General features: G+C 70.5%; 54 protein-coding genes, 2 tRNA genes and 1 pseudogene (1 of these 57 only partly in view). 35 read left to right on the forward strand and 22 right to left on the reverse strand.

Going from position 1 to position 56,157, the window contains the following annotated elements:
- The first annotated feature begins 215 nt into the window (after positions 1-215).
- Together FH610_RS36925 and arsM are read left to right on the forward strand one after the other, a co-directional pair.
- Positions 216-551 (forward strand): ArsR/SmtB family transcription factor, encoded by a 336-nt coding sequence (locus FH610_RS36925; protein WP_139579878.1) that lies wholly within the window; start codon positions 216-218, stop codon positions 549-551.
- Positions 552-562: 11 nt separating this feature from the next.
- Positions 563-1,810 (forward strand): arsenite methyltransferase, encoded by a 1,248-nt coding sequence (arsM, locus tag FH610_RS36930; protein WP_139579879.1) that lies wholly within the window; start codon positions 563-565, stop codon positions 1,808-1,810.
- Here the strand turns inward: arsM and FH610_RS36935 are convergent.
- Both FH610_RS36935 and FH610_RS36940 read right to left on the reverse strand, forming a co-directional pair.
- Positions 1,797-2,378: a hypothetical protein gene (locus FH610_RS36935; protein ID WP_139579880.1), complete on the reverse strand. Its 582-nt coding sequence runs from the start codon at positions 2,376-2,378 to the stop codon at positions 1,797-1,799. The two genes, arsM and FH610_RS36935, sit on opposite strands and share 14 nt — an antisense overlap.
- Complete coding sequence (locus FH610_RS36940) at positions 2,360-2,698, reverse strand: PadR family transcriptional regulator (protein ID WP_139579881.1); 339 nt, start codon at positions 2,696-2,698, stop codon at positions 2,360-2,362. The genes FH610_RS36935 and FH610_RS36940 overlap by 19 nt, the downstream gene beginning before the upstream one ends.
- Positions 2,699-2,785: 87 nt before the next feature.
- On the opposite strand from FH610_RS36940, the gene FH610_RS36945 reads away from it, so the two are divergent.
- From FH610_RS36945 to FH610_RS36955, 3 genes are all read left to right on the forward strand, one after another.
- The gene (locus FH610_RS36945; RefSeq protein ID WP_139579882.1) at positions 2,786-3,292 is read left to right on the forward strand and encodes a DUF2306 domain-containing protein; all 507 of its coding nucleotides are present in this window, start codon (positions 2,786-2,788) and stop codon (positions 3,290-3,292) included.
- A 40-nt stretch (positions 3,293-3,332) separates the two neighbouring features.
- Entirely contained in the window at positions 3,333-3,704 is a 372-nt protein-coding gene (locus FH610_RS36950; protein ID WP_139579883.1) for a DUF7674 family protein, read from the forward strand.
- A 204-nt stretch (positions 3,705-3,908) separates the two neighbouring features.
- Positions 3,909-4,451, forward strand: a complete 543-nt coding sequence (locus tag FH610_RS36955; RefSeq protein WP_139579884.1) for a GNAT family N-acetyltransferase — start codon at positions 3,909-3,911, stop codon at positions 4,449-4,451.
- A 106-nt stretch (positions 4,452-4,557) separates the two neighbouring features.
- Here FH610_RS36955 and FH610_RS36960 read toward each other — a convergent pair whose 3' ends face one another.
- Positions 4,558-5,706, reverse strand: a complete 1,149-nt coding sequence (locus tag FH610_RS36960) for an FAD-dependent oxidoreductase (protein ID WP_139579885.1) — start codon at positions 5,704-5,706, stop codon at positions 4,558-4,560.
- A 171-nt stretch (positions 5,707-5,877) separates the two neighbouring features.
- Here FH610_RS36960 and FH610_RS36965 point away from each other — a divergent pair, with 171 nt between their 5' ends.
- Both FH610_RS36965 and FH610_RS36970 read left to right on the forward strand, forming a co-directional pair.
- The gene (locus tag FH610_RS36965; RefSeq protein WP_139579886.1) at positions 5,878-6,465 is read left to right on the forward strand and encodes a TetR/AcrR family transcriptional regulator; all 588 of its coding nucleotides are present in this window, start codon (positions 5,878-5,880) and stop codon (positions 6,463-6,465) included.
- A 205-nt stretch (positions 6,466-6,670) separates the two neighbouring features.
- Positions 6,671-8,134, forward strand: a complete 1,464-nt coding sequence (locus FH610_RS36970) for a serine hydrolase domain-containing protein (protein ID WP_139579887.1) — start codon at positions 6,671-6,673, stop codon at positions 8,132-8,134.
- A 4-nt stretch (positions 8,135-8,138) separates the two neighbouring features.
- Here FH610_RS36970 and FH610_RS36975 read toward each other — a convergent pair whose 3' ends face one another.
- From FH610_RS36975 to FH610_RS36995, 5 genes are read right to left on the reverse strand one after another with little or no spacing between them, the layout of a single operon-like run.
- The gene (locus FH610_RS36975; protein ID WP_205826342.1) at positions 8,139-9,374 is read right to left on the reverse strand and encodes an erythromycin esterase family protein; all 1,236 of its coding nucleotides are present in this window, start codon (positions 9,372-9,374) and stop codon (positions 8,139-8,141) included.
- Positions 9,371-9,580 (reverse strand): hypothetical protein, encoded by a 210-nt coding sequence (locus FH610_RS36980; protein WP_240809415.1) that lies wholly within the window; start codon positions 9,578-9,580, stop codon positions 9,371-9,373. Before FH610_RS36980 ends, FH610_RS36975 begins: the two co-directional genes overlap by 4 nt.
- Positions 9,577-11,859: a type 2 periplasmic-binding domain-containing protein gene (locus tag FH610_RS36985; RefSeq protein ID WP_139579888.1), complete on the reverse strand. Its 2,283-nt coding sequence runs from the start codon at positions 11,857-11,859 to the stop codon at positions 9,577-9,579. The genes FH610_RS36980 and FH610_RS36985 overlap by 4 nt, the downstream gene beginning before the upstream one ends.
- Positions 11,856-12,842: a DEAD/DEAH box helicase family protein gene (locus tag FH610_RS36990; RefSeq protein ID WP_139579889.1), complete on the reverse strand. Its 987-nt coding sequence runs from the start codon at positions 12,840-12,842 to the stop codon at positions 11,856-11,858. Before FH610_RS36990 ends, FH610_RS36985 begins: the two co-directional genes overlap by 4 nt.
- A gap of 8 nt (positions 12,843-12,850) precedes the next feature.
- Complete coding sequence (locus FH610_RS36995; protein ID WP_139579890.1) at positions 12,851-14,281, reverse strand: hypothetical protein; 1,431 nt, start codon at positions 14,279-14,281, stop codon at positions 12,851-12,853.
- A gap of 218 nt (positions 14,282-14,499) precedes the next feature.
- Here FH610_RS36995 and FH610_RS37000 point away from each other — a divergent pair, with 218 nt between their 5' ends.
- Positions 14,500-15,903, forward strand: coding sequence for a DUF4407 domain-containing protein (locus FH610_RS37000; RefSeq protein ID WP_139579891.1), 1,404 nt, complete (start codon positions 14,500-14,502; stop codon positions 15,901-15,903).
- Positions 15,893-17,260 carry a protein kinase domain-containing protein gene (locus FH610_RS37005; RefSeq protein ID WP_139579892.1) on the forward strand — a complete coding sequence of 456 codons (1,368 nt, stop codon included), beginning with the start codon at positions 15,893-15,895 and terminating at the stop codon, positions 17,258-17,260. The genes FH610_RS37000 and FH610_RS37005 overlap by 11 nt, the downstream gene beginning before the upstream one ends.
- A gap of 63 nt (positions 17,261-17,323) precedes the next feature.
- Here FH610_RS37005 and FH610_RS37010 read toward each other — a convergent pair whose 3' ends face one another.
- From FH610_RS37010 to FH610_RS37035, 6 genes are all read right to left on the reverse strand, one after another.
- Positions 17,324-20,653 (reverse strand): S8 family serine peptidase, encoded by a 3,330-nt coding sequence (locus FH610_RS37010; protein WP_276607729.1) that lies wholly within the window; start codon positions 20,651-20,653, stop codon positions 17,324-17,326.
- A 223-nt stretch (positions 20,654-20,876) separates the two neighbouring features.
- A complete protein-coding gene (locus tag FH610_RS37015) occupies positions 20,877-21,596 on the reverse strand; it encodes a hypothetical protein (RefSeq protein WP_139579980.1) in 720 nt (239 codons plus the stop codon).
- A 79-nt stretch (positions 21,597-21,675) separates the two neighbouring features.
- Positions 21,676-22,245: a TetR/AcrR family transcriptional regulator gene (locus tag FH610_RS37020; RefSeq protein WP_139579894.1), complete on the reverse strand. Its 570-nt coding sequence runs from the start codon at positions 22,243-22,245 to the stop codon at positions 21,676-21,678.
- Positions 22,246-22,283: 38 nt separating this feature from the next.
- A complete protein-coding gene (locus tag FH610_RS37025; RefSeq protein ID WP_139579895.1) occupies positions 22,284-23,258 on the reverse strand; it encodes an SLAC1 family transporter in 975 nt (324 codons plus the stop codon).
- Between the two features lie 108 nt (positions 23,259-23,366).
- Positions 23,367-23,981 (reverse strand): cadmium resistance transporter, encoded by a 615-nt coding sequence (locus FH610_RS37030; RefSeq protein WP_240809416.1) that lies wholly within the window; start codon positions 23,979-23,981, stop codon positions 23,367-23,369.
- Positions 23,982-24,015: 34 nt separating this feature from the next.
- The gene (locus FH610_RS37035) at positions 24,016-25,104 is read right to left on the reverse strand and encodes a serine hydrolase domain-containing protein (protein WP_139579896.1); all 1,089 of its coding nucleotides are present in this window, start codon (positions 25,102-25,104) and stop codon (positions 24,016-24,018) included.
- Between the two features lie 107 nt (positions 25,105-25,211).
- Between FH610_RS37035 and FH610_RS37040 the strand changes: the two genes are divergently transcribed.
- From FH610_RS37040 to FH610_RS37070, 7 genes are all read left to right on the forward strand, one after another.
- A complete protein-coding gene (locus FH610_RS37040) occupies positions 25,212-25,787 on the forward strand; it encodes a DUF1707 SHOCT-like domain-containing protein (protein ID WP_161628178.1) in 576 nt (191 codons plus the stop codon).
- 35 nt (positions 25,788-25,822) lie between these two features.
- Positions 25,823-26,218, forward strand: a complete 396-nt coding sequence (locus FH610_RS37045) for a ribosomal maturation YjgA family protein (RefSeq protein ID WP_139579898.1) — start codon at positions 25,823-25,825, stop codon at positions 26,216-26,218.
- A gap of 52 nt (positions 26,219-26,270) precedes the next feature.
- Positions 26,271-29,390: a glycosyl hydrolase 115 family protein gene (locus FH610_RS37050; protein ID WP_139579899.1), complete on the forward strand. Its 3,120-nt coding sequence runs from the start codon at positions 26,271-26,273 to the stop codon at positions 29,388-29,390.
- A gap of 85 nt (positions 29,391-29,475) precedes the next feature.
- Positions 29,476-30,159, forward strand: a complete 684-nt coding sequence (pnuC, locus tag FH610_RS37055; RefSeq protein ID WP_240809417.1) for a nicotinamide riboside transporter PnuC — start codon at positions 29,476-29,478, stop codon at positions 30,157-30,159.
- On the forward strand, positions 30,156-31,268 hold the full coding sequence (locus tag FH610_RS37060; protein WP_139579900.1) for an AAA family ATPase: 1,113 nt from the start codon (positions 30,156-30,158) through the stop codon (positions 31,266-31,268). The genes pnuC and FH610_RS37060 overlap by 4 nt, the downstream gene beginning before the upstream one ends.
- Positions 31,269-31,389: 121 nt before the next feature.
- The gene (gene bla / locus FH610_RS37065; RefSeq protein WP_139579901.1) at positions 31,390-32,328 is read left to right on the forward strand and encodes a class A beta-lactamase; all 939 of its coding nucleotides are present in this window, start codon (positions 31,390-31,392) and stop codon (positions 32,326-32,328) included.
- 72 nt (positions 32,329-32,400) lie between these two features.
- Positions 32,401-34,548 (forward strand): transglycosylase domain-containing protein, encoded by a 2,148-nt coding sequence (locus FH610_RS37070; RefSeq protein ID WP_338104622.1) that lies wholly within the window; start codon positions 32,401-32,403, stop codon positions 34,546-34,548.
- A gap of 10 nt (positions 34,549-34,558) precedes the next feature.
- Here FH610_RS37070 and FH610_RS37075 read toward each other — a convergent pair whose 3' ends face one another.
- A complete protein-coding gene (locus tag FH610_RS37075; protein WP_161628179.1) occupies positions 34,559-34,900 on the reverse strand; it encodes an STAS domain-containing protein in 342 nt (113 codons plus the stop codon).
- Between the two features lie 210 nt (positions 34,901-35,110).
- Here FH610_RS37075 and FH610_RS37080 point away from each other — a divergent pair, with 210 nt between their 5' ends.
- The 3 genes and pseudogenes from FH610_RS37080 to FH610_RS37085 all read left to right on the forward strand — a co-directional run bounded on the left by FH610_RS37080 (position 35,111) and on the right by FH610_RS37085 (position 38,959).
- Positions 35,111-35,638 carry a C40 family peptidase gene (locus FH610_RS37080; RefSeq protein WP_139579903.1) on the forward strand — a complete coding sequence of 176 codons (528 nt, stop codon included), beginning with the start codon at positions 35,111-35,113 and terminating at the stop codon, positions 35,636-35,638.
- 20 nt (positions 35,639-35,658) lie between these two features.
- A pseudogene (locus FH610_RS44885) lies at positions 35,659-36,765 on the forward strand (BTAD domain-containing putative transcriptional regulator); the annotation flags it as partial.
- 37 nt (positions 36,766-36,802) lie between these two features.
- Positions 36,803-38,959: an ATP-binding protein gene (locus FH610_RS37085; protein WP_240809418.1), complete on the forward strand. Its 2,157-nt coding sequence runs from the start codon at positions 36,803-36,805 to the stop codon at positions 38,957-38,959.
- Here FH610_RS37085 and FH610_RS37090 read toward each other — a convergent pair.
- Positions 38,940-39,560, reverse strand: a complete 621-nt coding sequence (locus tag FH610_RS37090) for a hemerythrin domain-containing protein (RefSeq protein ID WP_139579904.1) — start codon at positions 39,558-39,560, stop codon at positions 38,940-38,942. The genes FH610_RS37085 and FH610_RS37090 overlap by 20 nt on opposite strands.
- A 145-nt stretch (positions 39,561-39,705) precedes the next feature.
- On the opposite strand from FH610_RS37090, the gene FH610_RS37095 reads away from it, so the two are divergent.
- The 10 genes from FH610_RS37095 to FH610_RS37140 all read left to right on the forward strand — a co-directional run bounded on the left by FH610_RS37095 (position 39,706) and on the right by FH610_RS37140 (position 44,411).
- Entirely contained in the window at positions 39,706-39,915 is a 210-nt protein-coding gene (locus FH610_RS37095) for a transposase (RefSeq protein ID WP_139579905.1), read from the forward strand.
- A gap of 59 nt (positions 39,916-39,974) precedes the next feature.
- The gene (locus FH610_RS37100) at positions 39,975-40,406 is read left to right on the forward strand and encodes a hypothetical protein (protein WP_139579906.1); all 432 of its coding nucleotides are present in this window, start codon (positions 39,975-39,977) and stop codon (positions 40,404-40,406) included.
- 92 nt (positions 40,407-40,498) lie between these two features.
- Positions 40,499-40,571, forward strand: a tRNA-Thr gene (locus tag FH610_RS37105).
- Between the two features lie 179 nt (positions 40,572-40,750).
- Positions 40,751-40,824: transfer RNA gene (locus FH610_RS37110), tRNA-Met, on the forward strand.
- Between the two features lie 80 nt (positions 40,825-40,904).
- The gene (gene rpmG / locus FH610_RS37115) at positions 40,905-41,069 is read left to right on the forward strand and encodes a 50S ribosomal protein L33 (protein ID WP_030510782.1); all 165 of its coding nucleotides are present in this window, start codon (positions 40,905-40,907) and stop codon (positions 41,067-41,069) included.
- Positions 41,070-41,218: 149 nt separating this feature from the next.
- Positions 41,219-41,668 (forward strand): MaoC family dehydratase N-terminal domain-containing protein, encoded by a 450-nt coding sequence (locus FH610_RS37120; RefSeq protein ID WP_139579907.1) that lies wholly within the window; start codon positions 41,219-41,221, stop codon positions 41,666-41,668.
- Positions 41,669-41,670: 2 nt separating this feature from the next.
- Positions 41,671-42,099: a MaoC family dehydratase gene (locus tag FH610_RS37125; protein ID WP_139579908.1), complete on the forward strand. Its 429-nt coding sequence runs from the start codon at positions 41,671-41,673 to the stop codon at positions 42,097-42,099.
- Between the two features lie 70 nt (positions 42,100-42,169).
- A complete protein-coding gene (locus tag FH610_RS37130) occupies positions 42,170-42,523 on the forward strand; it encodes a hypothetical protein (RefSeq protein ID WP_139579909.1) in 354 nt (117 codons plus the stop codon).
- A 40-nt stretch (positions 42,524-42,563) separates the two neighbouring features.
- The gene (locus FH610_RS37135; protein WP_139579910.1) at positions 42,564-43,628 is read left to right on the forward strand and encodes a UDP-N-acetylmuramate dehydrogenase; all 1,065 of its coding nucleotides are present in this window, start codon (positions 42,564-42,566) and stop codon (positions 43,626-43,628) included.
- A gap of 213 nt (positions 43,629-43,841) precedes the next feature.
- Complete coding sequence (locus tag FH610_RS37140; RefSeq protein WP_139579911.1) at positions 43,842-44,411, forward strand: TMEM165/GDT1 family protein; 570 nt, start codon at positions 43,842-43,844, stop codon at positions 44,409-44,411.
- Positions 44,412-44,422: 11 nt separating this feature from the next.
- On the opposite strand, the gene FH610_RS45395 is transcribed toward FH610_RS37140, so the two are convergent.
- The gene (locus tag FH610_RS45395) at positions 44,423-47,287 is read right to left on the reverse strand and encodes a helix-turn-helix transcriptional regulator (RefSeq protein WP_276607730.1); all 2,865 of its coding nucleotides are present in this window, start codon (positions 47,285-47,287) and stop codon (positions 44,423-44,425) included.
- Between the two features lie 132 nt (positions 47,288-47,419).
- Entirely contained in the window at positions 47,420-47,587 is a 168-nt protein-coding gene (locus FH610_RS43385) for a hypothetical protein (RefSeq protein WP_167538819.1), read from the reverse strand.
- Positions 47,588-47,804: 217 nt separating this feature from the next.
- Between FH610_RS43385 and deoC the strand changes: the two genes are divergently transcribed.
- The 4 genes from deoC to FH610_RS37165 are packed head-to-tail and all read left to right on the forward strand — an operon-like array spanning position 47,805 to position 51,286.
- Positions 47,805-48,743: a deoxyribose-phosphate aldolase gene (gene deoC / locus FH610_RS37150; protein WP_139579913.1), complete on the forward strand. Its 939-nt coding sequence runs from the start codon at positions 47,805-47,807 to the stop codon at positions 48,741-48,743.
- A 15-nt stretch (positions 48,744-48,758) separates the two neighbouring features.
- Positions 48,759-50,186 (forward strand): aldehyde dehydrogenase family protein, encoded by a 1,428-nt coding sequence (locus FH610_RS37155; protein ID WP_139579914.1) that lies wholly within the window; start codon positions 48,759-48,761, stop codon positions 50,184-50,186.
- Positions 50,176-50,418: a hypothetical protein gene (locus FH610_RS37160; protein WP_139579915.1), complete on the forward strand. Its 243-nt coding sequence runs from the start codon at positions 50,176-50,178 to the stop codon at positions 50,416-50,418. The genes FH610_RS37155 and FH610_RS37160 overlap by 11 nt, the downstream gene beginning before the upstream one ends.
- Positions 50,411-51,286, forward strand: a complete 876-nt coding sequence (locus FH610_RS37165; RefSeq protein ID WP_139579916.1) for an aldehyde dehydrogenase family protein — start codon at positions 50,411-50,413, stop codon at positions 51,284-51,286. The genes FH610_RS37160 and FH610_RS37165 overlap by 8 nt, the downstream gene beginning before the upstream one ends.
- On the opposite strand, the gene rho is transcribed toward FH610_RS37165, so the two are convergent.
- Together rho and FH610_RS37175 are read right to left on the reverse strand one after the other, a co-directional pair.
- On the reverse strand, positions 51,283-52,425 hold the full coding sequence (rho, locus tag FH610_RS37170; RefSeq protein WP_240809419.1) for a transcription termination factor Rho: 1,143 nt from the start codon (positions 52,423-52,425) through the stop codon (positions 51,283-51,285). The genes FH610_RS37165 and rho overlap by 4 nt on opposite strands.
- Positions 52,426-52,749: 324 nt before the next feature.
- Positions 52,750-53,328 (reverse strand): LURP-one-related family protein, encoded by a 579-nt coding sequence (locus FH610_RS37175; protein ID WP_139579918.1) that lies wholly within the window; start codon positions 53,326-53,328, stop codon positions 52,750-52,752.
- Positions 53,329-53,499: 171 nt separating this feature from the next.
- On the opposite strand from FH610_RS37175, the gene FH610_RS37180 reads away from it, so the two are divergent.
- Both FH610_RS37180 and lipB read left to right on the forward strand, forming a co-directional pair.
- Positions 53,500-53,715: a PspC domain-containing protein gene (locus FH610_RS37180; RefSeq protein ID WP_139579919.1), complete on the forward strand. Its 216-nt coding sequence runs from the start codon at positions 53,500-53,502 to the stop codon at positions 53,713-53,715.
- A gap of 55 nt (positions 53,716-53,770) precedes the next feature.
- Positions 53,771-54,406 (forward strand): lipoyl(octanoyl) transferase LipB, encoded by a 636-nt coding sequence (gene lipB, locus FH610_RS37185; protein WP_205826343.1) that lies wholly within the window; start codon positions 53,771-53,773, stop codon positions 54,404-54,406.
- Between the two features lie 98 nt (positions 54,407-54,504).
- On the opposite strand, the gene FH610_RS37190 is transcribed toward lipB, so the two are convergent.
- Together FH610_RS37190 and FH610_RS37195 are read right to left on the reverse strand one after the other, a co-directional pair.
- On the reverse strand, positions 54,505-56,064 hold the full coding sequence (locus tag FH610_RS37190) for an amino acid permease (protein ID WP_139579921.1): 1,560 nt from the start codon (positions 56,062-56,064) through the stop codon (positions 54,505-54,507).
- A gap of 11 nt (positions 56,065-56,075) precedes the next feature.
- Positions 56,076-56,157, reverse strand: partial view of a choline/ethanolamine kinase family protein gene (locus tag FH610_RS37195; RefSeq protein WP_139579922.1) — the 3' end only. It continues 836 nt past the right edge of the window; 82 of the gene's 918 nt are visible here — the last part of the coding sequence; the start codon falls outside the window, past its right edge; it ends in the stop codon at positions 56,076-56,078.

Raw genomic sequence — 56,157 nt, forward strand, 5'->3', positions numbered from 1 at the left:
ACGGCTTGATGAACTCCCACTCTTCGTCCGTCAACTGGGCCCGCGTCACACACGAGGACCTACCGGATCAGACCCGGCCACAACGGCAAATCCCAAGGATTGATCACAACCCGATACGCGCCCTAGAACGACGTCATCTCAGATCGGCTCGGCATCCGCCGGGCCGGTTTTTCGTCTTCCGCGACAGGCACTTCATCGTTTATCGTCGATGAACGATGAATGAGGGAGCGAGGCCGCTCGACCGGGCCACCGCCGCCGAGTACGCCAGTTGGTTCAAAGCCCTGGCCGACGCCACACGCATCCAGATCGTGACCCTGCTCGCCCGCGCCCAGACGCCGATGGCGGTCAAGGAGATCGTGGAGGCCGTCGAGGTCGGGCAATCGACCGTCTCCGCGCACTTGAAGGTGCTGGCCGAGGTGGGGTTCGTCCTGGTCGAGCATCGCGGGACGGCCAGCCTGTACCGGATCAACGAGGCCTGCGTGGAGTGCTTCCCCACCGCCGCCGACATCGTCATGGGCCGCCCCGTTCCCGACCCTGCGCCGCCCCGCTGAACGGAGAAGACATGTCCGAGAACGTGGAAGCAGCCAGAGCAGGTGTCGTCGCTCGCTACGGCGAACTGGCCAAAGCCGCCCAGGCAGGCAAGCAGGTCATCGACTGCGAGCCGCAGGAGTTCACCGACGGCTGCTTCGGCGCGGCCGGCTACGACGACATCACCGGCCTGCCCGACGGAGCCCTCCGGGCCAGCCTGGGATGCGGCAACCCGGTCGCCGTCGCCGACCTCCAGCCCGGCGAAACCGTTCTCGACCTGGGATCGGGCGGAGGCATCGACGTCCTGCTGTCGGCCCGCAGGGTCGGCCCGACCGGCAAGGCGTACGGCCTGGACGCCACCCCCGAGATGATCGAACTGGCCAAGGCCAACGCCGCCGAGGCCGGAGCGACCAACGTCGAGTTCCTGCACGGCCACATGGAAGACATCCCGCTCCCCGACGGCAGCGCGGACGTCATCATCTCCAACTGCGTGATCAACCTGTCCGCCGACAAACCCCGCGTGCTCGCCGAGGCATTCCGCGTGCTCAAGCCCGGCGGCAGGCTCGGCGTCTCCGACGTCATCGCCGACGACGGACTCGACCCCGCCCGGCGCGCCGAGGCCGAACATCTCGTCGGCTGCTCGGTCGGCACCCTCACCGAACCCGAGTACCGCGCCCTGCTCGCAGAGGCGGGGTTCACCACGTACACGATCACGCGCACCCAGGCCGCGACCGGCGGACTCCACTCGGCGATCGTCCAGGCGTCCAAGCCCGCAGCGCCGTCAGGCCTCACCATCCGCCCCATGCGGGAGACCGACGCGGCGCAGATCCTCGCCATCTACCAGGCCGGTCTCGACGGCGGAAACGCCAGCTTCGAGACCACGGCACCGACCTGGCAGGCGTTCGACGCCGCGAAGCTGCCCCTCCACCGGCACGTCGCCGTCGACGCCGTCAGCGGGCAGGTCCTCGGCTGGATCGCGGCCGGCGCCGTCTCCTCCCGCTGCGTCTACGCCGGCGTGGTCGAACACTCCGTGTACGTCCACCCCGATCACGGCGGCCGCGGGGTCGGACTGGCACTCCTGAATGCCCTGATCCAGTCCACCGAGACCGCGGGCGTCTGGACCATCCAGTCGGGCGTCTTCCCCGAGAACACCGCCAGCCTGCGCCTGCACGAGAAGGCCGGCTTCCGCGTCGTCGGCACCCGCCACCACATCGGCCGTCACCACGACCGCTGGCGCGACGTCGTCCTCCTCGAACGCCGCAGCACCGTCACGGGCGCATAACCAGTTCGGGTATGGCTTGGGCCGCCAGCATGATCCTTGTGATGCTGCCGGTCAGCGCCACGAGCAGCAGCAGGGAGGGCGGTGGCAGAAGTGTGAGGACCGTGCCCAGCATGACCGTGTCCAGGACGGCCACGGTTCCCGTGCCGACGAGTGCGGCCAGCCGTACTGCGCGGTAGTGCCGTCTCCCCCGGATGGCGATCAGCAGCATGAGCACGGCCGACCCCAGCAGGAGGCCGAGGGCCAGGCGTGATGACAGCGGGATCGTCGAGGCCCAGGCGTTGCCGGTGACGAGAACGGCTCCCCAGCTCAGCCCGACGATCGGCCCGGCCACGAGCAGCCTGAACGCGGCTTGCCTGCCGGGAGAGGCACGGACGAAGGCGGCGGTGACGGTGTCGGCGTCGCCGAAGTCCGCCAGTGCGGCCCGGGCCGCCGCGTCAGGATCGCCGAGCCGCTCCATCTGGTTGTCGTACGAGGCGAGGAGACCGTCGGCGAGCTCCTCCACCACGGGGTCGGGGAGCCGCTTGGCGAGCGTCTGAAGGTGACGTTCGATCAGTTCGTGGCCGGCCACGGTCCACCACCCAGCGCCGCGGATATGACGGCGGCGAACTCCTGCCAGTGGTCGCGTGCCCCCGCCAGCGAGCGTCGCCCCTGCTCGGTCAGCTCGTAGGTGCGTCGTCTGCGACCGCCCACCACCGACCAGCTTCCCTTGATCAGTCCCGCGCGCTCCAGACGGTGCAGCGCCGGATAGACGGTGCCGGTCGGCAGGTCGAGTCTGCCGCCCGTGGTGTCACGCAAGGCTTCCTTCACCGCGTAGCCGTGCTGCGGCCCATCCTCCAGTGTGGCGAGCAGGAGGCCATCCAGGTGTCCTTTGAGTGCTTCCGCCCTCATAGGTAGTAACGCTACATCTGCTCTTTCCATCGGCCAAGACCCGGAGTAGCGTCCCTATAGGTAGGGTCCCTACGTATTGGAGATGCGATGGACGTCATCGACATCTTGGGCACTCCGATCCCCGACGCCGGACCGGTCTTTCTCTCCGCGCTCGCGGTCCACGTCACCGCCGGGATCACGTGTGTGATCTGCGGCGCGATCGCCGCATTGACGAGAAACGGAAGCCCACGACACTTGCGATTCGGACGCGTCTACCTGTGGGGACTGACCGTCGTCTACGTCACCCTGACCGTCATGTCGGCGATTCGCTGGCGAGAAAACCTCCACCTGTTCGCCATCGGTACTCTGGCGATCATCACTGCGCTGACGGGCTACGCCAACCGCCGGCAGCGGCCCGACGTCCACATCCTCGGGATGGGGACGTCCTATGTTCTGCTCCTCACCGGCTTCTACGTCGACAACGGCCCGCATCTGCCGTTGTGGGACAGGCTTCCGGCCATCGCCTACTGGCTGCTCCCGGCCCTGATCGGCTTCCCCTTGATCACACGCGCCATCGTCCGCAGACGCCATCCGGATGCACCAGCCCGAACGTGACACTCGACCACAGCCGCATGCCTTTCGGAACATGGAGCCAATGACGTACGAGGATGTGGTGGACCGGTTCGTGCAGGAGGTTCCGGAGTTCACTTCGGTTTGGCGAGAGCACGTAGCCGATAACGGAGAGGTCCTACCGCACGTGCTGTTTTGGCACGTCACAACGTTCGTCCTTGACGCGCATGAGCGAGGAGACCAAAAGCTCGTCGAGCGTTGCCTCGACTTCCTTGAGCGTGCCCTTCAGTCGGCAGACGTCCGTGTGCGCGAGCTGGTTGGAACTTCCTTCGTGTACAGCGTTGGCCCGTGGGATTCGGCTGTTCGCGACTTCATCGGAACGTGGCCTCCGCTTCTCCGAGAGCAGGCGGCTCATGACGGTTGGCAGGCAACGGAACCGCGCAACAAGATGCGCTGAAGAGCGCGTGCCCTCCGGCGTGATCCCGGACGGGTTGTTGCAGGTCGCGGAGCACCTGCGACAATCACGTGGCTGCCGCAGCCGATCTTGACGGAAACCACGAGACGATCGACTGACGCGCGGGCGATCATCTCTGAGCCGAGGCCCCCTCCGGAGACGACCTTTCTCTCAGGTCCTGTCGGAGGGGTCTGTCAGGCTGGGGCCATGACGCGCGACGGCTTTCCGGTGTTTCTGCAGATCATGGACGGACAGGAGATGTCTCCCGGCCTGCGGCGGGAGTTGATCGAGTGCTGGGTCACGGTGACCAACGCCGGGGGCGCGGCCGGCTTCCCCTTTCCTCCTGTCACCTTCGATGAGGTCGCGATGGTGGCCGATCAGCTCATCGCCAGCCTCGATCCGGAGCGTAGCCGGTTCCTCCTGGCCCACGTCGATGAGACGCTTGCCGGCTGGCTGAATGTACGCAGGAACGTCGACCCGCTGATCGCTCACTGGGGCACGGTTCATCACGTCCAGACACACACGAACTTTCGTAGCAGGGGCATCGGTGCTGCGCTGATGCGCCAGGTGCGGCATGTGGCCCGCGAAGAGATGGGCCTCGAGCAACTTCACCTGGCCGCCCGAGGCGGTGTGGGCCTCGAAGACTTTTATGGGCAGCTCGGTTGGAAAGAAATCGGTCGGTGGCCCAATGCGCTACGGCTCGCCCCCGGCGATGATCGCGACGAGATCCTCATGGTGCTTGAGCTCTGATCACGTGTACGGCAGCGCGTCGCCGGCATCGGCTCAGTTCGCTGCTTCGCTTGCGGGAAGCTCGGTGGGACGGCGAGCGCTCCTCATTGCCGAGGTCAAGCGGCTGTCAGTGCTGGGCGTGATCCAACGGCTCGATGTCGTCGGGGTCGGGCACGGCCACCAGGAACTCGGCGCCGTGTTCGAGCATCCGGGCTGTTTCGGCCGAGCGCGGGAGCATCGATTTCTCATAACTGCGTACGGCGTCGTCGATGGTGGAGGAGTGAACGAGTGCGAGCGCCAGTTCACCGGCGTCGAGCATGGCGAGGTTGACGCCGACACCCAACGGCGGCATGAGGTGTGCTGCGTCTCCAAGGAGCGTCACGCTGGATGAGTGCTCCCACGTGTGCGGCACCGGCAGGGCGAAGAGCGGACGATCGACGTAGGCGCCGTCGTTGTCGCTGATCATCTGGCGCAGTCGTGGCGACCATGCCGCGTACTCGCGGAGCAGATGCGCGCGGATGCCCTCGGTGTCCTTGGGGCGAAGCCCGTTCGCCGCGATCCAGTCCACGGGGACACGCCGCATGATGTAGACCCGCATGTGGCCGCCGCTGTTCCGCTGTGCGAAGAGGCCACGCTCCCCGTCGGCGGCGTGGGCGCTGCCCCTCCCGACCAGTTCGGAAAGCTCGGGGTGCGCGTTGTCCATGTCGTCGAACCATGCCTCGAGGAAGCTGACCCCGACGTATCGCGGTGTCGCGGGCGACACGGCGGCGCGGACGCGGGAGAAGGCGCCGTCCGCACCGATCACGAGATCCACCTCGGCGGCCGTCCCGTCGCTGAACGTCAACGTTCGCGGCCTGTCGGCCGGTCCGCTCACTGACTCGAGGGTGCGTCCCCACTGAACCGTCCCCGGGGCGAGCGAGCGCAGCAGGAGATCGCGAAGCTGTCCGCGGTCGATCTCGGGGCTGACCCTTTCGCCCTCGTCCGGCAGATGGTGGGCAAGGACGCGTCCGGCTGCGTCCATGCGGCGCATTTCCTGCCCCTCGAACCTGGCGAGCGCGAAGAACTCCTCCAGCAGGCCCGCTTCACGGAGTGCGAGTTGGCCGTCTTCCTCGTGCAGGTCGAGCGAGCCTCCCTGGTCGCGGGAGTCCGCATCCGGATCCCGGTCGTACACCGTCACCGGAATGCCGTGCTGCTGCAGGATGCGTGCGCACGTGAGGCCTCCCGGGCCGGCGCCGATGATGCCGATCCGCGCGTTCGCGGGTGTCGGAGAGTTCACGGTGGATTCCCTTCGTCGTCGGGTCCCGGCGACGCCTCGGCGCGGCGACGACCGGTGCCGCGTCCCCCATGGGACGGCAACCCCTGTGGAGACCCACCAAAGCAGAAACGAATCAAAAAGTGCAACCGATTCAGTTTCTGTCTCAGTTCAGCTATGGAGTACAGTGACGCCATGCCCGACTCTCCGACCGTTGGCCGTCGCGAGCGGAAGAAGGCCGCGACGAGGCAGGCCATCGCCGACGCCGCCCTGGAGCTCTTCCTGGAGCACGGTTTCGAACGAGTGAGCGTCCGCGACGTCGCCGAGAGGGCCGACGTGTCGACGACGACCCTCTTCGCGCACTTTCCGAGCAAAGAGGCGCTGGTCTTCGACCGTGAGGAGGAAGTCGAGGCGGCGCTGACCGCCGCCGTGCGCGAGCGGCCCAAGGACCAGAGCGTTATCGAGGCGCTCCGCGCCCACGCGCTGGAGTCCTGGGTGCGGACCGTGTCGGATCCTCGTCTGCAGGAGTTCCACGGGCTGGTGGACCGGACGCCCGCGCTGCGCGATTACGCGGAGCGCATGTGGATGCGACACGCGGCCGCCCTCGGCGCCGTGATCGCGGAGGAGCTCGGGCGGGAGACGGATGATCTCGCTTGTTCGGCTCTCGCGCGGTTCGTCCTGGAAATCCCGACTCTGGCCCAGGGTCGGCACGATCCGCGGGCGGCTGTGGAGACGGTGTTCGACCTGCTGATCCACGGCTGGCGGGCGCAGCGTGATTCGTAGTGCCTGATCACGGTAGCTCTAACAAACAAGGAAAACCGTGTCGATCGGCGTTTGTGGTGCCGTCGAACGGAAAACAGCTCCCCCGGAATAATGGTCTGCCGGGCGTTCTCGAATTCCATCAATTCGGGAAATGTCTTAATTCGGGACAGCGGTACGTTTCGTGGGGGAGAAAATGCCTAAGTGTCCTAATGTTGTTGGGTTCCTTATGCTCGGCACCGCGCTGACCGGTGGGGCCGTACCCGTGGGCACTCCCGCCATCGCCGCTTCCGCCGGGGGCGCCGTCGTGACGGGCCTCGACGTCGATCGCCCGTCCGCGCGCAATCACGCCCGAGCGCATGGGCGCCATCACTCCAGGCGGCGCGACAAGCAGCGGCAGTCGGAGCGTGAGCGGCAGCGCCAACGGCAGAACCTGCTCCGCGACGTCACGCTCGCCCTTACACCGATGCAGAAGGGCGAGACGGATTCGCGGGCTCTGCCGTACAACCGGCAGCAGGCGGAGACGACCGCGAACTCCTCCAGCGAGCAGAACAGCCTGTCGGACATCACGAACCTGCCCGCCCAGAAATCGGACGCACCGGCCATCGGAGACACGAGCCATTCCCCGCAGAAATCGGACCCGCCGGTCACGTCGTCGGCGCCGCAGGGTGATGCCGCCGGTGCGCAGATGCTGGCATACCTGCGGGATCTGGCCGCGAAGAAGCAGTTCACCGGCTCGGCGCTGGTCGTACGGCGTGGACAGGTGCTGGCTCGTTTCGCCGCGGGCGAGGCGGACGAGAACAAGCACATCCCCAACCGGCCGGACACGGTCTACCGGGTCATGTCGATCACCAAGCAGTTCACCTCGATGCTCATGCTGAAGCTGCAATACCGCGGGCTGCTCAAGCTGGACGACCGGATCTGCCCGTATCTCGTCCCGGCATACATCACGGCCTGCCCGACGGCGTGGCGTCCCATCACGATCCGCGAGACGCTCACCCACACCTCCGGCATCCCCAACATCGAGACACTGCCCAGCTATCTCGCCAACGTGACGCGACCGACCACGCCCCGGAAACTCATCCAGCAGTTCGTGAACCTGCCACTGGACTTCACGCCCGGCACCAGTTGGAAGTACACCAACTCCGGCTACGTCCTGGCCGGCGCGATCATCCAGGCGGTGACGCACAAGCCGTACGGCACCGTCCTGCGCGACGAGATCACCGGCCCGCTGCACCTCGAGCACACCGGCTACAGCAGGGGATATCCGCCCGCCGGATACGCGAAGGGCTACTTCACACTCGGGTCACCGGCCCCGCTCCTGAACGGCTCCGAGCTGTTCTCCGCGACCGGCCTCTACTCCACCGTCGACGACCTCGCTCGCTGGGACCGGGCGTTCGGCTCGTACAAGGTCGCGCCACCCGCGACCGTCAAGTTGGCGTTCACGCCGCAGGCGAAGTGTCCCCCCGCCGGCTGCCTCAACCTGCCGTCGAGCGCGTACGCCTTCGGCTGGCTCGTCGACCGGCTCCACGGGCACCGGCTCCGGTATCACCCGGGTCTGTTCATGGGCTACACGGCGAGCAACATGTACCTGCCCGACGACGACATCCAGGTCGTCGTGCTCAGCAACGTGCAGAACACCGATACCGCCGGGATCGCCCGCCACCTCGCCACATTCGCTCTCGATCTCTGAGAATCTACAGAGGAGTGGAGGCGGTGGTCTCGGGCACGAAGGCGATGCCGTCGAAGTGCTCGGCGAGCACCGTGGGCATGTAGCCGAGCTTGTAGGTGAACCGCCTCGCCACCGCCCCCCCGTAACTGCGCATGTGAAGGGGCTCGCCGAGCCATCGCGTCACGGCCTCCGGCCGTGGGCCGCTCCGCAGGTCGATCACGTGATCGCCCGGGTGAGCGGTGGCCAGGCGAGCCTCCACGATCGTCGGTCTCCGGACGAGCGGAACGCGGAAGGTGACCGGAGGCTTGGCCGGGTTCACCCTGCCGCATCGTCGCCGGCGGGCCCGGAACCGGCCCGCTCCGAAGAGCACGCCGAGTGCGTAGTACGCCTCGCCATGGCGCTGCCTGAGGTGCAGACCCATCGCGGGCACCGACCCGCCGCTGTGGCCGCCCTTCATGACGTGGCCGTTGTGCGCCCAGAGGGCGACCTTGGCGTCCGGGTCGTGCAGGAGCAGGTCCACGTTGTCGGCGAGATAGCGGTCACGGGCGACGCTCACGGTCTGTGCGGGGTCGGGGTGCCGGAGCGGCCGGCTCGCGAGGTCGGCGCACTGGCGCACGATCCGCGCATGCGCCCGCGCCTCAAACGGGACGGAGGCGCCGGCCAGGAAGTCCTCCACGCGGCGGGCGTCGGCTTCGATCCGCCGGTCGAGCGGTGGGCCGACGCCCAGGCGCTTTCCGGCGAGGGGAGCGAGGGGGTCGAGCAGGCCCGGCGCGTCATCGCCGAGGTAGGTACGCAGGGCGTCCAGCGATGTCGCCGGATGCTGCGGGTCGATCCCCACGAACCTCACCTTCCGCGAGGCGGTGCGGTTGTGGTCGCGCAGCCACTCGACGACCGCCAGCATCTCCGCCGTGTGCAACGTCCAGAAACCCAGCCCGGCGAGCGCCCCGACCGGATCGCCGGAGCCGCCCTGCACGTAGTCGTCCACGACTCGGGACGCCGAGGCGCTGGCCTCCACCGCGAGCGTCGTGAAGCTCAGCTCCTCGACCAGGAACTCCAGCAACCGGTGCCTGATCAGGAAGAACTCCCGGCTGCCATGCGTGGCCTCGCCGAGCCCCACCACTCGCACGCCGTCCAGTACGACGCGGAGCGGCGCCAGGTCGTCGGTTCCGGCGCCCGGGTTCAGGCCGTTCAGCGGTATCGCTCGCGACCTGAGCCACTCCGCCACCTCGTCCTCGGTCGTCATGCCGGGCGCGCTGGTCATGCGCCCGTGACGGTGCTGCGGCGTTGGAGGGCTCCGTGTACGTCCACCCCGATAACGCACGTCTCACCGCCCTCGTGGCAGGCGATCAGCGACAGCAGGCGCAGCAATACGGGATCGGCGACGGCCTTGAACAGCGGAGCGAGCTCGGCGGCCTCGCTCTCGGACAGCGGCGCGCGGCCCAGCGGCGCGCAACAGGCAACGGTCACCGGCGGTGACGGCTGATCGTTCCGCCGAGCCGGGCGGGCCGCCACATCAGCAGCACCACCGCCACGAAGGCGAGGGCGACCACCACGAAGAAGAGGACGTACGGGAAGGGGGCTTTCCCTTCCGGCTCTTCCACGGATGTCGGTTCCTCTACCGGGGCGATGCGATCGACGAGATCCTTCGCGGCCAGCTTGGGGTCGCCTTGGGGAGCGTGCCCGAGATCGGTCGCTCCGGCGACCTGGAGCAGGTCCTGCCGCATCGGTTCGTCCGCCGCGCGGTTGACGAGCACGACCAGCCTGCGCTGCGGAAACGGCAGGTCCCGCGGAGCGGGGCGCTGGTAGCCCTCGAAGGCGCTCACACTCTCGGGCACGATCGCGGCGTCGGCGCGGCCCTCGGCCAGCAGACGCGAGATCTCCTGGGCCGGCACGGTGGTCAGCCGGACTCCGTGATCGGTCAGCGCGCGCAACTGCTCCCCGCCGATCGTGTTGCGGATGAGGATGTCGTCGCCCTCGCCGGGGTGGTCGAGGAACCTGCCCGGCTTGACGCCGTCCCTGACGAGCAGGACGTCGGTGCTCGTCACCCGAAGGTCCGCCAGCTCGCTGAGGCCCCGTGCCTGCAGGCCCTCCCGTACGTCCCTGCCGGAGTACTGACCGCCGCCGACCGACTCGAGGACGTCGAGGTCGTACGCGATGGTCACGGCCGGCACACCGGCGGGCGGCGTGACGCTCGTGGGATCGATCGTCACGATGGCCGGGGCGTAGCCGTCGCGGCGGAGCCTCTCGGCGAAGGCCTCGGCGGCGTACCGCTGGTCGGCGGGCGCCTGGACGACGACCGCCGGCGGCGCAGGGGCGAGGGCCTCCGGTGGGGATTCGCCGGCGTCGCCCAGGGTCAGGAACACGGCCACGACGGCCACCGCGACGAGCGCGGCCGTGCCCGTAATGATCAACGCCAGGCGCACTCGCCGGTCCGGGGCCCGCCAGGTCCGCCGGCGCTCGGCGGTAGGCGTGCCCATGAGGAGAGCGAGCTTCTGCCGGACGGTCTCCGGCGTGCTCGGCGAGCAGATCAGGGCGTCGGCGGCGTCCTGGCTGGACTGCCTCCACATCTCCTCGGCCGGGAAAGCCGCGTCCACGAGCCGCGCGTAGAGCCGGGTCGCGTCATTTCGTGAATCGATCACACTGCGAAAGCAGTTGCGCTGGAGCAGCACCCTCTGGAGGTGCTGCCGGGTGGTGGGGCTCGTGCCCGAGCGAGCCAGATCCTCGACCGCGGCGCGGACGTCCTTGGCGTATGCGAGCGCGTCGGCCAGCGCCTCGGTGTAGGCGTTTCCCGCGCCGTTCCGGTACGCCACCGTGGTGTCCGTGGGGGCCACAGTGTCGATGGAGCTCACGGGCAGGGCGGGAGGAGGGCCGGGCGGGGAGTGATCCGGCTCGGGTTCGGGCTCCGCCGCCACGGAACCGGACTGCTCGACCAGCTGAAGCACCTTGGGCCGGTCCTTCTCGATCGACAGCGGCTCGGTCTGCCGGGCGAGCCTGGCGATCATCTCCGTCGCCGGGACGTCCGACCGTGTGTAGAACTGGTGGCAGAGTTTCGAGGGCGTCTGGTCGAGGACGCTGTCGGCCGCGCGTCCCCAGACCACCGTCTGCGCCCCCTCGGGGGCATACCGCGCGAACGACAGCTTGATGCTGTGCTCGCTTGTGCTGCTGGTCCAGGTGGCGGCGGTGAATCTGGTCCGCGTCCCGTACGGCAGCAGCGCCGCGACGGTGTCCGCGAATCGCAGTCGATCGATCATGGGGACGGTGTCGGCGCCGACGACGCACACGGGCCGGCCGTTCAGCAGCAGCGCCGCGGCGGAGAGCGTGTCCGGCCCGGGTGCCATGGCCTCCGGGTCGTACGGCGGCACGGCCACGGTCAGCGGAGGCCGCGGCTCCAGCGGCAACGCGGCGAAGGCGGTGTAGAGCGCCGTGTACGACACCGGCTGATCGACGAGCTGCTCGTACGGCACGTAGAACCATCGGGTGTAGGCGATCTTGCGGTTGGCGAAGTCACGGTGACCCGACCACTCCCGGATCGCCAGAACCAGGTAGTGGGAGATCTGTCCGTTCTCACTGATCCTCGCGGTGCCGATCGTCACCTGGGGCAGGTCGCCGGCGGTGCTCGCGGTGTAGCGGTGCCTGAGCTTGTCGAACACCCCGCGGTCGAGCCGCCCGTCGCTCCACTCCAGCAGGCCGTATTCGTCGTAGCTGCCGGGCCGCTTGCCTTCCAGCGCCCACTCGAAACCGATCACCGTGGACCGCCGGCGGCGAGGCGCCGACCGAGCCACAGCATGGGCTCGACGACGTTGATGGGATGGACCTGCCCCCGGATCCGCAGCTCCCTGCCCGCCTCCGGCAGCAGGTTCTGGTAGTCGTTCCGGTCGAACGTCTTCGTGTGCGGCCGTACGTAGAAGCCGATCGACGAGGTGACGAAGAACTCGACGCGGGTGCGGTGGAAGAACTGGTCCAGGGCGTTGACGACCATGTCCGCGTTGCCGCTGGCGGACACCTCGCACAGCGCCCGGAACAGGTCGCGGGCGTCCTCGCTGGTCACCCGGGGGAATCCGTACTCGTCGTCGGGCGCGGAGTCGAGCAGGTGCAGCTTCTCCGCGGTCTCGAGCACGCGGGGGTCGTCGAACTTGGTGATGCAGACCGCGACGTGGTGGGGGAGCATCCCGTCCCGCAGCTCTCCGGTCTCGAGCATCTTCTCGGCGAGACGGGTGAGCGGCGGGTGGAGGTGGTCGAAGGCGTCACCGAGCTCGAACTCCCGGATGGGGTCGAAGAGGAAGACCAGGCCACGGCTCTTCACCAGGTTGTCCATCAGGCGCCCGCGCAGGTCGTCGCCCACCCCGGAGCCGTTCCCCGTGTGAAGGGGACCGGCGCTGAACAGACCGCCCGGCGCGTCGACCATGCTGATGCCGATCTTCAGCGGTGGGGTGGGCCGGGCTTTGCGGAGCCACCGGCGCTCCTGCCGCCCGGCCGGCCCGACCAGCGTCCAGCGGTAGTGCTCCAGGCTCTGGCTCGCCTCCGGGAAGATCTTCCCGTTCGACAGCGCGTTCGTTCTCTCGATGAGGTAGTCGGACGAGGCGGCGTCGGAGCCGATGATCTTCCAGTCGTCCTTCCGCCGCATCAGCGCGATGTTCAGGGCGGCCAGAAGCGTGGTCTTGCCGCTGCCGGGGGCGCCCCACATGGCGATGTCGTGGGCCGGTGGTCCCTGCGCCGGGTCGGACTGCATGTCTGGTCTCACTCCGTCTCGTCGAGGAGGGGGAACGGGATGGGGAGGGCGTCGGGCGCGGCCAGTCCCAGGTCTGCGGCCAGCCCCCGGATGTCGAGGGCGTCGAGATGTGCGAGCGCGTTCGCGCCGAGCTGACGCCAGGCCGGGTGCGCGGAGGTGTCCTGGCGGTCGCAGATCGCGGCGAGCACGGTGTCCGGCCGGCTCCGGACGCGGCCCAGGAGTAACCGCCAGTCGTGCGGGCGCGGGCAGGGCAGGATCAGCGACCGGTTCGTACGCGCCGGGTGCGGCGGGCGGTCGCCGACCGTGAGCAGGACCGTGCGCACCTGCTCCGACGTCGCGAGCCGCCGGGCCACGGCGTCCAGCATGTCCTCCACCTGGGCGGCGTGCGGATAGTAGGGGTAGCCCTCGGTGATCGTGCCGCGCTCCTCCAGCCACTCCAGGGCGGCCAGCGCGCGCTCGGGCGTGGCCTGCCACGCGGCGACCTCCACCGGATGCTCTCCGGCCGACCGGTGGTCGTAGGAGTGCGCGCCGTACGCCACGAGGGAGACCCGCAGGAGGCCCGCGAGCTCGGCGGACAGATGACTGACCATCTGGCGTACTCGGCTCAGGCGCTCCTCCACCTTCGCGTCGGGCCCGCACACCTCCACCGCGCAGATCAGGTGCGCCGGCCCGGCCTTGGGCGGCAGCTGCGACGGCGCCGCCGCCACGAGGTCGCTCCAGCCGCGCGGGTCCCGGGCCAGCTCGGGCACGCCGGTGAATCGCACCTTCCCCGGTCGCACCAGCTCGGCCGTCAGCAGGTAACGGCCGGGGGTGAGCCTGGCGCTGTGCACCGACAGCAGCCTGGGCTCCCGGCCCTGCCAGGTGACCACGGCGAACGCGGTGCCGTACTCGTCGCCGGGCTCGCACCGCACGGGCACCTCGGCCCGGGTCCCGGGAAGGGTGCCGATCGGGAACAACTGCTTGCTTCCCAGCCGCAGTCGCCCGCTCGCGTGGTCGGCACGCAAGACGACCAGGTCGTACGACCGTGACAGCGGGTCGGAGGCCAGGACATCCTCGACGATCGCGATGACCGGCCCGTCACAGGGGAGAACGGCGGCGGGCCGCACCTCGCCCAGCCAGCCGAGCGCCCGGTTGGCCTCCGCGCCGTCAGGAAACGAGCAGACGAGGACGACCTCGTCGGCGGAGAGCAGGTCGGCGGCCCGGAGCACGGCCTGCCGGGAGGACTCGTGCCCCCACCCCTGCTCGGAGTCGGAGGTCAGGTCCTCCCATGACGACGACCAGTAGTGGCAGCGAGGCCTGCCGTTGTCGTCCCGGTGGATTCGGAAGACGGTCATGCCGTCGGCGGCGACCTCCACGACTGTGAGGCGGCCGGTGGCGGTGAGCCCCGCAACGGCTCGGGCGACGGCCTTGCGAAGCAGAGCCTTGTCGGGCTCTGACACGGATCCTCCGTTGATTGTCCTACTCGTCGCTCCCGTCCCCCTATATCCGAACTAGCGGGTAACAACGAAAAGACGACTTGTCATAACGGTAGGGTTCTTGTTGTGTCGATGCGTCGAATCATTCTCAGTTTCCCGCAATCTTACGGCGGGGATCTACGATAGCCCGAGTCTCGAGCGTTATGCCACGTTCCAATATGTGCGCGTAGGCGAGGAGAAACATGAGGCGGTTTCTGATTGCGCTGTCCGGAGCGCGGCCTGAGGTGCTCGAACGGTGTCCGAGCGAGTATGGGAAGTTCGAGGGCATCGGCGGAGCCGTGCTCACGACGGCCGTCCTCGCGGTCGTCTCGATGACGTTCGCCCTCAACAGCGCCCTGGGCGTCAACGTCGTCCTGGCCGTCCTCGCCGCGCTGGTCTGGGGCCTGATGATCCTGAGCCTCGACCGCTGGCTGGTCAGCACGATGAAGGCGGACGCCCCCCGTCGCTGGCCGCTGGCCGTTCCGCGCGTTCTCATGGCGCTCCTGCTCGGATTCGTCATCTCCACGCCATTAGTGCTCCAGATCTTCCGGTCCGAAATCGATGCCCAAATCGTCCAGATCAAGCAGCAGCGTGCGGACACGTTCGCCGCGCGGCAGCAGCAGGGCAACGTCGGCAAGGACGTCGGCCAGCTCCGCAAAGAGGTGGCGGACCTGGAGAAAGTCATCTCCTCCGGTGGTGACGTGCCCATCGATACCGGGCAGGACCCGAACGTCAAGGCGCTGACCGCCGAGCGCGCCAAGCAGCAGAAGCTGGCCGACAAGCACTACAACGAGTGGCAGTGCCAGCTGTACGGAGGACCGTCGTGTCCGAAGAAGGGCGACGGCCCTCTCGCCCAGGACAGCCGGCGCGCGTACGAGAAGGACAAGCGGCGGATCGACCTGATCAACCGGCAGATCGAGGACCGGAAGCGGGAGCTGAACGCCGGCAGCGAGGAGGCCAAGCAGGCCCGCCTCGCGAGCGCGCAGGACGCCCTGCCCAAGGCGAAGGCGCAGCTCGACGCCGGAATCAAGCGGCAGGCGGACCTCCAGACGTCCTTCGACGCGGAGAACATGGCGACCAACGGCCTGCTCATCCGCATCCAGGCGCTCAACGAGGTGACCGGCAAGGACAGCAGCCTCGGCGTCACCCGCCTGCTGCTGTTCCTGCTGTTCCTCCTCATCGAGTGCCTGCCGGTCACGATCAAGCTGATGCAGCGGCCGGGCAACTACGAGAAGGTCCTCGCGCTGGCAGAGAAGCACGAGTTCCGGGACGCGCGGGGCACCTTCGCCTCGCCGGGCGCCTTCACCTCGCAGGGCACGGGCGGCCCCGGGACACCTGCCTCGCCCCCGGGTCGCTCGCAGGACGTCTGGCGCATCTGGTCCCGTACGGGCGAAACCGGCCCCCAACCGGTCGTCACCGTCCCCGAGGACGGCGAGGCGTACCGGGGACCCACCGGCACCCGCGCGGAGACCGTCGGCGAGACCGACGTGTACGACTCGATGGAGGACCAGGAACTGAGGCGGATGCCGGACGCCAGGACCATGCGGGTTCCTCGCACCGGCGCCGAGCGCCCCGGCGGTGTCGAGCTGCTGCCCGATGACGACTGACGCTCCGATGGCGCGCCCGGGGCGGGTGATCAGGGATCGTTACGAGCTGAGGTCCCAGCTCGGCCGCGGCGGCATGGGCACGGTCTGGCTCGCGATGGACAGGATGCTCGGCCGGCTCGTCGCGCTCAAGGAGGTCCTGCTCACGCCGTACGGCGAGGGGCTCGAGATCCAGCGGGCGAGGGCCCTGCGCGAGGCCCGGTCGCTGGCCCGGATCAGACATCCCGCGATCGCCGAGATCTACGACGTCTTCGAGGAGGGCGGCTCGCCGTGGATCGTCATGGTCTACGTCGAGGGCGGCTCCCTGGACGACCTGATCCGGCGGCGGGCGCTGTCCGAGCGCGAGATCGCCGCCCTGGGTCGCGACGTGCTGGCCGGGCTGACGGCCGCACACGCCGCGCACGTGCTGCACCGTGACGTCAAGCCGGCCAACATCGTGGTGGGCCACGGCGGAAAGGTGGTGCTCGTCGACTTCGGCATCGCGCAGATCGTCGGCGAGAGCGGGCTCACGTCGCACAGCATCATGCTCGGCACCACGGAGTTCATGGCGCCGGAGCGGATCGACGCGCGTGCGGTGGGACCCGCCGCCGACCTGTGGTCGCTCGGCGTCACGTTCTTCTGCGCGCTGGAAGGCTACTCGCCCTTCCGGCGGGACAACGCCTACGCGACCGTGCACGCCGTCTGCAACGACGACCTTCCGCCGCCTCGCCGCCGCGGACCGCTGTACGACGTGATCGCGGGGCTGCTCAGGAAGGACCCCGCGCTCCGGATGGGGGCGGCCGAACTCGACCGCCGGTTGGCGGTGATCGCCGCCCCGCCTCGGCTGGAGCCGCCGGTCCAGAAGCCGCGGTCCAGGCCGCCGGTCGAGAGGCCGCGACCCCAGCGGCAACCCGCCCGGCCGCCGTCGCCGCACACTTCCTTACGCAGTGTGGCCGCGGCGCTCGCCGCGATGGCGCCCGGTGCCGCCGGGCGGGCGTTGGACGCCATGGCCGGCGATCCGTCCCGGGCGGCCGGTGTGCTGGCCCTGCTGCCGTCCGATCAGGCCGGGCGGGCGGTCGGTCACATGACCGCGGGGGGAGCGGCCGCGCTGCTGCGGCAGCTGCCCGCGAGCCGGGGCGCGAGCATACTGGCGGACGTCCCCGACCGGGTCGCCGCGGACATCCTCAACGCGCTCGGCGTCACCCCCGCCGCGGTCCGGCTGGTCGAGGCGATGACGACCCGGCGGGCCCGGCAGGTGCTGGAGTACGTGCCGCCGCCGGTCACCGCGGCCCTGCTCCGGGCGACCACGGACGGCCGCGCGGAGCGCCTTCTGGCCGGGCTCAGCCCCGCCGTACGCGCCCAGATCGCCATCGCCGAGTGAACCCTGCGACGAGGGCCCGGCGGACACGCGCGTCCGCCGGGCCCCGGAAGCCTCCCGGAAATCCTACTGAACGGTGATCTTGTCGACCTCGACCGTGATGCCCTTCACCTGGGGAGTGGAGGTGCCGGTCGTGACGGTGCCGGTGCCCGACGACACGCCCTTGACCTTGAAGGAGTAGGTGAGCGTGCCGCCGGGGGCGCCCGGCGTGCTGGTGATCCGGTAGTCCTGCGTCGGCGGGCCGCTGATCTGGCTGCCTGCGGTGCCGTCCGCGTTCTCGGCGCCGACGGTCAGGCCGTAGACCGCCCCCGGGTCACCGGGCAGGTTGCCCGGGTCGTAGGCGTACGAGATGTCCTCGGCGCCGCCCAGCCCGATCCACTGCTGGAAGACCTTGAGGCTGTTCGTGCCGTACAGGTAGACCTGCCACTCGACGACGAGCCACCTGTTCACCCCGTCGGTCAGGCTGGCGACGTAGACGCCGGGGGCGCCCGCGCCGTTCAGATCGGTCCAGTACGACGCGAGCACGCCGTTCGGCGGCGTGGTGTCGGGGAGCGTCTGCGGCGCGAGCTGGATGTCCGCCGAGCCGTTCGTGCCGCCCGCGACCGTGTAGCCGTCGGAGACGACGCCGATCCTGTTGTACGTACGACCGGCGTAGGTGAAGGCCGGGACGTTGAAGTTCAGCGCCTCCTCGTCGCCGATGGGGGTGGGGGCGATGCCGAAGGCCGAGAGCGGCAGGTAGCCCGCCGGGGTCTCACCGGGCGCGATGCTCGGCTTGTCCGGCTGCCTGCCCGCCAGCGTGCCCCTGGCCGTCACGACCTGGCTGCCGATCGTGGTCGCGCCCGTCGCGCCGGTGAGCCGCAGCTTCGCGTCCAGCGTGCTGAGCGCGGTGACGTCGGTGTCCTCCAGGGTGTTGTTCTGGACCGTGACCGTGCAGGTGGACTCGCCCGCGTTCTTGGCGATGGTGCTCGGGGCGCAGGTCTGGTCGATCGGCACGGCGCCCTCCTGCCGGTAGAAGGCCACCGGGAGGTGCTGCTCCCGCTTGCCGCCGACCTGCTTGAGGTTCACCTGGCCGAAGTACTGCCCGTCGGGCAGGTCAGGCGCGGTGATCACCACGGTGATCTTCTGGCTCTTGCCCGGCTTCACGGTGAACAGGGGCGGCAGCACCGTGATGTTCGCCCCGCTGACGGTGGTGCCCGTCACCGAGTAGACCAGCGTCTTTCCTGTCGCGTTGACGAGCGTGCGCTTGGCGCTGATCACACCCGGCATGACGGGCGCGTTGACCGACGGCAGGTTGAGGTCGATCCGGTTCATCGGGTCGGCGGCCGAGGCGGCGTAGTTCGCCGCGGTCTCGTCGAGAGTCAGTCCGGGGTCGCCCGCCTTGGTCAGGTCGATACGGCCACCGCCGTAGTCGAACGGATCGGCCGGGGTGGTCCGGTCCTGCTTGGTGACCTTCGTCGTCGCGGTGGTCTCCAGGGCCGACTTGACCTGGCCCGGCGTCCAGTCGGGGTGCAGCGCGAACACGAGCGCGCCCGCGCCCGCGACGTGCGGCGACGACATCGAGGTGCCGGCGATCACCTGGTAGAGGTTGCCCGGGGGGCCTTCCAGCGGCGACTCGGGGGTCGGGGTGTTGCCCGCCAGGATGTGCAGGCCGGGCGCGGTGACGTCCGGCTTGAGGAAGTCGCCGCCCGGGCCGCGCGAGGAGAACGTCGTCATCGCGTCGCCCTGCCAGGTGGTCTTCTCGCCCTGGGTGAAGCTCGCCGTGCCGCCCGGGTGCGCGCTCAGCCAGGCGAGCAGCACGTCGGTCTCCGGCTTGTCGATGTGGACCGTCGGCAGCCAGTGGTTGTCGGTCATGACGTCGAGCGGCGTGGAGTTGTAGAGGATCATCCCCGCGGCGCCGCCCTGCTTGACCGCGAATCCCTTGAGCACCCGGTTGGGGCCGCGCTCACAGGCGACGATCTTTCCGGCGAACAGCCCCGGGGGCGCCGGGTTGACGCACAGCGGGTCGTTGTACGGCGGGGCCGACGCGAGCACCACGGGCAGCGGCGACGAGACGCCCTGCGTGATCGACGCGCCCTTGATCGACGGCCCGCCGGTCAGCGTGATCGTCGACTGGTAGGTGCGGCTCTGCGTCGAGGCCGCCACCGTGGTCACCCACGGGCCGCGGTGGTCGGTCGTGCCGGCGCCCGGTCCCGAGTTGCCCGCCGAGGCCGACACGAACACGCCCGCCGCGTACGCGTCGAGGAACGCGAGCTCGACCGGGTCGCTGTAGGGGTCGGCGCCGCCGCCGACCGAGAAGTTGATCACCTTGACGCCGTCGGCGATGGCCTGCGCGACCGCGGCCGCCGAGTCGGACTGGTAACAGCCCTCCGCGCCGCAGACCTTGTAGACCGCGACGTGGGCCGCGGGCGCGATGCCGTGGATCGCGCCGCGGTCGACGCCGAGCGGGTCGGCGTGGTCGACCGGCCCGCCCGCCGACGTGGTGGCGGTGTGCGTCCCGTGGCCGTTGGAGTCACGGGCGCTGTCCCCGTAGACCTCTCCGCCCACCACGGCGTTGTAGGTCTCCAGGAACGGCTGGCCGGAGATCAGCTTGTGGTTGCACTGGTAGGGGTCGGCCGCCGGCGTCAGCGGGTTGTCGCCGAAGTCGCACGTACGCGGGGTGCCGTCCGCCTTCGGCGGGGGAGCCGGGAGCGTTCCCGGGTCGGCGAACGACGGGTGCTCCGGCCACGCGCCGGTGTCGAGGATGCCGACGATGACGCCCTTGCCCGACGACTTCGCGCCGCCGAGCTGGTTGTAGACGGTGGTCGCGCCGATGAACTCGGGACTGGAGTCGGTGAGGGGCTGCTCCCGCCTGTCCTCCTGCACGGCCGCCACGCCGGGCAGCTTCAACAGGTCGGCGGCCTTGTCGGCGGGCAGTGTCAGGGCGACGCCGCCGTAGACCGTGCGGAGCTTCTGCCCCACCTTGACGCCGGGGATCTTCTTGCCCAGCTCACTGAGGAAGGTGTTCTCGATGCCCTCGATGTGCTTCTGGTACTTCGCCGCGTCGCCGCTCTTCAGGTTGAGCGACTTCCCGGTGACCGACGGGCTGGTGCCGGGGAGTCCCGGCAGGCCGCCCTTGTAGGCCGCGAGCGCGTCGTAGTCGAGCTTCACGACGACGCTCGTCCGCTCCGGCGACTTCGAGGCGAGCAGCGCCGTGTCGCTCTTGGCGAGCCGGCCGCTGGCCGACTTGGCGCCCTGGACGCGCTCGGCGCCCGTCACGGCCGTGGCGCTCCACGACCTCGACGGGGTGGGGGTGGGGTCCGCGGCGGCGGAGGCCGCCGGGATCATCGCTGTCATGAGGCCGAGGCCGGCGACGATCGCTGTGGTCCGTACGTAGGCAGGTGGGGGCTTCTTCGACACGGCACCTCCATGGAGACCTGTCAGGCCTCGCCGTCCAGGGCGTGGAGGAGCCGCGCCGCCCACGGGCATGGGAGGGCAGGGCCCTCCCCGTTGGGCGACGAGCGAACGGCCACCCGAGACGGGTGGCCGAAGCTGACTCGGAGTTTAACTAGCGATCGTTTTTCCGGCTAGATCGTTCCATGGAGTGATTTTTTCGCTTACGTGACGGGTGGTTCTGTCCGTCTCAGGAAACGGTGATGTCTTCGAGGCGGACCGACACGACGAGGGGGTCGGGGACCCTGGCGTTGTTCTCGTCGCGGCCGTAGATCATGCGGATGGCCGGGATGACCAGCCCCGACACCTCCCGATGGCCGGAGATGTAGTGCGCGCTCGGCACGCCGCCGGCGACGTCCACCGTGTAGTCGCGGCGGCGGAGCAGGCCGTCGGCGTCGACGTACAGGACCTGCTCGGCGCTGTGCGTGGCGATGTCCGAGGGATAGGTCACCTTCAGCCGGCGGAACTTCTCGCCGTCCTCGGTCCACGGCTCGATCTCCTCGGTCCGTACGCCCGGGAACGTCAGGGAGATCGGCTCGGTCAGGTAGGTCCACATGGCGTAGCCGGTGAAGTAGGCGAGTTGCGGCGCGTTCCAGGGCGTCGTCAGCTCGTGTCCGGCGAAGGACGCACGCGGGTTCCGCAGTTCCTCGACCACCTCGCCCTCGGTCGTCTCGATCGCGATGCGGTCCGGGGTGAACGCGGTGCGCCGGTCCTCGCCCAGGAAGGGCGTGTGGCTGGTGAACTGGCGGTGCAGGTCGACGGTCACCGTGACGCCGTCGACGGCGCCGGGGTGTCCCTTCAACGGCCACAGGGCGCCGTCGGAGAACTGCCGGGCCGAGATGCGCCGGGCCTCCCGCCATCGGGCCGGGCCGCCGTGGGCCTCCAGCACGGTCGTCAGCAGGTCGGTCATCATGGACTCCTTATCAAGGTGACTGGTCGTCTTCAATAGGGGAAGTTGCCCGCACATGCCGGCCGGGCTCTCGGTAAGGTCAGGCGCGCAACGCGTCGAGGGCGATCTCGAGCTGCTCCGCGACGACGGACTGATCGCCGATGGTCTTGGCGCGCAGGGTGGCGCCCTCGAACGAGTCGATCAGGAAGGCCGCCAGCGTCCTCGCCGGACGGGCCGAGGTGATCTCGCCGGCCTCCTGGCCCTCACGCACCGTGCGGGCCACCTCCTCGGTCCAGTCCTCGAGGATCTCGCGGACCGCCGTGCGCACCTGGTCTCCGGCGCTGCTGCTCTCGCTGGCGAAGGTGCCGAGGAGGCAGCCGAACTCCACGCCGGTCTCGCGGGTGCGGTCGACCATGGCGACGAAGTGGCCGCGCAGCCGCTCCAGGGCGGGCCCGTCGCCGCTGAGCACGGCGAAGTTCGCGCCGCGTGCGTAGCGCCGCGCGATCTCGACGGCGAGCGCCTGCTTGCTTTCGAAGTGGTTGTAGAACGACCCCTTGGGGACGCCCGCGGCGCTGGTGATGTCCTGCACGCTCGCGCCGTTGAACCCCTGCCGGCGGAACACGTCCTCGGCGCTCTCGACCAGCTTGTTCTTCACGCTTACCTGAGGCATGGCTTCAATATGACCGTTCGTCTTGGAGTTGTCAAAAATCAGGCGGGCTGGACCTGTTCCGCGTGGCGGCGGCGCGGCAGGCGGAGCAGGGCGAGCGAGCGGACCGCGATGCCGCCGATGATCACCGTCGCCGACGCCGCCACGAGCCAGCCGAGCGTCGTGTGCAGTGCCGACGGGGTGAGTGTCAGCAGGCGCACGCCGTAGGTCGCGCTCGCGGCCGTAGTGAAGGTGAAGGCCCAGAAGCCGATCACGAACGGGATGTGCGCGTACCTGCGGAGCAGGAAGAGGTGGGGCAGCAGCAGCGCGGCGAGGGTGCCGAGCAGCACCTCGTGCGCGGTGTTCAGTTGCGGGCCCGCGATCGCCCACCAGGCGTTGCCTGCGACGGCGGGCGGCGCGGAGAAGATCGCGAGCGTCGGCATGAGCGGCCCGGGCAGCTCGGGGCCGGTGGCGAACCGCACGAGGAGGACGGCGCCGATCAGCAGCCAGAAGAGGATGCCCGTGGAGAACAGCGCGGTGGCCACCCCCCGGTGGCCGATGGTCGCGAGGGACTGCGCGGCGATGAGCGAGGCCGCGACGGTCGGGAGAAGATACCCGCCGTGCAGCGTCGCGGGCTGGCGCGGCGTGGTGAGCATCGAGGCGACGAACCACGCGCCGAACACCGCCGCGATCGCGAGCATCGTCCAGACGAGCGCGGCTCCGACGCCCGGGAGGTACGTCGTGAGGTGGGCCGCGAGGAGCGAGCCGGTGGTGGGGGCGAGCGCGGCGAACGGCCCGAGGACCGGATGCCGCAGGTCCTCGGCGATGTCACCGAGGCGGGTGACCCTCGCGCCATACCGGGCCAGGGTGCCGGCCCACAGTGCCGCCGCCGCCACCCAGAGGGCCTCGCCGACCGCGGGCGGAGCGCCGAGCGCGGGGCCGGCCGCCGTCCAGGTGCCCGCGAGTCCGGAGAGTCCGAAGCCGATGCCGAGGGTGTTGAGGGGGAGCCGGGTGGGGACCGGCGTCGTGCTGGCCATGGTCGGCCTTCTTTCTGTTCGTGCTTCCCGCGCTCTGGGGCGAGCGACCGAGGAGACAATATGACCGGTCGTCTTAAGCTGTCAATGCCGCCCCCTAAGGCGCAGAGTTCAGAGGAGGGCGATAAGACGGCCGACGACCCCGGATTCGAGCACGATCAGCGTGCCGATCCCGACGAAGACGAGCGGGACGAGCCAGTGCCCGAACCGCTCGGCGAACTCGACGACCGTCTTGTGCGAGCCCAGCCAGGACCCGGCCGCGCACCAGACGGCCACGAGGACGGCGAACACGACCACGGTGAGCAGGGTGGCCGCCGGCCCGATGGTGCGGAACAGCGGCGTGTAGACGGAGACGTTGTCCGCGCCGTTGGCGACGGTGATGCTCGCGACCGACAGGACGCCGGTGGCCACCGGCGTCGAAGGGGGATCGGCCCCGCCCGACGCACGTAGCGCCGCGACCAGTCCGCGTACGCCGAGGGCGAGCGGAACCAGGCCGAGCAGGCCGACCCACCGGTCCGGAATGACGGCGAGGCCGAGGGCGGCGACGCCCGACACGACGACGAGCGCGGCGATGCCGGCGTACTGGCCGGTGACGATCTGCCAGGGGCGCGGCCGGCCCTTCGCGCGGGCCGACAGGAACAGCACGGTCAGGATGACCACGTCGTCGACGTTGGTGCCCGCGAAGACCGCGCAGGCGGTGCCGAGCGTGGCCGCGATGCCGTCCATGGCCGGTCAGCATAGGAGTTCACGAGCGTCGTGGTCAGCGGGGGCAGAACTCGGCGGTGATCGCCCGGGTGGTGACGGCGGTCTGGTCGACCCACGAGCCGTTGAGGGCCAACGCCATGGTGTGCCGCCCGCCGCGGGTGCCGGCCACCCAGGTCAGCGAGCCGTCCATGGTCCCGGCGCCGCCGTACACGGTGACGCCGCAGGGCGTGGTGGCGATCACCGTGCCCAGGCCGTACCGGAAGGTGTCGCTCTGGGGGAAGGAGCCGGGTGTCGGCGTCAGCATCGCGTCCAGCAGTCCGCGCGGCAGCAGCCGCCCGGCCAGCAGGGCCGAGACGAAGCGGTTGAGGTCGCCCACCGTGGAGATCATGTCGCCGTCGCCCGCGGAGGTGGTCGGGTTGAAGACGGTGACGTCCTTGAGGCCGGGCCGGGCGGGGTCGGGCTTGACGTACCCGTGCAGGTGCGGCCCGCGCACCCAGGGCGAACACCCGGGGAAGTACGTGTCCTTCAGGCCGAGCGGGCGCAGCACGGTCTCGGTGATCACCTGGGCGTACGGCCGGCCGGTGATCTTCTCCATCACCAGGGCGAGCAGGCTGTAGTTGGTGTTGGAATACTTCCAGGAAGTGCCCGGCCGGAACGCCGGCGGGTGGCGTCCGGCCACGTCGGCGAACTCCCGTGGTGTGAAGCAGTGGGCGGGGTCCTTCTCCGCGAGCCGCTCGACCTGGGGATCCTCCGTGTAGTCGTAGAGACCGCTGGTGTGGGCGAGCAGCATGCGCATCGTGATCGCGCCGGCGTTCCTCCCCACGCCGGGGAGGACCTCCGCGAGGGGGGTGTCGAGCCGGAGACGGCCCTCCGCGACGAGTCGCAGGATCGCGGTGGCCACGAAGGTCTTGGTGATGCTGGCGATCCTGAACCGCATGTCCGCGGTGGGCGGCCGGTGCGCCACGACGTCCGCGACACCGCTGGACAGGTTCCGCACCACGCCGTCGTCGCGGGACTGCGCGAGCGCGCCCGGCGAGCCCTGCCGTACGGCGTTGTCCAGGACCTGCCGCAGGCCGTCCCCGCCCGCACCCGAAACGAGCACGAGGACGACAGCCGCGTTAACGGCGACGCGCGATCGGCGCATGCACCCAAACTAACGTGACACGCCGAATATTTCGGTCAGGCGAGGATTGTGATTACGGATATGCGTGCCTGGCGAGGGCCAAAAACCGATTACTACACTGCTCGGTCGTGAGCGACCAGGCGGAATTGCGCGCCGGAGACCGGGACAGGGACCGTGTCGCCGAGAGGCTGCGCGCCGCCGTCGGCGAGGGCCGCATCACCCTCGACGAGCTGACCGAACGGCTCGACCGCGTGTACACCGCGCGCACGTACGGCGAGCTGGACTCCCTGGTCGCGGACCTGCCCCTGACCCCGGCGGGGGACAGGCGGCCGGAGCCGGCGGACGACTTGCTGCTGTTCACCCGGGGCATGCGTGCGGTCAGGAAGACCGGACGCTGGAGGGTGCCGCCGCGCATCACGCTCGACTGCACCTGGCGGACGGCCGTGGTGGACTTCCGGCACGCGGACTGCCCGCACCGCGAGATCGACATGACCGTCCGGTGCGACTCGATGTTCGGGGACGTCATCATCCGGGTTCCGATCGGCTGGCGGGTCGTCGCCGACGAGGTGACCTCCGGCGGGTGGATCCGGCCCAACCGCGTCCACAACGCCTCTCCCGTGCCGCCCGACCCGGACGGCGTCGTGCTGCGGTTGTCCGGGCACATCGGCGGCGACATCTGGGTGCGCTACCACCGAATCCCCTGACGATCGAAACCACGGATTCCCGATAGGGTGCCCGGATGCCGCATCGCCGACTCGCCGCGCTGGCCGCCGCCGTGGTGGTCGTGGGCGCCGGTCTGGCGGTCCGGGCGCTGCCGCCGGGCGCGGTCGCCAAGTACGCGGGCGACCTCCTCTACACCCTTCTCGTGTACGCGCTGGTCGTCGTGGCCGCGCCGCGCGCCCGGCCGTCGGCGGTGGCGGCCGTGGCGCTCGGGGTGAGCTGGCTGGTCGAGTTCGCCCAGCTCACCGGAGTGCCGGCCGCGCTGTCGGCGCACAGCACGCTGGCGCGGCTGGTGCTCGGCACGACGTTCAACGCCCCCGACCTGTTCTGGTACGCGGTGGGCGCCGCCGTCGGATACGCCATTCAATCGGCTTCGCGCGAGATGACCATTGACCGCTTCTGTGGTGAAAGCTAACATCCGTTTACTCGAAAATTTCGGAGCCGAATAGAAAGTTTCTGATCGCGTGATGAGCAGGTTCGCCGGGCCACAACTCCTGGGCGTGTCCCTCTCGCCGGCGGCCGTCACCGCGAACCCGTCCGGGCCGACACCTCACCATGACGACGTACGGGCCGGCTCCTACATCGCCTTCACGCCGGGCGCCGGGCGGTTCCCTCTCGTCGCGCAGGGCAGGGCGGCCCCGATCGTCGTCAGCGCGAGCGACTTCCCCGGCGTCACCCGGGTCGTGGGCGACCTGCAGGCCGACGTGGAACGGGTCACCGGAGTGAGGCCCGCGGTCTTCACCGACACCGTGCCGAAGACCGGCGAGATGGTGCTGGTCGGCACGATCGGGAAGAGCCCGCTCATCGACGGTCTGATCAAGGCGGGCAAGCTCGACGTACGCGGCATCGCGGGCAAGTGGGAGACGTCCCTGGAGCAGGTCGTGCGGAACCCGCTGCCGGGCGTGCGCCGCGCGTTCGTCATCGCGGGCAGCGACCAGCGGGGCACGATCTACGGCGCCTACGACGTGTCGAGGGAGATCGGCGTCTCGCCCTGGTACTGGTGGGACGACGTCCCGGCCCGCCACCACGACGCGCTGTACGTCCTGCCGGGGCGGCACAGCCAGGGCACGCCGAAGGTCAGGTACCGCGGCTTCTTCATCAACGACGAGAACCCCGCGCTCGGCACCTGGGCGCCGAAGTTCTTCGGCCCGGGCCTCGCCCCCGGCTACGAGGGCGGCTTCACCGGCAGGTTCTACGCCAGGGTCTTCGAGGTCATGCTCCGCCTCAAGGCCAACTATCTGTGGCCGGCCGTGTGGGGCCGGGCGTTCGCCGAGGACGACCCGGACAACCACACGATGGCCAGTCGGTACGGCGTCGTCATGGGCACCTCGCACGAGGCGCCGATGATGCGCGGCATCGAGGAGTGGAACCGGCACGCCGCGGCCGCCGTACGCGACGGCCGGGGGAACATCGTCGCCCCCGGCCACGACCCGTACGGCGGGACCGGCGAGTGGAGCTTCCGCCGCAACGGCGAGGCGATCGAGAAGTACTGGGCCGACGGCATCCGCCGGATGAGGGAGCAGGGCTTCGAGGGCGTGGTCACGCTCGGCATGCGCGGCAACGGCGACGTCGGCCTGCCCGACGGCGACGGCATCGACCTCATGAAGAGCATCCTGGCCGCGCAGCGGGACATCCTCGCGCAGGAGAGCGGGGCGGACATCACGACGATCCCGCAGGTCCAGACCCTCTACAAGGAGGTCCAGCGCTACTGGGACCAGGGCCTGCGCCCGCCGGACGACGTGACGGTCGTCTTCTGCGACGACAACTGGGGCAACCTGCGCAAGCTGCCCGACCGGTCGCTGCCGGAGCGGTCCGGCGGCTACGGCATCTACTACCACTTCGACTACGTCGGCGCCGGGCGCAACTACAAGTGGGTCGACACGGCCAACCTGGCCAACACCTGGGAGCAGCTCAACCTCGCCTACACCTACGGCGTGGACCGGCTGTGGGTGGCGAACGCCGGCGACATGAAGAACCAGGAGCTTCCGCTCCAGTTCTTCCTCGACTACGCCTGGGACCCCGGCCGTTGGCCGCTGGAGCGGCTCGGCGAGTGGCGGCGCGCCTACGCCGCGCAGAACTTCGGCCCGGAAGCGGCCGGTGACATCGCCGAGGTCCTCGACGAGTACGGCCGGCTGCAGTCGCGGCGCAAGCCGGAGCTGCTCAACCGGAAGATCACCGTCGATCCGGCCAAGGACCTCGCCACCGACTCCTCCGCCGTCGTCGACGACGACCGGGCGACGCCGTTCAGCCTCACGGCCTACCAGGAGATGGACCGGGTCACGGCGGAGTGGCAGCGGCTCGCGGCGAAGGCCGAAAAGATCCGCGAGGCCCTGCCTGCGGGCTACGACGACGCCTTCTACCAGCTCGTCTACTACGGGGTGAAGGCGAGCGCCAACCTGTACGAGCTGCGCAGGGCGCAGTTCACCAACCTGCTGTACGCCCGGCAGGGGAGGGCGGCGACCAACCGGATGGCCGACCTCGCGCAGGCCGGGTTCGACGAGGACCAGGCCATGTCGGCGTACTACAACGAGACGCTCGCGGGCGGGAAGTGGAACGGCTTCCAGACCCAGCCCAAGATCGGCTACGGGGACGTCGAGCGATATGGCCCGAACGCGCCCTGGCAGCAGCCCGAGCTGAACGACGTGGCGCTGCCCGACGCCCTCTATCCGCACCTCAAGAGAATCGAGGTGCCCCAGGCGGCCGACATGGGCGTCGCGATCGACGGCTCGGACGCGTGGTGGCCCGCGGAGACGTCACCGGCCGTGCTGCCGGCGTTCAGCCCCTACCAGACCGCGCCGGGGCAGTACATCGAGGTGTTCAACCGGGGCGCGACGCCCTTCGACTACTCGATCACGCCGTCCGCGCCGTGGGTGAGCGTCACGCCCGCCGCCGGGAGGGTGTCCGACCAGGTGCGCGCGGACGTGCGCGTCGACTGGTCCCGCGCGCCGAAGGGCACGTCCGAGGTGCCGATCACGGTGACGGGCCCGTCGGGCGCGCGGGTGGTGGTCAAGGCCCTGATACAGAAGCCCGGCCTGCGGGTGAAAGGCTTCGTCGAGGCCGGCGGGTACGTCGCGATCGAGGCCGCCCACTACACGCGGGCCGTGGACGCCGCCGGGGCCGGGTGGAAGGTCGTCCCCGGCATCGGCCGCACCGGTGACGGGGTCATCCCGTGGCCCGTCACCGCCGCGAGCCGCGCTCCCGGCGGCGACGGCGCGCGCCTGGAGTACACGATGACGTTGACGGGCGGCGGGCCGGTGAAGGTCTCGGCGTATCTGTCCCCGCGCAACAACGTGCTGCCGGCCGAGGGCCTGCGCTACGCCGTCTCGATCGACGACGGCGCGCCGCAGGTGGTGGACATCACCGAGGCCACCGGAGCCGACGACACCACGATGAACGCGCAGTGGGCGCGCAACACCTCCGACAACGCGAACGTGACCACGACGACCCACACGATCAGCGGACCGGGTGTGCACACGCTGAAGTTCTGGATGGTCGACCCGACCGTGGTCGTGCAGCGGTTCGTGGTGGACACCGGCGGCGTGATCCCGAGCTACCTCGGCCCGCCGGAGAGTCACCACGTCAGGTGACCCCCCGATGACCGAGGCGGCCCCCGTTTTACCGGCACGGGGGCCGCCTCTCTGTTCCTGATCGCGATCCCTTGTTATCGTCACCTTGACGATTAAGGAGGTCGTGGTGGCGCTGACCGATCTGCTGGGGCCCCTCCTGGAGCCCGCCATCACCCTGGGCGGCGTGTCGACGAGCTGGGCCGAGTTGCTCGGGTTCGCGACAGGGGCGCTCACCGTCTGGCTGGTGGTCCGCCAGCACATCTGGAACTGGCCGATCGGCGTCGCGAACGTCGTCCTGCTCGGTCTCGTCTTCCTGGCCGTGGGCCTGTACGCCGACGCGGCCCTGCAGATCGTCTACGTGCTCCTCGGCCTGTACGGCTGGTGGCAGTGGCTGTACGGCGGGGCCGGGCGGACCACGCTCACGGTCACCAGGACCGGCCGCGCGGAGTGGGGATGGCTCGTGCTCGCGGGCGCCGCGGTGACCGCGCTGCTCACCGCCGCACTGGCGACCTGGACCAACTCGGCCGTCCCGTTCTGGGACGCCCTGACGACCGCGCTGTCGCTCATGGCGACCTACGGCCAGTGCCGCAAGCGGGTGGAGTCGTGGTGGCTGTGGATCGCGGTCGACCTGGTCTACATCCCCCTCTACGCGTACAAGGACCTCTATCTCACCAGCGTGCTCTACGTGCTGTTCCTCGCGCTGTGCGTGGCCGGACTGCTCGCCTGGCGGCGCGACTCCGCCGCCCGGCCCGCTCCCGCCCCTGACGGTGACGCGGCGGTGACGCGATGAGCGCCCGATACGCGCACGGGCTGGTGATCGGCAAGTTCTACCCTCCGCACGCCGGCCACCACCACCTCGTCGACACCGCCGCCGAGCAGTGCGCGCTGGTCACGGTGGTCGTCGCCGCCAGCAGCGTGGAGAGCGTCCCGCTCGCCCTCCGTGCGGCGTGGCTGCGCGAGGCGCACCCGCAGCCCCACGTGGTGGTGGCGCCCGTGGTGGACGACATCGAGATCGACTACGACGACCCGGAGATCTGGGCCGCGCACGTCGAGGTCTTCCGGCACGCGCTGGCGCTGGCCCACGGCGGCCTCGCGCCGGACGTCGACGCCGTCTTCTCCTCCGAGGCGTACGGGCCCGAGCTGGCCCGCAGGTTCGGCGGCGCGCACGTGGCGGTCGATCCGGACAGGATCCGCTATCCGGTCAGCGGGACGATGGTCCGCGACGATCCGGTGGCCGCGTGGCCCTGGCTGAGCCCGGCCGTGCGCGCCCACCTCGCCTGGCGGGTGGTCGTCGTCGGGGCCGAGTCCACCGGCACCACCACGCTCGCCCGCGCGCTGGCCGCGCACTACGCCGCGCGCGGCGGAGTCTGGGCGGCGACCCGGTGGGTGCCCGAGTACGGCAGGACGTACTGCGAGGAGAAGCTCGCGGCGGCCCGCCGGGCGGCCAAGGCCGCGGGGGCGCAGGAACCGTGGCTGGACGACCTGGAGTGGGAGCCGGAGGAGTTCACGCTGATCGCCCACCGGCAGCTCGACTGGGAGGAGGCGGCGGCGCGGACGGGGTCGCCGGTGCTGTTCTGCGACACCGACGCGCTCGCCACCGCGCTGTGGCACGAGCGCTATCTCGGCACGGTGAGTCCCGAGGTCCTGCGGGTCCACGAACGGGCCCGGCACGACCTGTGGATCCACACGTCCGTGGACGGCGTGCCGTTCGAGCAGGACGGCTGGCGCGACGGCGAGCACGTGCGGCACGGCATGGACCGCCGCCTGCGCGCGGAGCTGGCCGATCGCGGGCTCCCGCACGTCGTCGTCTCCGGGCCGCCCGAGGAGCGGCTGGCCGCCGCCGTGCGGGCCGTCGACGATCTCGTCGCGGCCGGTCGCCGGTTCGCCTCGCCGTTATGAGCTGGGTCGATACGAGAACTCATATCGATCGAGGGTCCATATGAATATTGGACATGTTCTGAACACTTTGCTTTGCTCCTGCGTCTAACGCCCCTGTGACGGACGAGAGCAAGGACATGCCATGCCACGGACACTGCCGGTTACGCTGAAAGCCGCCACGATCACGGTCTCCCTCCTGGCCGGCGCCGTTCCCGCGACCACCGCCACCGCCGCCACCGCCACCGCCACCACCATCGCCACAGCCGCCGCCGCGCCCCGGACGGACGTGGCCGCCGCGCTGCGCGCGCTGGAGACGTCGTTCAAGGGCCGCATCGGCGCGTACGCGATCGACACGGCGACCGGGAAGACGATCGGCTATCGGGCGGGCGAGCGGTTCGCGCTGGCGTCCACCTTCAAGGCGGTGGCCGCGGGCGCGGTGCTGGCCCGGACGACCGACCGGGAGCTGACGCGGAAGGTCGTCCATTGGACGGCCGGCGAGGTGAAGCCGAACTCGCCGGAGACCGGCAAGCACGTGAAGGACGGCATGACCCTGGCCGAGCTGTGCCGGGCGGCGATCATCTACAGCGACAACACCGCGGGGAACATGCTGCTGAAGCGGATCGGCGGGCCGCAGGGCCTCACCCGCTACTTCCGCACGCTCAAGGACCCGGTGTCCCGGCTGGACCGCTGGGAGACCGAGCTCAACGACTGGTCGCCCAAGGAGAAGCGCGACACCACCACGCCCGCGGCCGTCGCCCGCGACCTGAGGGCGCTCACGACCGGCGACGCGCTCGGCGCGAAGGACCGATCCCGGCTGATCGGGTGGCTGCGCGACAACACGACCGGGGACGCGCGCATCCGCGCCGGGCTGCCCACGACGTGGATCGTCGGCGACAAGACCGGCACCGGCGGCACGTACGGCACCGCCAACGACATCGCCGTCGTCTGGCCGGCCAAGGACGCCGCCCCGATCGTCATGGCGATCTACACCAACCGCCGGGCGGCCGACGGCGCCACCGACGACAAGGTGATCGCCCAGACGGCGACCGTGCTCGCGCGCGGCCTCGGTCGGCTCTCGTAAATACCGCGTTATGGGGCCGACCGCGCTTTACGGCCCCATAACCTTGTCTATAGCCATTTGGGGGAGGATCCTGTGAACGCCACGGGGAAGGTGCTGCGTCTGGCCGCCATGGGAGCGGCGGCGGGCGTGCTGGTCGCGGGGATCGCGCTGCCGGCGGTGGGAGGCGCGGGCGTCGGGCTGGTGTCGGCCGTTGAAGACGTGGGCCTCCAGCCCCGGGACCTCGCCGAGCCTCCGCTTGCGCAGGTGTCGGTCGTGCAGGACGTGAAGGGCCACGAGATCGCCCGGTTCTGGGAGCAGTACCGCGAGGTCGTCCCGCTCGACCAGATCGCGGACATCATGAAGACGGCCATCATCTCGATCGAGGACTACCGGTTCTACGAGCACGGCCCGATCGACATCGAGGGCACCCTCCGCGCTCTGGCGAAGAACCTGCAGTCGGGCGGGGTGGCCCAGGGCGGCTCCTCCATCACCCAGCAGTACGTCAAGCAGGTGCTGCTCAACGCCGCCCAGACCGAGGCGGAGAAGAACAAGGCACTGGAGGCGAGCTACGCCCGCAAGCTCAACGAGCTGCGCTACGCGATGGGCGTGGAGAAGAAGTACTCCAAGGACCAGATCCTGGAGAAGTACCTCAACATCGCCTACTTCGGCGCGGGCGCGTACGGCGTCGAGGCGGCGGCCAAGCGGTTCTTCGGGGTCAGCGCGAGCGAGCTGACGCTGCCGCAGGCGGCGACGCTGGCGGGTGCCGTGCAGGACCCCAACGCCACCGACCCCAACCTGGGCAAGACCAGCCGCGACCGCCTGCTGAAGCGGCGCAACGTCGTGCTCGACCGGATGGCCGAGCTGGGCAAGATCACCAAGGCTCAGGCGGCCGAGGCGAAGAAGGCCAGGCTCGGCTACAAGGGGACCCCGCTGCCCGGCGGCTGCGAGTCGAGCAGGTATCCGTACTTCTGCGTCTACGTGCGCAACGAGATCCTCAGCAATCCCGACTTCGGCAAGACGGCCAAGCAGCGCCTGGCGTTCCTCAACCGCGGCGGCCTGACCATCAAGACCACGATCGACCCCGCGATGCAGGCCGCCGCCGGCAAGGCGATCAGGAAGTGGGTCCACCCGTCCGACGACCCCGTGGCCGCCGAGGCGCTGGTCCAGCCCGGCACCGGGGCGATCAAGGCGATGGCCGCGAGCCGTCCGTACGGGACGCGCAAGAGCAGGAACGAGATGTCCTACAACCTCGTGGCCGACGCCGCGCACGGCGGCGGCATCGGCTTCCAGGCCGGCTCGACCTTCAAGACGTTCACCCTGCTCACCGCGCTGAAGCAGGGCATGAAGATCAGCGACGGGTTCAGCGCGGGCGCCGGCTACACCGCGCCGGCCTACGCGACGTTCAAGAACTGCGCGGGCAAGCCCATCGGCGACCCGGGCCATACGGTCACCAACGACGAGGGGTCGCCCGGCTGGCTGACCCTGCAGACCGGCACCTGGCACTCGGTCAACACGTTCTTCATGATGCTGGAGCAGCGGGTCGGGCTCTGCGAGGTGATCAAGACGGCCAAGTCGCTGGGCATCCACCGCTCCGACGGCAACCCGCTCAGTGAGTTCGAGACGTTCACGCTCGGCATCAACGAGATGGACCCCGTGACCGTCGCCAACGCGTACGCCGCGATCGGCGCGCGCGGCAAGTACTGCGCGCCGATGGCGATCACGCAGATCACCGAAAGCACCGGAAAGACCACCGACTTCGCGCCCAAGTGCCGTCAGGCCCTCGACCCCGAGGTGGCGGACGCGGCGGCGCACGTGCTGACCGGTGTCCTGACCAAGGGCACGATGGCGGCCGTCGGCGGCATCGGGCGCGACGCGGCGGGCAAGACCGGGACCAACGACGAGTCCTCCTCCGCCTGGTTCGCCGGGTTCACCCCCGACCTCGCCGGCGCGGTCAGCCTCGGCGACCCCCGTGGCACGTCGAAGTACAAGCTGAACGGCGTGACGATCGGCGGTCGTTACTACGGCTCGGTGTTCGGCGCCAGCGTTCCCGGGCCGATCTGGAAGGACACCATGCTGAGCGCGCTGCGCGGCGTGCCGCCGACGAAGTTCGCGCCGGTCGATGGCGAACGGTTCGGCGGCTGCGGCGACAGTTGCCGGGGCCTGGTGTCCGTGACGCCTCCGACGGGGGGCGGTGGTCCGACGGGAGGCGGCGACTCTCCGGTCACGGTCCTGCCCAACTGATCCTGCCCGATCAGCCGGAGTCGTCCAGCGCGTCGGCCGTGTCGAGGACGCGGAACAGCCGGGTCAGGTTCGTCCAGCGGAGGATCCGCAGCACCTGGCCGGCCGGCGCGATGAGGGCGAGGTCGCCGTTCCTGTCGCGCAGGGCGTGCACCAGGCGCACGAGCAGCCCCACGCCCGTGGTGTCGATGAACCGCACCTCGCTGAGGTCGATGGCCAGCCACGGGCCGTGGGCCTCGATCTGGGTGAGCAGCGGCTCGCGCAGGTGCCGCACCGCGTGGAGATCCAGCTCTCCGCGCAGCCCGAGCACCCACCAGCGGGTGGGGGCCGGGGGTTGTGCCGTCCACGTCTCCACGGTGGTTCCCTTCGCTCTCCTTGGCGCCGGGGACCACCGGGGGAGCGGGACGGGGAGGTCCGGGGCGACCGGCGAAGCGCTTCGATCGACGCGCCGAGTGACCGTACGAGCTGAGCCGTACTCAGGGTAACAATCCCCCTCCGGTGCGTCGATCAGGTGAGGCAAAGCTTCCATGGTCAGGAAAGAGACGAGTGGCTATTGTCACGATCCATGGGGGTTAACCGCGCGCTCAGGCGTCGACTGGTTCTGATCGGGGGAATCGTCGCGCTGGCCGCCGCGGGATCCGCGCCGCTCAACGAGGAGCTGTCCAGGGCCGTCGCCGTCGCGTACGCCGCCCAGGGGGCTCTGCCGTACTCGTGGGGTGGGGGACACGCGACGCGGCCGGGGCCGTCGAAGGGGACCTGCCGGGGGTACAGCGGCTCGGTCATGCCCTGTCCGGCGAGCCGGACGCGCGGCTTCGACTGCTCGGGGTTCACCCGATGGGTGTACGACCTGGCGTTCGGCGACGACGTGCTCGGTCCAGGCAACACCGACGATCACATCGGTCGGCTGAGCCGGGTCGGCGTGCCGCAACCCGGCGACCTGGTCTTCTACGGCAGGCGCGGCAGAACCCACCACGTCGGGGTGTATGTCGGAGGCGGCAAGATGATCAACGCGTTCGCCACCGGGACGCGCATCCGCATGGACGACGTGTCCGTGCTGGATGACCTGCTCGGTTACTACCACTACCGAACCTGATCCCTATGCTTGCCGCCGTTATGGTGAAAGTGCGGGTTTTGGGGCGAATCACGGCGGAGGTCGACGGGCGCCCCGCGGACCTCGGGACCTCGCTCCAGCGCGCCGTGCTGGCCCGGCTGGTCTGCGCCCAGGGACACGTGGTGTCGACCGACCGGTTCGTCGACGACCTGTGGAGGGGCCAGCCTCCGCCGCGCGCGCTGGGCGCGCTCCAGGTCTACGTCTCCAATCTCCGGCGGGCACTGGAGCCGGGCCGCGCCCCCCGCGCCGCCGCCCGCGTGCTGGTCAGCGCCCCACCCGGCTATCGGCTGGCGCTGGAGCCCGGCGACGTGGACGCCTGGCGCCTCCCCCGGCTGGTCGAGTCCGCCGCCGGCCTGCTCAACGAGGGGCGGCACGCGCGGGCGCTCGAGGTCGTGGACGAGGCGCTGGCGCTGTGGACCGGCCAGGCGTACGCGGAGTTCGGCGAGGAGGAGTGGGCCGTCCCCGAGGTGGTCCACCTGGACGAGCTCCGGGCGGTCGCGGTGGAGTATCGCGCCGAGGCCGGGCTCGCACTCGGCCGCCACGCCGAGGTCGTCCCCGAGCTGGAGCGTCACCTCACCGCCCATCCCCTGCGCGAGAACGCCGTACGGCTGCTCGCGCTCGCCTACTACCGGGCCGGGCGGCAGGGGGAGGCGCTGGCGGTCCTGCGCAGGACGCGCGACCTGCTCGCCGACCAGCTCGGCGTCGATCCCGGGCCCGCCCTGCGCGCGCTGGAGGCGGACATCCTCGCGCAGGCCGAGTCGCTCGACGCGACCCCCGTGGTCCGGGCGGCCTCTGCGCGCGTGGTCCCCGCCCCGCCGCCCGCCCAGGAACCCGTCCAGGAGCCCGTCCGCATGGTCGGCCGTACGGCCGAGCTGTCCCGGCTGGCCGCCGCGGCGGAGCGGGCCCGGGCCGGTTTCCGCATCGCCTGGCTCGGCGGCGAGGCGGGCTCGGGCAAGAGCACCCTGGCCGACGCGCTCGTGCGACGCCTGGCGGCCGGCGGCTGGCAGACCGTGGTCGGGCGCTGCCCCGAGACGACCGGCGGCGTGCCGCCCGCGTGGGCGTGGAGCGAGGTGCTGCGAGAGCTGTCCGCCCGAACCCGGGACCGCGGCCCGGCTGGCGCCCCTGCTGACCGACGACGCCGCGCCCGTGGGCCAGTTCTGGCTGGCGCGGGCGGCCGGCGACTATCTGGAGGGCGTGCCGGGACCGCTGCTGATCGTGCTGGAGGACGTGCACCGGGCCGACGAGGAGACCCTCCAGCTCCTGCGCCACCTCGCCGGCCGCCTGGCGCGGACGCCGGTCCTCGTCCTGCTGACACACCGGCCGGCCGAGGCCGGCGACGACCTGACGGCCACCGGGGCGGCGCTCGCCGTGCAGGCGGTGGAGAACATCACCCTGGGCGGCCTCGGCGAACGCGAGGTGGCCAGGCTGCTCGCCGAACGTTCCGGCACGGAGGTCGACGAGGCCACGGTGCGCACGGTCACCGAGCGGAGCGGCGGCAACCCGCTGTTCGTGACCGAGACGGCTCGGCTGCTCGCGGTGGACGGCCCGTCGGCGGCCCACGCGCTGCCGCCCGGCGTGCGCGACCTCATCCGCAGGCGTCTCGCCCGGCTGCCCGCGACGGCCCAGACGACGTTGCGCAACGCCGCGGTTCTCGGCCGGGAGGCCGACGCGGACGTGCTGATCGCCATGCCGGGAGCCGACGAGGAGACCGTGCTCGACGGCCTGGAGGCGGGCGTGCTGTCCGGCCTGCTGGAGGAGCCGCGCCCCGGCCGCGTCCGGTTCGCCCACGTGCTCGTCCGCGAGACGCTGTACGAGGACATCCCGCGGCTGCGCCGTACGCGGATGCACGGCAAGGTCCTGGCGGCGCTCGAGCGGGTCCGCCCCGGCGACGTGGGGGCGCTCGGGCACCACGCGCTCGCCGCCGCGACCACCGCGACCGCCCTCACGGCGGCCGAGTACGCGGCGCGGGCCGCCGGGCAGGCGACCGCCCTGTACGCGCACAAGGAGGCGGCGGCGCTGCTGGAGGGCGCGCTCGGCGCACTCGACCTGGTGAGTGGAGGGGCCGGCGACGCGTCCCGGGACGTCCGCCTCGACCTCCTGTGCCGCCTGGTGTCCGCGCAGTCGCACGCGGGCGACGTGATCACTGCGGTGCGCAACCGGACGAAGGCGCTCGCGGTGGCCCGCCAGATGGGGGATCGCGGCGCGGTGGCGCGGGCGGTGTCATCGCTCGACGCGCCGGTCATCTGGACCATCCAGCCCGACCGCGCGCTCGACGCCGATCTCGTCGGGGCGATCGAGGAGTCGCTGCCCGCGGAGGCAGGGGAGCTGCGCTGCCGGATGCTCGTCGCCCTCTGCCACGCGCTCGAAGGACACGACGCGGAGCGCATCGAGGCGGCGAGTGCGGAGGCGCTGGCGATCGCGGACGCCCTCGGCGACCTTCGCCTGCGGTGCATGGCGCTCAACGGCCGCTACTGGGTCTGCCTGACCCCGGACAGGCGGGACGACCTGGAGACGCTCGGGCACGATCTGCTGGCCGCCTCGGCCGCCGCCGGGCTCCTCGGCTACCAGACGCTCGGCCACTTCTCGCTGCTCATGGTCGCGCTCAGCCGCAACGACTGGACCACGGCCCGCCGGCACGCCGACAAGGCCATGGAGCTGTCGACGAGTGGCCAGCTCGGCCTGGCCCTCGGCATCCTCGCCTTCCTCGACGCCCTTCACCTGCTGGTCAGGGGGGAGTTCGAGCGGGCCGAGAGCGTCTACACGCAGCTCGGGGAGCGGCTGGCCAGCACCGGTGACGCCAACGGCGCGATGGTGGGGACGGTCGGCCGCTTCGTGGTCAAGCTGGCCGCGGGGCGGGTCCACGAGTCGGTGGAGGAGCTCGCCGCTCTGTGGGAACGCCTGCCGCAGGACGCGGGCGAGCTGTACACGCGGGCGCTCGCCGGGGCCGGCCGCCTGGAGGAGGCCCGCGTGGTGTGGGCCTCCGCGCGCGTCCCCCGCCAGGACTACTACTGGCTCGTGTTCATGTCCCTGCGTGCGGACAACGCGATCGCGCTCGGCCATCGAGGGGCGGCCGAGGAGTGCTACCGCCTGCTGCTGTCGTCCGACGGCGAGCTGGCCGGCCTGCACTCGGGCTCGGTCACGCTCGGGCCGGTCGCGCACACGCTCGGCGACCTCGCGGCGTTCCTGGGCCGGCCCGGCGACGCCGAGGCCCACTACATGCGGGCCGCCGAGGTCGCCCGGCAGGTCGGCTCCCCGCATTGGGAGGAGGCCGCCCGCCGGGCGCTCACGCGGCACCGAAGATGAGCCGCTCGCGGCGGAGGTGGGCGCGGCGCATCAGCGCCAGCATGACGACCAGGACCGGCCCGGCCAGCTTGCGCAGCTCCGCCAGCTCCTCCGGCCGCGCGTGCTGCTCGATCCTGGGCAGCTCGAAGCGCACGTCGCCGCCCTTGCGGACGTGCTGCTCCATCACCTCCCAGTCCTTGCCGGAGACGTGCCGCATGATGATCGGGAAGATCGTGCGCTCCTCCTCCTGGATGTGCTCGTCGAGCAGGTCGGCCAGCCGGCGCAGCGGCTTGGCCAGCTCGGCCGGGTCGCCCGCGACCGCCTGGATCTCCTCAAGCAGCGGGTCGAGCTCGGAGTGGTCCTCGCTCAGCTCGCTCAGGTCGATCTCGGCGCCCGCCGAGCGGACGAGCAGCGGCCACAGGTGGTCGTCCTCCGCCTTGTGGTGGTGGTGGATGCCGCGGCACAGCTTGGTCGCATACTCGCGGATGGCGGCGGCGCGATCCGGGCCGCACGGCTGTCGGCCCGCGGCGATCTCGGCGGTGACGTCGGCCAGGCGCCGGGAGTCGGTGCGCATCGCCCGGTGCGCGATGCGGAAGCCCAGCAGGTTGGGGGTGTCGGACATCGGAAGACCCTTCGTGAACGTGGGGAACGGTGGTGCGTCACGCTCACTGTGCGGCCCCGCACTTGGGGTCGATTAAGACCCTACTTAAGACGATTCCCATGGGACGGGAGATAGACGTGGGGAGAAGCCGATAGCTTGTTCCCCTATGGACAGCCGATGGGTGGGACCGGACGGATACGAGATCGTCCCCGCGTACCGCCGCGACCGCCAGGTGCTGCGGGTGCGGCGCAACGGTCAGGTGGTCGCCGACTGTCTCTCGGTCGAGGAGGTCGCCCGGTATGTCGACCTCGCCGACCTCTGCGAGGTGATCCCGCTGCCCGCCAGGGCCGGTGACGCCCGTACGGCCGTCAAATAGCCTGGTCACAGGCGTAACGGCGGCGGGCCCTGGGCACTCAGAGTGCCGAGGGGGAATCGATGCGCCTGCCTGTCCGTCTGCCTGTCTGTCTGCCTGTCACCGTCACCGTGCTCTGCGTCGCCGCCGGCGGCTGCGGGTCGGCGCCCACGGCCCAACCGGCCGAGACGCCGGTGTACGTGCTCAACCTCCAGAACTCCGAGCGGGGCAGGGCCGAGCAGCGGCCGGCGAACCTCGTGCTCTCGGAGTTCAGCACGATGAGCGGGGTCACCTGGCGGACCTGGGGGCCGACCCGGGCGACCGGCGCGGGCAGGCTCAGCGGCACGTGGTGCCTGCCCGAGTGCGCGGACGCGCCGTACGCCGCCACGGTGACGCTGAGCAGCGTGATCCCGGTCAAGGGCAAGGGGTACTTCAGCCGGTACGCGGTCACGGCCGACGTGCCCGTCCGGCACCGTCCCGAGGCCGATCTGTCCGGGGTGCTGCCGACGCCCTGAACCGCGCGCCGGAGGGAGATTCGAATTCGCGCGCACCGCCGTGGCCGTGTATGGTTACACCTGTCCGCAGCGCGAGAGCGGCAGGCGGACCCGCCCCTATAGCTCAGTCGGCAGAGCGTCTCCATGGTAAGGAGAAGGTCAACGGTTCGATTCCGTTTGGGGGCTCTAGCCGGAAAGTCCTATCCAAGCAGTGTTTCTGACTGAGCGCTGCAGGGTGGGGCTTTCGGCTTGGTGGGGATGCCTCATCCTCGCCGAAAGACCGATCTTGATCATGGCTGATCCCGATGCGCGAATAGCCGTACAGGTCGGGTATCCTTGCGTGGCCGGATCCAGTTTCCGGCCGAGGCGGAGTAGCTCAGTCAGGCAGAGCAAGCGGCTCATAATCGCTGTGTCGCCGGTTCAAGTCCGGCCTCCGCTACTACCCTCCCGGGTCACCTGCATAAGGCGATCCCGGTGTGGGTTTGTCCAGTAGTCCCGAACGCAGAAAGGCACTCCCACGTGGCTGCCGCAGACGTTAGGCCGAAGATCACGTTGGCCTGCCAGGAGTGCAAGCACCGCAACTACATCACGCGGAAGAACCGGCGCAACGACCCGGATCGGCTTGAGCTGAAGAAGTACTGCCCCAACTGCAAGACGCACCGGGCGCACCGCGAGACCCGCTAGACCACGGACCGGACCGCACGCACTTCCGACACCGGCGTTCCCTAGGGGGGCGCCGGTTTGTCGTGTCCGGAGCGGTGCGGGCCGGTGTCCGCCGGCGTGGGTCTGTTACCGTACGGCCTACCCAGCTCATCTCTAAGGAGCCCGGCCCGATGCCTTTGAACCGCGATTTCGTCGGGCGGACGTACGAGTCGTCCGCGCCCTACGAGGTCAGCCGCGTGAAGATCAGCGAGTTCGCCACCGCGATCGGCGACTCCAATCCGATCTACCACGACAGGCGGGCCGCCGTGGCGGCCGGGCACCCGGACGTCGTCGCGCCGCCCACGTTCCCCATCGTGTTCAGCCTCTTCGGGACCGGTGACGCGCTCGCCGACCCCGACCTCGGGCTCAACTTCGCGATGGTCGTGCACGGCGAGCAGAGGTTCGAGTACGAGCGGCCCATTCACGCGGGCGACGAGCTGGTGTGCACCTCGACCGTCGCGGAGATCCGCAGCGTCGGCCGCAACGAGTTCCTGACCCTGCGCAGCGACGTCTCGACCACCTCGGGTGAGCTGGTCTGCCGGACGTACAACATCATCGTGGAGCGGGGAGGGGCGGCCTGATCATGGCGGCGACGGTCAAGTACGACGAGGTGGAGACCGGCCAGGAGATCCCGGCCGCCGAATACCGGGTCCGCCGGGTGGACCTGGTGAGGTACGCCGGCGCCTCGGGCGACTTCAACCCCATCCACTGGAACGAGCGGCACGCGAAGGCGGTCGGCCTGCCCGACGTCATCGCGCACGGCATGTACACGATGGCGCAGGGCGGCCGGTTCGTGACGGACTGGGCGGGCGACCCCGGCGCGGTGGTGGAGTACGGCGTCCGGTTCTCCTCCATGGTCGTGGTGCCGGACGACGACAACGGCGCGACGATCACGATCAGCGGTGTCGTCGAGGACAAGCGCGAGGACAAGCGCGTCGTCGTGGCGCTGACCGCGAGGTCCGGCGACGCCCGCGTCCTGTCCAAGGCCCGCGCGGTGGTCCAGCTCTCCTGAGCGCCGTCTCCTGGCCGGCCTTCCCCGACCGGCCGGATTGGCCGTGGCGGTGCCGGGTAGCGGTCGGATCGTGAACGAGCGAGACATCGAAGCGAAGAACGAGCCGGTCACCACCCAGCGGGAGCACGGCGACGTCGCCGGCGTCGCCGCGGAGACCCAGGACCCCGGCAAGGCCGGCGACGCCCACGGCGGCGCGTTGCCGCGCCCGCGGGCGGAGAACGCCAGGGAGGCCGCCGGAGCCGCGGGCCCGGAAGAGATCACCGAGGTCAAGCGGGACGTCGCTCCCGGCGGGACGATCGAGACCGCGCTGACCCCCTCGGGCGAGCCGTCGGTGGTCGCCTCCCAGCTCCTGTGGGACGGCAGTTCGGCCACGTCGAGGGTCGACGAGTCGATCGCCGAGGCGGAGCGCGAGGACCGCGGATAGCTATCCTGTTCGTCGGGATGTTCCGGGTGCGAGGAGACCGATGGCTGACCGGTTGGCAGGGGTGCCGCTCGCCCCGTACACCACGCTGCGGACGGGCGGACCGGCCCGGGCGTTCACGCAGGCGCGGACGCAGGACGAGCTGGTCGCGATCGTGGCCGAGGCCGACCATGAGGGCGAGCCCGTGCTGGTGCTCGGCGGCGGCAGCAACCTCGTGGTCTCCGACGGCGGGTTCGACGGGCTCGTGGTGCGCGTCGCCACCCGGGGCGTCGACGTGACGGCCCCGAATTCAGTGGCAGGGGACGGGCGCGCGCTGGTCACCGTGCAGGCGGGGGAGGACTGGGACGCCCTGGTCGCCCGCTGCGTGGCCGAGGGCTGGTCGGGGGTCGAGTGCCTGTCGGGCATACCCGGGCTGGTGGGCTCCACCCCGATCCAGAACGTCGGCGCGTACGGGCAGGACGTCTCGCAGACCGTCGCCGCGGTCCGCGTGTACGACCGGGCGACCGGCGAGGTGGGGGACCTCACGGCGGCCGAGTGCGGCTTCGCCTACCGGCACAGCGCGTTCAAGCACGACCCCGGCCGGCACATGGTGCTGGCCGTCACCTACGCCCTGGAGCGCTCGCCGCTGTCGGGGCCCGTGGCCTACAAGGAGCTGGCCGCGCGGCTCGGCGTGGAGATCGGCGCGCGGGTGCCGCTGGCCGACGCGCGGGAGGCGGTGCTGGAGCTGCGGCGGGGCAAGGGCATGGTGCTCGACCCCGACGACCCGGACACGCGCAGCGCGGGGTCCTTCTTCACCAACCCCGTGCTCGGCCCGGAGGAGGCGGCGGCCCTGGCTCTGCGGGCCCCCGGCCACCCGCGCTGGGACATGCCCGACGGCACGGTCAAGATCCCGGCGGCGTGGCTGATCGAGAACGCCGGGTTCCCCAAGGGCTACGAGAAGGGCCGGGTCCGCATCTCGACCAAGCACACGCTGGCCCTCACCAACCCCTCCGGCGAGGCGGGCGCGGCCGAACTGCTGGCACTGGCCCGCGAGGTGCGCGACGGCGTGCACGAGAAGTTCGGGGTGTGGCTCGTCAACGAGCCCGTGCTGGTGGGAGTAAGCCTTTAGCTCGGTTAAACTGGGACGACACCGAAGGGGAGTAGTCCGAAATCCACTGATCGACACACTGGCGGTTCGTCCGCCCGGTCGTGGAGCCCTCGTGGCGGACGAGACCTTCGGCCCGACAGTCATGATCACATGCTGCCGGGCCGAAGTCGTGCCCGAACTCCCTGGGTGTCGTACGGCGGCCCGGTCGCATCTCCCCTGTAGGAAGGCGACCCCGTGCAAGCCCTCTGGATCTCCCTCGTCGTCATCTTCGTGGCCGAGCTGGGCGACAAGAGCCAGCTCATGGCCCTGACGTTCGCGACCCGGTTCAAGACGGGGCCGGTGCTGGCCGGCATCACCGCCGCGACCGCGCTCGTCCACCTCGTCAGCGTCGGCGTCGGCAGGGTCGTCGGCGACGCCCTCCCCACCACCGCCATCTCGATCGTCGCGGGCCTCGCGTTCCTCGCCTTCGCGGCGTGGACGCTGCGCGGCGACGAGCTCACCGAGGAGGAGAAGGGCAAGGCGGCCCGGACCACCCGCAACGCGTTCATCGCCGTCGCCGTGGCGTTCTTCCTCAGCGAGCTGGGCGACAAGACCATGCTCGCCACCATCACGCTGGCCACCCAGCACGGCTGGTTCGGCACGTGGGTCGGCTCGACCGTGGGCATGGTCGCCGCCGACGCGCTGGCCATCCTGGTCGGCCGGTTCCTCGGCTCGCGCCTGCCCGAGAAGTGGATCAAGTATGGCGCGGCCGCCGCGTTCGCCGTCTTCGGCGTGCTGCTGCTGGCCGAGCCTCTGATCGCCTGACCCTCGTTCGCCTAATCGAGGAGAGACAGGCGGTGGGCCGCGGCGGCCGCCTCGCCCCGGGTCGACACGCCCAGCTTGGGCAGGATGTTCGACACGTGCACGCTGACGGTCTTGGCCGAGATGAACAGCTCGGCCGCGATGTCCCGGTTGCTGCGCCCGGCCGCGACCAGGCGCAGCACCTCCAGCTCGCGGGGAGTCAGGTCGGCCTGCCGTACGGGCTCGGACGGCGTGGCGTCGGAGAGAGGAGAGCCGACGCGGCGGGCCAGCGTCTCGATCTGGGTGACCAGGGGGGTGGCGCGCAGCGCGACCGCGAGCGGGCAGGCCTCACGCAGACGTGCCGAGGCCCCCTCGCGGTCGCCGCTCGCGGCGGCCGCCACGGCGCCGTGCAGCAGCGCCTTGGCCCGGACGTGCGGACGGCCCAGCCGCTGCCACGCCTCGGCCGCCGCGTCGAACTCGCCCCGGTAGACCAGCCCGAACGCCTCGTTCACCGGCCCGTCGCCCAGGTTGACGGCCAGACGGTCGCCCAGCTCCCGCACACGGGCCACCCGGTCGGGGGCGACCGGAGCCGCCGCGTCGCAGACGTACCGGACCGAGGCGAGCAGCCGCCCGGCGAGCATGGCCTTGCGGGCCAGCGGCGGGTCGTCGAGCGCCGCCTCCAGCACGTCGAGGGCCGCCAGCGGCTCGCCGCGCAGCAGGTGCCACGCGAGACGCAGGCGGGCGTTGTTCGTCCACTCCTGCGTCTGCTCGTCCCGGTGTGGGGAGAAGGCGCCGACCTCGGTGAGGATGTCCTGTGCCAGGTCCTCCTCGCCGCGCGCGATCGCGATGTCCGCGCGGACCCGCAACATGTGCCACCGGTTGCGCAGGGTCGGTCCCATCGTCAGGGACCGCTCGATGATCTCGACGGCCTCGTCCCACCGGCCGAGCGACTCCAGCGCCTCCGCCCGGTTGTTGGCGATGAACGTGCCCTGGTGGCGGAACCTGCCGTACCGCCGGGCGAGCTTCTCACCCTCCAGCGCGAGCGCCACGGCCTCCCCCGAGCGGCCGAGGTTGTCGAGAGCGTCGACGTTGTTCGCCAGGGCGCGCAGGATGATGCGGGGCGAGTTCAGGCGGGTGCCCATCGCCAGCGCCTGCTCGTTGAGCGCGAACGTGGTCTCCAGGTCGCCGTTGATGGAGTGGCCGAGCGCGAGGTTGATCAGGAGGTCGGCCTCCTGCACCTCGTCGCCCATCTCGCGGGCGATGCGCAGCGCCTCCTCGGTGAGCGCGGTCCCCTCGGCGACCCCGTCGGCGCACATCAGCCCCTGGCCCAGCCGGGTCAGCACGAGCGCGCGGACGTCGCCAGGCTGCGGGACCAGCCGCTCGGCGCGCCACAGGTACTCCAGACTTCCCGGCTTGCCCTTGTGCGCCTTGACGTTGGCCATGCGGACCAGCAGTTCGGCCACCCGCTCGGGGGAGGTCCGCTCGTCCAGCTCGGCCAGCGCGCCGCGCACGTACTTCTGGCTCTGCTCCATCTCGCCGCTGAGGAAGGCCGCCTCCGAGGCCCGCTCCAGCACCGTGCAGTGATCGTGGCCGATGCGCTCGGCGGCGTCCGGGACCTTGTCCCACAGCGTCAGCACGCGTTCGAGGAGCTGGATCTGCTCGGTGTAGGCGAACGACTTGGCCGCCTTCTCGGCCGCCTCCCAGGCCGAGATCAGCGCCCACAGGTCGTCACGGGCGGAGTACCAGTGGTGGGCGATCTCGATGGCCGCCCGGCCCGGGGGCACCAGGGTGCGGTCGCGGTCGATCTCTTCGGCGTACCGCGCGTGCATCCGCGCGTGCTCGCCGGGCAGCAGCTCATCGTGGACCGCCTCGCGGATCAGGGCGTGCCGGAACGCGTACGCCCCGCCGTCGGCCACCTGCAGCACGTTGGCCGCGATGGCCGGCCGCAGCGCGTTCTCCAGGTCCACGTCGGACAGGCCGCTGACCGCCGCGAGCAGGTCGTGCCCGACGCGTACGCCACCGGCCGCGGCGATCCGGAGCACCCGCTGGCTCTCCTCGGGCAGCCGCTCCACCGAGCCGATGATCAGGTCGTGCAGCGAGTCGGGGAACGAGCAGTCGTCGCCGCAGTCGAGCAGCGCCTCCACGAACAGCGGGATGCCGCCGCTGCGGTCGAAGACCCGGTCCACCTTGGCGAACTCGGGGGTCACCCCGAGGATCCCGGCCATCTGCGCGGCGACCTCGCCCTGGGTGAAGCGGGGCAGGTCCACCCGCACCACGCCGTCGACCCGCCCCAGCTCGGCCAGCACCGGCCGCAGGGGATGGGTGCGGTGCAACTCGTCCGAGCGGTACGTCATGACCATCAGGACGGGAGCCGACTTGAGGTTGCGGCTGAGGAAGGCGATGAGGTCCCGGCTGGAGCGGTCGGCCCAGTGGATGTCCTCGATGACGAGCACCACCGGCCGCCGCTCGGCGAGGCGCTCGAGCAGGGCGAGGATCAGCTCGAACAGCCGGGCGCGGGCCGACTCGGTCTCCCCGTCGCCACTCGGCTCGCCGAACTCGGGCAGCAGCCTGGCCAGGTCGCGGGCGGCGCCGTCGGGCAACAGGGCGGCGACCTCGGCCGCGCCGCACTCCCGGACCAGCTGCCGCAGCGCGGCGGTGAACGGCGCGTAGGCCAGGCCCTCGGCGGACAGCTCCACGCAGCCCCCGACGAGCACGTGGGCGCCGTCCTGCGCGGCCTGCTCGGCGAACCGGCCGGCGAGGCGGGTCTTCCCCACGCCCGCCTCGCCGCCGATGAGCACCGCCGCGGTGGCCTGCTTGCGGGCCTGGTCGTAGGCCTCGCTCAGGGTTTCCAGCTCCGCGCCCCGCCCGACGAAAACGGGGCTCACCGCCCGGCGTGTCATGTCGTCAAGCATGTCATGACCCTTTGCGTGGCTTCGCCTGGTTTTCCGGTCAGACCTATGTGGCCGGTGGGGCTTACGGCGGCTGAAAGGCCCGGCCGGGAGGGAGGGTCCGGCCGGGCCTTCGTACGCGTTTCATGAGGTGCGGAGCTTGCCGAAGGCCGCACGCAGCCGGCGCTGGCCGGAGCGCTGCTGAGCCTTCCTGCCGGCCTGCGCCTGGCGGGCGCGGCGGTGGTCGGCGGCCTCCTCCTGAAGCTCGGCCGCGCGGCTGATCATTACCTGGTACTGCAGTTCGGGACCCATCTCGGTGTCTCCTTGTTCGGGCTCTCTTTCCGTACTCCTCAAGGTTCGGTCTAAGGCGTGGTGCGGCACATCGGGCGGATGCCCTATCTCTGCACGGCTCTGCGGCGTAGGACTCTGAGGAGACTCCTAAGGCGGCTAAGGCGATGCCTTAGGAACGCCGGGATCCCCGGGTTTGGAATCATTCCTCGTGGTCGGGGATGCTGGTCTCGTGCCAACTATGACTACTCCGCTCGCGGAGGTCGCCTCCTCACCCTCGACGCTGCGGGCGTTCCTGCACGGCCTTCCCGGGGTCGACAGGGTCGGGGCGGACGCCCGGGCCGCGATGCTGGGCACGCGATCCATCAAGACGACCGCCAAGAAGCAGGCCATCGACATGGCCATCGGAATGGTCGACCTCACCACCCTGGAAGGCGCGGACACCCCCGGCAAGGTCAGGGCGATGTGCGCCAAGGCGGTGCGGCCCGACCCCGCCGACGCGTCGGTGCCGCCGGTCGCCGCCGTCTGCGTGTACCCCGACCTGGTGGCGACCGCCGTCGAGGCGCTGGCCGGGTCCGGCGTGAAGGTGGCGTCCGTCGCCACGTCGTTCCCCAGCGGCCGGTCCTCCCTGGAGGTGAAGGTCGCCGAGACGTCCCTCGCCGTGGCCGCCGGAGCGGCCGAGATCGACATGGTCATCGACCGCGGCGCGTTCCTCGCCGGCGACTACCTCAAGGTGTACGAGGAGATCGTCGCGACCAAGGAAGCCTGTGCCGACGCGCATCTGAAGGTGATCCTGGAGACCGGCGAGCTCGCGACGTACGACAACGTGCGGCGGGCCTCCTGGCTCGCGATGATCGCCGGGGCGGACTTCATCAAGACCTCGACCGGCAAGGTGTCGCCTGCCGCGACGCTCCCGGTGACGCTCGTCATGCTGGAGGCCGTGCGGGACTTCCTCGCCGCGACCGGCCGCAAGGTGGGCGTGAAGCCCGCGGGCGGCATCCGCACCACGAAGGACGCGATCAAGTATCTGGTGCTGGTCAACGAGACCGCCGGGCCGGACTGGCTGGACCCCGACTGGTTCCGCCTCGGCGCCTCCTCGCTGCTGAACGACCTGCTCATGCAGCGGCAGAAGATGGCCACCGGCCGGTACGCCGGTCCCGACTACTTCACGCTGGACTGAGGGCTGGACTGAGGCATGTTCGAATACGCACCCGCACCCGAGTCGCGGGACATCGTCGACATCCGGCCGTCGTACGGCCTGTTCATCAACGGCGAGTGGGTCGAGCCGCAGGGCGAGGGACGCCACAAGACCGTCAACCCGGCCACCGAGGAGGTGCTCGCGGAGGTCGCGTGGGCGGGGGAGGCCGACGTCGACCGCGCGGTCCAGGCCGCGGCCAAGGCGTTCCCCGTGTGGTCGGCCATGCCGGGCGCGGAGCGGGCCAAGTACCTGTTCCGGATCGCCCGGATCATCCAGGAACGGGCGCGTGAGCTGGCCGTCCTGGAGACGCTCGACAACGGCAAGCCGATCAGGGAGTCCCGCGACGTGGACCTCCCGCTGGTCGCCGCCCACTTCTTCTACTACGCCGGCTGGGCCGACAAGCTGGCCTACGCCGGGTTCGGGCCCGACCCGCGTCCGCTGGGCGTGGCCGGGCAGGTCATCCCGTGGAACTTCCCGCTGCTCATGCTGGCCTGGAAGATCGCGCCCGCGCTGGCCTGCGGCAACACGGTCGTGCTCAAGCCGGCCGAGACCACGCCGCTGACCGCGCTGGCGTTCGCCGACATCTGCCGCCAGGCCGATCTGCCGGCGGGGGTCGTGAACATCGTCACCGGTGCGGGCGAGACGGGTGCCGCGCTCGTGAATCACCCCGGTGTGGACAAGGTCGCCTTCACCGGCTCGACCGAGGTCGGCCGTCTCATCGCCGGGAGCCTCGCGGGGACCCGCAAGAAGCTCACGCTGGAACTCGGCGGCAAGGCCGCCAACATCGTGTTCGAGGACGCGCCGCTGGACCAGGCCGTCGAGGGCATCGTCAACGGGATCTTCTTCAACCAGGGCCACGTCTGCTGCGCCGGGTCGCGGCTGCTGGTGCAGGAGTCGATCGCCGCCGACCTGCTGGAGGCGCTCAAGCGGCGCCTCGGCACGCTGAGGCTCGGCGACCCGCTGGACAAGAACACCGACATCGGCGCGATCAACTCGGCCGAGCAGCTCGCCAGGATCCGCGAGCTGTCGGAGGCCGGGGAGGCCGAGGGCGCCGAGCGGTGGTCGCCCGCCTGCCCGATCCCCGAGCGCGGCTACTGGTTCCCGCCCACCGTCTTCACGGGTGTGGCCCAGTCGCACCGCATCGCCCGGGAGGAGATCTTCGGGCCGGTGCTGTCGGTGCTGACCTTCCGCACCCCCGCCGAGGCGGTGGAGAAGGCCAACAACACGCCGTACGGGCTGTCGGCGGGCGTGTGGACCGAGAAGGGCTCGCGCATGCTGTGGATGGCGTCCCGGCTGCGGGCCGGCGTCGTCTGGTCCAACACGTTCAACCGGTTCGATCCGGCCTCGCCGTTCGGCGGCTACAAGGAGTCGGGCTACGGCCGCGAGGGTGGGCGGCACGGTCTGGAGGCCTACCTTGCGGTGTGATCATTCCTCCGGCCGCCCGTCCGGCCAGTCGCTCAGCAGGTGCGACGACGGGCAGCGCCGCCGCCTGGTGCGCCGGGCCCGCGCGGGGGCCGGCGAGGGCTTCTCCCGGGGCCGCCGCTCCCGTCGCTTCGCCGTACGGCACGGCTGGTTCGCGCACCGCGGCGGCGTGTGCCGGTGCGGCCAGACCTATCAGCCGGCCCGTCCTCTGGAGATTGGAACCTTCGATGAGTGAGCGCACCGAACGGTTGAGCGTGCGCAAGACGTACAAGCTGTTCATCGGCGGCGCGTTCCCGCGTTCGGAGAGCGGAAGGTCGTATGTCGTGACCTCCTCCAAGGGCGACTTCCTCGCCAACGCGGCCAGGGCCTCGCGCAAGGACGCCAGGGACGCGGTCTCGGCCGCGCGGAAGGCGTTCTCCGGCTGGTCGGGCGCCACGGCGTACAACAGGGGCCAGATCCTGTACCGGATCGCCGAGATGCTGGAGGGCCGCCGCACCCAGTTCGCATCCGAGGTCGCCGACGCCGACGGCGTCTCCGCGAAGAAGGCGGGTGAGCTGGTGGACGCCGCGGTGGACCGGCTGGTCTGGTACGCGGGCTGGTCCGACAAGATCGGCGCGGTCCTCGGGTCGGCCAATCCGGTGGCCGGGCCCTACTTCAACCTGTCGAGCCCGGAGCCGACCGGCGTGGTCGCGGTGGTGGCCCCGCCGGCGGGACCGCTGCTGGGACTGGTCAGTGTGATCGCGCCGGTGATCGTGACCGGCAACACCTGCGTGGTGGTCGCCTCCGAGCGAGCGCCGCTGCCGGCGATCACGCTGGCCGAGGTGCTGGCGACCTCCGACCTGCCGGGCGGGGTGGTGAACATCCTCACCGGCTCGGCCGCCGAGATCGCCCCCTGGCTCGCGGGCCACATGGACGTCAACGGCATCGACCTGACGGGCGCCGACCCCGAGCTGGCCGTCACGTGTGAGGAGCTGGCCGCGGAGAACCTCAAGCGGGTGCTCCGGCCGCCGGCCGATCGCGTGGACTGGCTCGCCGACCCCGGCATCGGGCGGATGACGGCGTTCCTGGAGACCAAGACCGTCTGGCATCCGATCGGGATCTAGCCCTTCGCCAGGGCCAGGAGGAGTTCGGCGTTCGAGCCGGTGTTCTTCAGTGTGGTGAGGAAGCGTTCGAACCCCTCCTGGTCCTGCAACGCCCGGCGCAGCCGCCAGATCAGCGGCTGCTCCGAGGGGTGGAGCAGCAGTTCCTCGCGGCGCGTGCCGGAGGCGACGACGTCGACGGCGGGGAAGACGCGGCGGTCGGCCAGGCTCCGGCTCAGCTTCAGCTCCATGTTGCCGGTGCTCTTGAACTCCTCGAAGAGGTTGTCGTCCATCTTCGAGCCGGTCTCGACCAGCGCGGTGGCGATGATCGTGAGCGAGCCGCCGTCCTCGATGTTGCGGGCGGCGCCGAGCACCTTCTTGGGCTGGTGCAGGGCCCCGGCGTCCATGCCGCCCGTCAGCAGGCGCCCGCCGCTCGGCGCGGCCATGTTGTACGCCCGGCCGAGGCGGGTGATCGAGTCGATGAGCACGACCACGTCACGGCCCGTCTCCACGAGCCGCTTGGCCCGCTCGACGGCGAGTTCGGCCGCGGTGATGTGGTCCTGCGGCGCACGGTCGAAGGTCGAGGCGACCACCTCGGCCCGGACCGACTCGCGCATGTCGGTGACCTCCTCGGGCCGCTCGTCCACCAGGACGACGATGAGGTGGCATTCGGGGTGGTTGGTCGTGATCGCGTTCGCGACGGCCTTGAGGAACATCGTCTTGCCGGCCTTCGGCGGGGCGACGATCAGGCCGCGCTGGCCCTTGCCGATCGGCGCGAACAGGTCGATGACCCGCGTGGCCAGCACGTTGCGCGTCGTCTCCAGGCGCAGCCGCTCGTCGGGGTAGATCGGCACGAGGTCGGTGAAGTGCGGTCGCGCGGTGTCCACGGGCGCGCCGTTCACCACCGTGACGGCGGTGAGCATGCCGTTCTGGGCGACGCCGCGGACGTGGTCGCCGCGGCGCAGGTCGAGCGCGTCCGCGAGCGCGGCCGGAACGGTCACGTCCTTCGGGCCGGGCAGGTAGCCGTTCGTACGGATGACCGTGTTCCTGCCCGACCGGTCGAGCAGGCCGGTGACCTCGGTGGTTTGGGTGTTCTTCGTACGGGCCGGTGTGGTGCGGGAGACGCTGCGCGGCTTGGGAACGCCGAGAGTGGTGGTGGTCATGGGACTCCTCGGTCTGGGATACATGGGTGCACGCTGATGGAGGAACGGCCGGTCCGGCCGGAGCGGAGCGGGAGGGATCGAGGACCGCGGCGAAGGCCCGGCGGAGCGGGCTTCGCGAGGACCGGAGGTGCCTCCCGGCGCAGCGTCTCAGTGCATGTCGGCCTGTGCTGCTTCGACCGGTGACTGAGAGACGCTCGCGGAATACGTGTGACGCGCGTATGGGCTCATCAGTGTTGACTGGAGGTCATCGGACCGCGGAGCCAGAACCATACGGCTTGTCGCTGACTATAACAGGCTCACTTGATTCGGCAATTCCCTTGAGAGCTATCGGGCCTGGAGGGCGTCGAGCGCCACGGCCATGGCGATGACCAGGCGGCGGTCGAGGCGCGGGTCGCGGATCTCGATGGCGTACCGGTCGCGCAGGCCCCACCTGCGGTCCACCGAGAAGGCGATCGAGGCGCCGATGCTGAAGTCGAAGTGGTACGGCAGCCACTCCAGCGAGTCGGAGAACCGGCGCAGCAGGGCGACCGCCAGGTGCCGCTCCTGCCCGGTCAGCGTCGGCAGTCCCGGCTGCTGGAGGTGCCAGGTCGAGCGGAGCAGCGACCGGCCGAAATCCTTGCGGAACGTCCCGATGGGGTTCCCCTCGTCGTCCACCACGTCGTACTCGCCGGCGAGGTCGAGGACCTTGCGCGCCTTGAACCCGGCCAGCGTCGCCTGCCGGGACTCGTCGGTGTAGAGCGTCACCTGCTCCTTGAGCGCCATCCGCTTCTGCTCGGCGAAGGCCACGGCCTCGCCTTCCGAACCGTCGGGGAGAGCCACATGGACGACGTACCTGTTCACCATCATGGTGATTTTCTGGCGCAGGTACAGGCGGGTCTGTGCCTGCAGGGTCGCTATATCCATATGAGACTCCAAGGACGGTCTTTGCCTCCTTTATGCCCTCTTCCCGAAGAAGATCACCAGCGGGATACCCCTGAATTGGCGCTGTCTGGGGATCAGGGTTTTCTCAGGGTTCCTCGTGGAACGTGGTGTCCATGGCCGTCCGTTGAACCGGATGACGAAAGGAGCCGATCGATGTACCGATCGAGACAGCACAAGATCATCGCTGGCGTCTGCGGAGGGATCGCGGACCGGTACGGCATGTCGCCGACGGTCGTGCGGGTGCTGTTCCTGCTGTCCTGCATCTTGCCGGGTCCGCAGTTCGTGGCCTACCTCATCATGTGGGTGCTGTTCCCCAAGGCCCCGGCCGCGTCCGCCCCGGGCTACGACTACTCGCACGGGCGCAGGTAGGCGGCACGCGGCCACGCGGGTCCGTTTATGCTCACATCAGGAGAGGTGAGCGATGATGCGGCAACGGCCCCTGACGCTGGTCCAGGACGACCTGGTCGACTACGAGAAGGCCATGGAGCGCATGGCCGCGCTGGTCGAGGAACGGCAGGACGACGCGCGGCCCGACACGTTGTGGCTGCTCAGCCACCCGCCGGTCTTCACGGTCGGCAAGCGGACGCTGGAGACCCACCTGCCCGACCCGGCGGCCGGCATCCCCGTGGTGCCGACCGGCCGCGGCGGCCAGCTCACCTATCACGGGCCCGGGCAGCTCGTCGGCTATCTCATCGTGAAGCTGCGGGCCGGCGAGGGCGTGGTCGACTACATCCGCGAGGTCGAGCTGCGGCTGGTCGAGGCGCTGGGCAAGATCGGCGTCCCGGCCGAGCGGCGCGACACCCCGCCCGGGTCGGAGCTGCTCACGGGCGTGTGGACCCGGGACACCGGGCGGAAGATCGTCTCGATCGGCATGCGGTCGAGCCGGTCGGTCACCAGCCACGGCTTCGCGCTCAACGTGGACGGCGACCTCACGCCGTGGGACCTCGCGGTGCCCTGCGGCATGCCCGACGTGGAGATGACCTCGATCGCCCGCGAGCTCGGGCGGGCCTCCATGGAGGAGACCCGCCGCTTCGTCGCGGAGGCGTTCGAGGCCTCCTGACGGCCGGCGGTCACAGGGCCCCGGCCGCGCTCTCCAGGCCGCGGGTCACCCGATTCCGCCAGTCGCCCGCCGGGTTGGGCGGGCCGTAGACGGGGAGATCAGGCCACGGGCTCGGGCTCGCCGACACCGTCGCCGACGTCGTCGACCGTACGGCGGGGCCCGGCGAACCAGTGCTTGGCCGACAGGTGCCACCACAGGGCGATGCCGATGAGCACTGCGCCCACGGCGATGGGGGCGTAGTTCACCGACGTCCAGGTGAAGTCCTTGTTGCCCGGGACGCCCGCAGGGGCGATGGGCAGGATGAAGTAGATCGAGATGATCGCGATCTCGATCACGGCGATCCAGGACAGCGCCTTGTACTTGCGCCCCAGGGTCCACGGCCCGGGCTGGAAGGAGTCCCCGGCGCGCAGGCGCAGCCAGATCGGGATGAGGAACGCGAGGTAGAGCCCGATCACCGCGATGGACACCACGGCGAGGAACGCCACGGGGGTCGTCGTGCCCTCGGGCGCGTAGAGCGCGGGCAGCGTGATCAGCAGCGCGACCCCGCAACCGCCGATGATCGCGTTGACCGGCGTGCGGTTGCGGTCGACCTTCGACCACAGCCGCCAGCCCGGCACCGCGCCGTCGCGGGAGAACGCGTACGTCATCCGCGACATCGAGGTCACGCAGCTCATGCCGCAGAAGAACTGCCCGACCGTGGAGATGCCGAAGATGACGGTGGCGAGGGTGGACGACAGCGACGAGGTGAAGATGGCCCCGACGAAGCCGCCCTCGGCGTCGACGGCGTCCACGTTCGTGGCCGCGAACAGGAACGACAGCAGCAGGATCCAGCCGCCGATCGCGGAGTAGAAGATCGACTGCCACAGGCCCTTGGCCGCGGTGCGGGCCGCGCCGTGGGTCTCCTCCGACACGTGGGCGCAGGCGTCGAAGCCGGTGATCGTGTACTGCGTGAGCAGGAAGCCCAGCGGCAGCACGTACAGCCAGAAGGCCGGGCCCGAGCCGCCGTCGCCGAAACCGGAGTGGTTGAAGGTCTCGAACAGGAAGCCCACGCTCTGGTGCTTCGACGGGCCGAAGATCAGGATCAGCACGACGGCCGCCGCGCCGAACACGTGCCACCACACCGAGACGTTCTGCAGCAGTGAGATCAGGCGGTGGCTGAAGATGTTGATCAACGCGTGCAGCACCAGGACGATCGCGAACAGCAGGAACGTCTGGTGCAGCGCGTTGCCGTTCGCCCAGGAGTCGCTGAACCGGCCGATCGTGATGTTCAGGAACGTCGCGCAGCCGTAGTCGACCGACGCGGTCACCGCGATCAGGCCGATCAGGTTGAGCCAGCCGGTGAACCAGCCGTGGACCGGCCCGCCCAGCTTCGCGGCCCACCAGTAGATGCCGCCCGCCGTGGGGTACGCGGAGACCAGCTCCGCCATGCAGAACCCGATGATCAGAATGAACGCCGAGATCAGCGGCCAGCCGATCGAGATCGCAAGGGGCCCGCCGTTGTTCCACGCCTGGCTGAAGGTGGTGAAACACCCGGCCAGGATCGAGATGATGGAGAAGGAGATCGCGAAGTTGGAGAACCCGCTCCAGGTGCGGGCCAGTTCCTGTTTGTAGCCGAGTTCCGCTAGTCGCTTGGCGTCGTCGTCGAGGGCTTGCGCCACTGAGGCCTCCTCTAACTGGTGCGGAGTTTCCGGACGCCGTCGAGCAGGCGTCCGAAGCGTGGATCCCCGAGGTCGCGTACGGCTTGGGCGAAC

Origin of the sequence: Microbispora catharanthi (assembly GCF_006334915.2) — a bacterium.
Taxonomy (GTDB): Bacteria; Actinomycetota; Actinomycetes; order Streptosporangiales; family Streptosporangiaceae; genus Microbispora; species Microbispora catharanthi.

Coding starts and splice junctions, on each gene's coding strand:
- FH610_RS36925 (WP_139579878.1), top strand. CDS start 216: ATGAATGAGGGAGCGAGGCCGCTCGACCGGGCCACCGCCGCCGAGTAC.
- arsM (WP_139579879.1), top strand. CDS start 563: ATGTCCGAGAACGTGGAAGCAGCCAGAGCAGGTGTCGTCGCTCGCTAC.
- FH610_RS36940 (WP_139579881.1), bottom strand. CDS start 2,698: ATGAGGGCGGAAGCACTCAAAGGACACCTGGATGGCCTCCTGCTCGCC.
- FH610_RS36945 (WP_139579882.1), top strand. CDS start 2,786: ATGGACGTCATCGACATCTTGGGCACTCCGATCCCCGACGCCGGACCG.
- FH610_RS36950 (WP_139579883.1), top strand. CDS start 3,333: ATGACGTACGAGGATGTGGTGGACCGGTTCGTGCAGGAGGTTCCGGAG.
- FH610_RS36955 (WP_139579884.1), top strand. CDS start 3,909: ATGACGCGCGACGGCTTTCCGGTGTTTCTGCAGATCATGGACGGACAG.
- FH610_RS36965 (WP_139579886.1), top strand. CDS start 5,878: ATGCCCGACTCTCCGACCGTTGGCCGTCGCGAGCGGAAGAAGGCCGCG.
- FH610_RS36970 (WP_139579887.1), top strand. CDS start 6,671: ATGCTCGGCACCGCGCTGACCGGTGGGGCCGTACCCGTGGGCACTCCC.
- FH610_RS36975 (WP_205826342.1), bottom strand. CDS start 9,374: ATGACCAGCGCGCCCGGCATGACGACCGAGGACGAGGTGGCGGAGTGG.
- FH610_RS36990 (WP_139579889.1), bottom strand. CDS start 12,842: ATGCAGTCCGACCCGGCGCAGGGACCACCGGCCCACGACATCGCCATG.
- FH610_RS37000 (WP_139579891.1), top strand. CDS start 14,500: ATGAGGCGGTTTCTGATTGCGCTGTCCGGAGCGCGGCCTGAGGTGCTC.
- FH610_RS37005 (WP_139579892.1), top strand. CDS start 15,893: ATGACGACTGACGCTCCGATGGCGCGCCCGGGGCGGGTGATCAGGGAT.
- FH610_RS37015 (WP_139579980.1), bottom strand. CDS start 21,596: ATGACCGACCTGCTGACGACCGTGCTGGAGGCCCACGGCGGCCCGGCC.
- FH610_RS37020 (WP_139579894.1), bottom strand. CDS start 22,245: ATGCCTCAGGTAAGCGTGAAGAACAAGCTGGTCGAGAGCGCCGAGGAC.
- FH610_RS37025 (WP_139579895.1), bottom strand. CDS start 23,258: ATGGCCAGCACGACGCCGGTCCCCACCCGGCTCCCCCTCAACACCCTC.
- FH610_RS37030 (WP_240809416.1), bottom strand. CDS start 23,981: ATGGACGGCATCGCGGCCACGCTCGGCACCGCCTGCGCGGTCTTCGCG.
- FH610_RS37035 (WP_139579896.1), bottom strand. CDS start 25,104: ATGCGCCGATCGCGCGTCGCCGTTAACGCGGCTGTCGTCCTCGTGCTC.
- FH610_RS37045 (WP_139579898.1), top strand. CDS start 25,823: ATGCCGCATCGCCGACTCGCCGCGCTGGCCGCCGCCGTGGTGGTCGTG.
- FH610_RS37050 (WP_139579899.1), top strand. CDS start 26,271: ATGAGCAGGTTCGCCGGGCCACAACTCCTGGGCGTGTCCCTCTCGCCG.
- FH610_RS37060 (WP_139579900.1), top strand. CDS start 30,156: ATGAGCGCCCGATACGCGCACGGGCTGGTGATCGGCAAGTTCTACCCT.
- bla (WP_139579901.1), top strand. CDS start 31,390: ATGCCACGGACACTGCCGGTTACGCTGAAAGCCGCCACGATCACGGTC.
- FH610_RS37080 (WP_139579903.1), top strand. CDS start 35,111: ATGGGGGTTAACCGCGCGCTCAGGCGTCGACTGGTTCTGATCGGGGGA.
- FH610_RS37090 (WP_139579904.1), bottom strand. CDS start 39,560: ATGTCCGACACCCCCAACCTGCTGGGCTTCCGCATCGCGCACCGGGCG.
- FH610_RS37095 (WP_139579905.1), top strand. CDS start 39,706: ATGGACAGCCGATGGGTGGGACCGGACGGATACGAGATCGTCCCCGCG.
- FH610_RS37100 (WP_139579906.1), top strand. CDS start 39,975: ATGCGCCTGCCTGTCCGTCTGCCTGTCTGTCTGCCTGTCACCGTCACC.
- FH610_RS37120 (WP_139579907.1), top strand. CDS start 41,219: ATGCCTTTGAACCGCGATTTCGTCGGGCGGACGTACGAGTCGTCCGCG.
- FH610_RS37125 (WP_139579908.1), top strand. CDS start 41,671: ATGGCGGCGACGGTCAAGTACGACGAGGTGGAGACCGGCCAGGAGATC.
- FH610_RS37135 (WP_139579910.1), top strand. CDS start 42,564: ATGGCTGACCGGTTGGCAGGGGTGCCGCTCGCCCCGTACACCACGCTG.
- FH610_RS45395 (WP_276607730.1), bottom strand. CDS start 47,287: ATGACACGCCGGGCGGTGAGCCCCGTTTTCGTCGGGCGGGGCGCGGAG.
- FH610_RS43385 (WP_167538819.1), bottom strand. CDS start 47,587: ATGGGTCCCGAACTGCAGTACCAGGTAATGATCAGCCGCGCGGCCGAG.
- deoC (WP_139579913.1), top strand. CDS start 47,805: ATGACTACTCCGCTCGCGGAGGTCGCCTCCTCACCCTCGACGCTGCGG.
- FH610_RS37155 (WP_139579914.1), top strand. CDS start 48,759: ATGTTCGAATACGCACCCGCACCCGAGTCGCGGGACATCGTCGACATC.
- FH610_RS37165 (WP_139579916.1), top strand. CDS start 50,411: ATGAGTGAGCGCACCGAACGGTTGAGCGTGCGCAAGACGTACAAGCTG.
- rho (WP_240809419.1), bottom strand. CDS start 52,425: ATGACCACCACCACTCTCGGCGTTCCCAAGCCGCGCAGCGTCTCCCGC.
- FH610_RS37175 (WP_139579918.1), bottom strand. CDS start 53,328: ATGGATATAGCGACCCTGCAGGCACAGACCCGCCTGTACCTGCGCCAG.
- FH610_RS37180 (WP_139579919.1), top strand. CDS start 53,500: ATGTACCGATCGAGACAGCACAAGATCATCGCTGGCGTCTGCGGAGGG.
- lipB (WP_205826343.1), top strand. CDS start 53,771: ATGCGGCAACGGCCCCTGACGCTGGTCCAGGACGACCTGGTCGACTAC.